Below are 57,671 nucleotides of genomic sequence, written 5' to 3'. Positions count from 1 at the left end.
ACTTTTCCGCGAACAGGGTTTTGAAGAAGGCCGCTGGCCGTCATGGCCTTATCTGGCGGCAACGGTCATGCTTCTGGCGGCGCTCGCAGCACTTGCCATCTTTTCGGCGGAAGACCGTTTCATCGCATCGGTTTTCCTTGGCGCCATCGCCTTTGCCTTCGTGGTGTTGCGGCTCGTCGCCTCGGGCGTGAAGGCCATTGCCAAACGCAGCCCGCGGGTCCATTCGGCAGCCCTTCGTCTGGCGATCGGCAATATTCACAGGCCGGGCGCCCTCACGCCCTCGGTGGTTCTCTCGCTCGGCCTTGGCCTGACGCTGCTGGTGACGCTGACGCTGATCGACGGCAATCTGCGCCGCGAACTGACGGACAGCCTGCCGGAAAAGGCGCCGAATTTCTTCTTCGTCGATATTCAGGGCTCCGAGGTTCAGGGCTTCCGCGACCTGCTGAAGCGCGAAGCGCCAGCCGGCACCCTGACGGAAGTGCCCATGCTCCGCGGCCGCATCCTTGCCCTCAATGGACAGGATGTGACCAAAATGGATGTCCCGTCATCAGGCCGCTGGGTTCTGCGTGGCGACCGCGGCATTACCTATTCCGAAATCATTCCCGAAAACGCGACGTTGACGGAGGGGACATGGTGGGCTCCCGATTACTCCGGCGAACCGCTGGTATCATTTGCAGCCAAGGAGGCCGGTGATCTGGGCCTCAAGATCGGCGACAGTGTCACCGTCAATGTCCTTGGCCGCAGCATCACGGCCAAAATCGCCAATCTGCGCAACGTGGAATGGGAATCGCTGTCGATCAATTTCGTCATGGTCTTTTCGCCGAACACGTTTCGCGGCGCGCCGCACGCGTGGCTGGCGACGCTCGCCGACCCTTCCGCATCCGCAGCCGACGAAGGCCGGATTCTGCGCGCCGTGACAAATACCTATCCGACGATCACAAGCGTCCGCGTGAAGGATGCGCTCGATGTCGTCAACCGGCTCGTCGGCCAGCTCGCGACCGCCATCCGCGCGGCAGCCGCTGTCGCGCTGATTGCGTCTGTTCTGGTTCTCGCCGGTGCACTTGCGGCCGGCAACCGCGCCCGCACGCATGATGCCGTCATCCTCAAAACGCTGGGCGGCACGCGGAACATGCTGATCCGCGCGTTCTCCTACGAATATATGATCCTCGGCCTCGCCACCGCCATCTTCGCGCTTTTTGCCGGCGGTGTGTCCGCCTGGTTCGTGATCGCCCGCATCATGAAGCTGCCCTCCAGCTTCCTGCCGGATGTGGCGATCGGAACGCTCGTCGCTGCGCTCGTCATGACCGTGGGCATCGGCCTCATCGGCACATGGCGCATTCTCGGGCAGAAAGCGGCGCCGGTTCTGCGCCAGGCAGGCGAGTGACCATCGGTTGTGCACCGTTTAACTTTAGCGATTAATTCCTGGTAATGATCGCCAAAACGTGAGCGGTTTTCGCGCATATGGTGTTTTTTCGACCGCAAAAGGCCTTGTATCGAACACGTTCTGCCATCATATTCTCAAGCAGGCTTGCTGAAGCTCCGCAGCGGCGCCCGGGAGGTATCCCGACACCGTAGCAATTACGGAGCTCAAAAGAGGAAACAATGGCTGACTTTAATAACTACCAGAACCGGATGGCGCAGACGCGTGCACAATCTGGTGCGATGATCGACGAAGGTCTTCGCGCCTACATGCTCAAGGTTTATAACCTGATGGCGCTGGCTCTGGTCATCACGGGCGTTGCGGCGTTTGGCACATACACGCTTGCCGCTTCAAATGAAGCTTTTGCCCAGCTGCTTTTTGCCTCCCCGCTTCGCTGGGTCGTGATGCTGGCACCGCTGGCGCTGGTTTTCTTCCTTAGCTTCCGCATCCAGAACATGAGTGTTTCCGCTGCCCAGACGACATTCTGGGTCTATGCGGCGCTGATGGGCGTTTCGCTCTCCTCGATCTTCATGGTCTACACCGGCCAGAGCATCGTTCAGACGTTCTTCGTGACCGCTGCTTCGTTCGGCGCGCTCTCGCTGTACGGCTACACGACCAAGAAGGACCTGTCCGGCATGGGTTCCTTCCTGATCATGGGTCTGTTCGGCCTGATCATTGCGTCCATCGTCAACATTTTCCTGGCATCATCTGCCCTGCAGTTCGCAATCTCCGCGATCGGCGTGCTGATCTTTGCTGGTCTCACTGCCTATGACACGCAGAAGATCAAGGAAATGTATTTCGATGCGGATGATGTCGCTGTCGCCGGTCGCAAGGCCATCATGGGCGCACTGACGCTCTACCTCGACTTCATCAACCTCTTTACCTTCCTTCTGCAGTTCCTCGGGAACCGCGACGACTAAGGACAAGAGTCCTCGTTACAGAGATACGAAAGGCGGCCGCTTGGCCGCCTTTTTTGTTTGACCTGGTTTTGGTCGATTTGATCCTGGCGCCGCCACGACACCGGTAGATGGGCCAGCGACCTTTCACTCGATCAGTTTCAGAACCTTGTCGAACACCTTGAGGACCTGCGGCAAATCGTGCCCGCGCTTCAGGATGCGCCCGTTCACATTCACCACACAATAAGCGCCCTGCTTGGCCGCCAGCTTGGGATTTTTCTCTATCCTGTAGAGCGGCATTTCACCCGAACGCTTGAAGACCGAGAACACGGCCTTTTCCTTCAGATGATCGATGGCGTAATCACGCCACTCGCCTTCGCCCACCATACGGCCGTAAATCCGCAGGATCGCGTCGAGTTCGCGGCGATGAAAGGTGACCGGCAGAGGGTCTTTATTTTTCTTGTATTCGCGGAGATCGATAACGGTGGAACTGTCGCGTGAAGCGGTCTGCACCTGCTGCACATCCGGTTGATCGGTCATCCAAAACCTCCGATTCCACCCAAATCATCAATGCAGTGTGAGCTTTGGGGGGCGAAATTGCAAGCCTTTGCGCACCTTTGCCTATCAGGAAGCGTTGGATCCACGCCACGAAGTCATCAGTACCCAGATTGCATTGAGAATGGGGAAAACGCCTGCTCTTCTCTGCCGAAGTCGAAAGCAGGGGTTAAGAATGGTAACCATTTAGGCAACCATTTTCATCGGGCCCGCCGTATTTCGGTCAAACCATGGCCTGAATTGAATGGAATAGTCCTATCGTCAATTGATGCCTAGGCACCAAGATGACCCGGTCCGGTGCATTGACCCTTTACCCCCAGCCCCCAATGCCCGGACCGGATCTTCCATCGCCAGAGCGGCGATTACGGATTTTCGTTCCCCAAGAGAATGCTTGCGCCGACAATTGCCGCGGGATCACCGCCGGCATTGGCGGTCTGCAACAGAACGGCGCAACCGCCCTTCTTGACTTTGGCCACAACGCTGGCCGGAAGTTTCACGGTCATGGCCGATCCGTCCCACATGCCGACCGTCTGCACGTCATAGACGCTGTGCCAATAGGAAATCTTCTTACCCTGATTATCGCCCTTTTGAACATCGACCGTCTGCTCGCGGGTGAAATAGGCCACGACGACATCGGCCTTGCCACGACCGGCGCCAATGTCGATTTCCACCTCATCACCGGCAAATTTTGACGAAACCGGCACGCTCAGGCCTTTGCCCTCGCGCTTGAAGGCGTCGAGGCGATCATAGATACCGCGCACATCCGCGCCCTTGACGTGGTCGCGCCCGTTCAGGATCGCCTGAGGCGTATAGACCCCGTTGCGACCCAGCGCGCGCATATAGCCATATTGGCGGTCGGTATTTTCCTTCGACGCCAGCGAATCCGTCCAGCCCAGATAGTTCCAGTAATCGACATGGTAGGAAAGACCGACAACGTCGCCCTTCTGGATCATCTTTCGCAAGGCCTCATCCGCCGGCGGGCACGAGGCGCATCCCTGCGATGTGAACAATTCGACAACGCCCTTCAGGGCCTCCTGCGCCTGCGCGGAGGTGGCGAGAAGCGTGCCGAGAAGACATATCGACAGGGGGAATTTCAGGGGCATTACAAAAACCTTTGTCCGGGCCATATCCACACGAATTGATGCAATCAATCCTGCCGGGATGTAAACCGGAAAATAACGTCGATTGCCCTTCAATAGAAAGTCACGAAGGGGTGAGCGAGCATCACAAAAAAGCGTCGCAAAATGGAAAGACGCCGGGATCGCTCCCGGCGTCTTCACCCATCAAACATCAGGCTGCGAGGTCGCGCAGAACAGTCTGCAGAATGCCGCCATTGTTCATATAGATCACCTCATCAAGCGTATCGATGCGGCAGAGAAGCGGAACCTCCTTCACCGTTCCGTCGCTGTAAGTGATCTTGGCGATCTTCTTTTCACGCGGCTTGATCTCGCCTTCGAGACCGTCGATCTCGACGATTTCATCGCCCTTGAGGTCGAGGCTTGCCCAGGACGTTCCCTCTTCGAAAACGAAGGGCACAACGCCCATGCCGACCAGGTTCGAACGGTGAATACGTTCAAAGGACTGCGCGATGACCGCCTTGACGCCGAGCAGGTTGGTGCCCTTGGCCGCCCAGTCGCGGGACGAGCCGTTGCCATATTCGACACCTGCAAAGATGACAAGCGGAACGCCCTCGGCCTTGTACTTCATGGCCGCGTCATAGATCGACATTTCTTCCTTGGAAGGATAGTGAATGGTGTAGCCACCTTCCTTGCCGTTCGGGCCGAGCATGTGGTTACGAATACGGATGTTGGCAAAAGTGCCGCGCATCATCACTTCGTGGTTGCCACGACGCGTGCCGTACTGGTTGAAGTCCGCAACACCAACGCCATGCTCGGTGAGATAGGCACCGGCAGGCGATGCCGCCTTGATCGAACCCGCCGGAGAAATATGGTCGGTCGTGATCTTGTCACCGAAGAGACCGAGGACGCGCGCGCCCTTGATATTCTTGAGACCCGAACCCGTCTTGCCCATGCCCACAAAGTAGGGTGGGTTCTGGACATAGGTCGAATTGTCGTCCCAGGCATAGGTCTGACCCGGCGGCACCTGAACGGCCTGCCAGTTCTCATCGCCCTTGAACACGTCGGCGTACTTCGTCTCGTAAAGTTCGCGGGTGACGTATTTCAGGATGAACTCCTGAATCTCCTTGGAGGTCGGCCAGATGTCCTTGAGATAGACCGGGTTGCCGTCCTTATCATTGCCAATCGGCTCCTTGGTCAGGTCCTTCTGGACCGTACCAGCAAGGGCGTAAGCAACAACGAGGGGCGGAGATGCCAGATAGTTCGCCTGCACGTCCGGCGAGATACGGCCTTCGAAGTTGCGGTTGCCGGAGAGAACGCCGGCAGCAATGAGGCCTTTGTCGTTGATCGTCTTGGAAATCGGCGCCGGCAGCGGGCCGGAGTTACCGATACAGGTCGTGCAGCCGAAGCCGACGAGGTTGAAGCCGATCGCATCGAGGTCCTTCTGCAGACCCGACTTGTCGAGATATTCGGCAACCACTTGGCTTCCGGGCGCGAGCGATGTCTTCACCCATGGCTTGGAGGTCAGTCCCTTGGCAACCGCATTGCGGGCAAGAAGGCCGGCCGCGATGAGGACGGAGGGATTGGACGTGTTGGTGCAGGAGGTGATGGCGGCAATCGCCACATCGCCGTGACCAAGATCAAAGTCCTCGCCTTCGACAGCGTAGCGGCTCGAAAGCTGGCCGGGCTTCTTGTAGTCGTTTTCGAGAGCCGTCGCGAAATTCGGCGCAATGGTTCCGAGCGGCAGGCGGCCTTCCGGACGCTTTGGGCCGGCCATGGACGGTACGACGTCGCCGAGGTCGAGTTCGAGGGTGTCGGTAAAGACGAGGTCGGAACCGTCGCCGGTGCGCCACATGTCCTGGGCCTTGGAGTAGGCTTCCACCAGGGCAATACGATCCTTTGCACGGCCGGACATCGTCAGGTAATTGATGGTTTCGCTGTCAACCGGGAAGAAGCCGCAGGTCGCGCCATATTCCGGGCCCATATTGCCAATGGTCGCACGGTCGGCCAGAGACATTGAATCAAGGCCGGGGCCGAAGAATTCAACGAACTTCGAAACGACGCCCTTCTTGCGCAGCATCTGCACGACGGTCAGGACGAGGTCGGTCGCGGTTACGCCTTCCTTCACCTTGCCGGTCAGCTTGAAGCCGATGACCTCGGGCAGAAGCATGGAAACCGGCTGGCCAAGCATGGCAGCCTCTGCCTCGATACCGCCGACGCCCCAACCGAGAACGCCGAGGCCATTGATCATGGTCGTGTGGCTGTCCGTGCCGACGCAAGTATCCGGATAAGCGATGGTCTCGCCGTCCTCTTCCTTGGTCCAGACGGTCTGGCCGAGATATTCCAGGTTGACCTGGTGACAGATGCCGGTGCCCGGGGGAACAACGCGGAAGTTCTTGAACGCCTGCTGGCCCCATTTCAGGAAGCGATAACGCTCGCCATTGCGCTCATATTCAAGCTCGACGTTGCGGGCAAAGGCGTTCGGCGTGCCGAATTCGTCAACGATAACGGAGTGGTCGATGACGAGATCGACCGGAACCAGCGGATTGATCTTTTCAGGATCGCCACCGAGAGCCTTGAGACCATCACGCATGGCGGCGAGGTCGACCACGGCCGGAACACCGGTGAAGTCCTGCATGAGAACGCGGGCGGGGCGGTAGGCGATTTCGTTTTCGGTGAGGCCCTTGTTGTTGAGCCATTCGGAAACCGCCAGAATATGGTCCTTGGTGACGGATTGGCCGTCTTCGAAACGCAACAGGTTTTCGAGCAGGACCTTCATGGAATAGGGCAGCTTGGAAACGCCCTTCAGGCCATTGGCTTCGGCCTTGGGCAGGCTGAAATAGACATAGTCCTTACCATCGACGGTAAGAACGGAACGACATTTGAAACTGTCGAGTGACTTGGGCATGGATAAAAACCCCGCTTACACTGATAGCCAACACGTTCGTGCGGACACCTATGCACTCATGCACATCAGGATGCGGGTACGACCATTTCCGCTGTCCGCACGTGAAAATTGCTCCTCGCAATCGTCAAGTCCGGCGCAAGATGATGTTCACGCCGGCCGCTGGCGTGTTGACACCCATATAGATAATTTCAGACAAACGTGCCAGACCATTCCACGACGCTAATCGATTTTTTTATGATCGAGCGGCAATTTTTAATCGGAACCGCAGCATGCAACTGACGGCGGAAAATCTTGGCGTGCGACGCGGCGAAGATTTCATATTCATGAATATTTCCTTCAAGTTAAGCGACGGCGAGGCACTGGTGCTGACCGGCCGCAACGGCTCGGGAAAATCGACGCTGCTGCGCACGGTGGCCGGTCTGTTGCGGCCCGAACAGGGCAGCGTAAAGATAGCCGGCGAAGGGATTGACGAGGAGATTCGGCCGTCAGAGGCTTGCCATTATCTTGGACATCGCAATGCGATGAAGACGGAACTGACAGTTTTCGAGAACCTGCGCTTCTGGAAGGATTTCCTTGGAGACTTTCGTGGTGCAGCTGGCATCAGCATCGATGAAGCAGCCGAGATCATTGGCCTTGCCGGCATTACCCACCTGCCCTACGGTTATCTGTCCGCCGGTCAACAGCGCCGTTTCGCGATGGCAAAACTTCTCGTTGCATGGCGCCCGGTGTGGATTCTCGACGAACCGACAGCCGCGCTCGACAGGGCGGCAGACGACATGTTTACCGATCTTGTGAAAGACCATCTATCGAAGGGCGGCATCGTGATTGCTGCGACACATCAGCCTTTGGGGCTAACTAATGCGCGGGAATTGCAGATGACGGGGTTTGCGGGTGTGGAGGCTTGGGCGTGATGGCGATGCGCACGCGGCTTGCCCCACCGAGGCCTCAACAATGACCGCTCTCTTCCTCCGCGATCTCAAGCTCTCGATCCGGGCCGGAGGCGGCGCGCTGATCGGCGTGCTGTTCTTCATGACCGTGGTTGCCGTCATCCCTTTCGGCGTCGGCCCCGATCTCAACCTGCTTGCCCGCATCGGCCCGGCCATCGTCTGGATCGGCGCACTTCTGTCCGCCCTTCTCGGCCTAGACCGGCTGTTCCAGGCCGAACGCGACGACGGCTCCCTCGATCTCATCCTGATGCAGGAAACCCCGTTGGTGCTGACGGTTCTGGTCAAATGCCTGGCGCACTGGGTATCAACGGGCCTCCCCCTGGTAGTGGCATCGCCCCTTCTCGGCCTTTTCATGAATATGGACGAGGTGGCGATCGGCGCGGTGATGCTCACCCTTCTCGTCGGCTCTCCCGCCATCACCTTCATCGGCGCGGTGGGGGCGGCGGTTGCCGTTGCCCTGCCACGCGGCGGCCTTCTGGTTTCCATCCTCGTCCTGCCGCTCGCCATTCCGGTGCTGATCTTCGGCGTCAGTGCATCCTATGCAGCCGTGCAGGACCCGGCACCCTTCCTGCCACCCTTTCTCATTCTCTGCGCGATCACGTTATTTTCAGCCGTGACCGGGCCTTTCTTTGCCGCTTTGGCGCTGCGCAATGGTATGGATTGATGAAAGCGTCAATGTCCACGTTGCCCGGCGATGATTGACCGACCATCGTTGACAAGGATCAATTGCGGGGCGGCGATTCTCGGGTTACACAAACGGCATGAACGAGCAGACTTTCTCCATCACCAGGTTCAGCGATCTCGCCAACCCGACGCGGTTTCTGGCGCTGGCGGCACGCATCCTGCCCTGGCTCGCCGGTTTGACCGCGCTGGTGCTGGCGGCCGGGCTCTACATGTCCTTCACCTCAGAGGGAGATTACCAGCAGGGTTACACCGTGCGCATCATGTATGTGCACGTGCCCTCCGCATGGCTGGCGATGATGTGTTATTCCGTCATGGCCGTCTCCGCCATCGGCACCCTCGTCTGGCGTCATCCGCTGGCCGATGTCAGCCACAAGGCAGCAGCTCCCATCGGTGCGGCCTTCACGCTGATTGCGCTCATCACCGGCTCGCTGTGGGGCAAGCCAATGTGGGGAACCTGGTGGGTGTGGGACGCGCGGCTCACCTCCGTCTTCGTGCTTTTCCTGATGTATCTCGGGCTCATCGCCCTCAACAGGGCAATGGACGATCCCTCCAGAGCCGCCCGCGTCAGCGCCGTGCTGATTCTCGTCGGCTTCGTGAATATCCCAATCATCAAGTTTTCGGTCGAATGGTGGAATACGCTGCATCAGCCGGCAAGCGTCATCCGCATGGGCGGTTCCGCCATCGACGCGGAGTTTCTCTGGCCGCTTCTGACCATGGCGGTCGGTTTCACGCTGCTGTTCTTCACCCTGCATATAGCCGCGATGCGCAATGAAATCTGGCGCCGACGCGTGGCCGCGCAGCGGCGGCTTGCCGCGCGCATCGCCAACCGGGAGGGCTGAGGGGATGACGCACGCCTTTTACATCGGCATGTCCTATGCGACGACCGGCCTTGTCGTTCTCTGTCTCATCGCCTGGGTCGTCATGGACGGCCAGGCACGCAAGCGGGAACTGAAGGAACTCGAAGCCTCTGGGGTGCGCCGCAAGGTAAAAGCTGCTTCAACGGGTGACGGGAAATGACGCAGGCCACCCAGAAACAGGAAGGCAAAGCAAGAACCACAGGCCGCGCAAGATATGCGCTGGCGTTGCTGCCGCTTCTGCTGTTCGGCGGCTTCGCCATCGTCGCCGGCAAGATGCTCTATGATCAGGACGTGAACGGCCTTGATATCAGCGCCATTCCCTCTGCCTTGATCGGCACGAAAGCGCCGACCCTGTCGCTGCCGCCGCTCGAAGGCTCGAACCTGCCGGCGCTCACCGATGCCGCCATCAAGGGCAAGCTGACGCTGGTCAATGTCTTCGCCTCCTGGTGCATCCCCTGCAGGCAGGAGCATCCGCTGCTGCAGGAGCTGGCGAAGGACAGCCGCATCAGGGTGGTTGGCATCAACTACAAGGACAAGCAAGATAATGCCCTGCGCTTCCTCGGCGAACTCGGCAACCCTTTTGCCGCGATAGGCGTCGATCCCACCGGAAAGGCGGCGATCGACTGGGGTGTGTATGGCATTCCTGAAAGCTATCTGGTCGGTATGGACGGGACGATCCTATTCAAGAAGGTCGGACCATTCGATGCGCGCAGCATCGAGCGTGACCTCATGCCGGCGATTGCGGCCGCAGCCGGACAATAGCGAGCCCGCAACGGATCACCTGCCGGAAATGATCCTGAGCGACGGTCCCTCAGCTGGCAACCGCGCGCCCTCCAGCACCACCTGATCACGACCGCCACGTTTTGCGGCGTAGAGACTGTCATCGGCCCGTTTGATGGCATCGTGGATGGAGTGATCACCTCTTGCGATGGCTGAAACGCCGAAGCTCGCCGTGATCTGATCCAAGATGCCGCGGTTTTTCCAGTCAAGCGACGAAAACGCTGCGCGTATGGCATTCGCCACCTGACCGGCCGCCGCCGCCGTCTGTCCCGGCAGGAAGACCACGAATTCTTCGCCGCCGAAACGTGCCACCCGCGCACCATTGGAAGTATGCCTCCTGAGGAGATCAGAAAGGCTAATCAGAACGATATCGCCTGCCGCGTGGCCGTAAATGTCGTTGATGCGCTTGAAGTGGTCGATGTCACAGGTGATGACGGCTCCATCGGGTGTTTCGTTGCGGAAGTCGGGGACATGGCGATCAAAGCCGCGCCGGTTCAGCACATCCGTCAGCGGATCGTGTTCAGCCGCATGCTGGTGCCTGTCGACGGTGACTGAAACCTGGCTCGCAAGGACGGACAAAGCCAGCAGGAAACCGAAAATGCTGGCCGTCAGCTGCATGTAGAACGCGTAGTCGGATTCGAAGAATTCGCTGAGCTCAATCATCGATCCGTTCGGCGTCATGACCAGAAGCGCGCCGATGCGCACCAGCGTTTCCGCTACCACAAGAGCGGCAATTGCCACCATCATCCTGTCTACGAGCGTTACCGGCCGCTTGCGCACGACCCAAACGGGGATGGCAAGCAACAGGGCGCAAATGAGATCGCCGATCACAAGTTCACGCTTCAGATCCGGCGTCACCACAACGTGAAAGGAGACCAACAGCGCCGCGACAATGACGATTGACAGCCGTACCTTGGTATAAAGCGGCTGCTCGAAATGCGTGAGCAATGCGTGGCCAAACAGAAAGAAGGCGGAAAAGAAGAGCAGGTTCGACAGGATCGCCTGCACTTCAAACGGCAGACCGCCCAAAACAAGCGGCGTCGCGAAACCGAAAGCCGCCGATAGATATCCGAAGCCCCAATAACGGGCCGAAGCATGGCCAATCCGCTGCAGGAACAGAAACACCACGCCGAATGTCAGCATGATGAAGGGAAGAAGATAGGCGAAATTATCTTGCAAGGGGGTTCTGCCGGATAAAGAGACGAGCTTTTGAACCCGAAGCTTAGCCGAACGCCATTAAGAAAACCTGCATATGATGAAATACTTTCGCGCAGTTCCCGCAGGAGGCTTGGGGCGGCGCCCGATCACATTTGCGGCAGCGCGTTCTGCCATTCCTTGATCGCGTCTACCGGCCAGACGAGCATGACCACATTGAGCGTCAGATTATCGCGGATCAGCCAGCCGGTGAAGATTTCAAAGAAGATGGCGATCAGGACCGTCAACCAGACCGGCACCCGAGCAGCGAACAGGAAACCAAGGGCCATGAAAATCGTATCCATCGCCGAATTCAGGATACTGTCGCCCGTGTACCCCAGCGCCATGGTCGCGGTTCGGTAGCGATCGATGATGATGGGCGAATTTTCCAGAATTTCCCAAGCGGCCTCCACCAGAACCGCAAGGGAAAGCCGCATGGAAAGCGGCTTGTTACGGAACAGCAGCCACGCGAACCAATAGAACAGGAAGCCGTGAATGATATGCGACGGCGTGTACCAGTCAGCGATGTGCTGCGAGTTGCCCGGCGTGTTCACGCCCGGTTCGAACAGCTTCACATAACCGCATTCGCAGATAGGAATGCGACCCATGGCGTAGAGAATGATGATCTGCAGGAGAAGCAGCCCGGCGGCCACGCCGAACCACTTGAGCGAACGCGAACGGGAAGCCGGCATCTCCGCAACTGTCATTTCTCGTCCTTGTTAAGCGGCTCCACCGAGTGGCGCATGACGAGAGGCATCTGCGCCATGGTGAAGATGATGGTGATCGGCATCGTGCCCCAGACCTTGAAGGCTACCCAGGTGTCTGTGGAGAACATGCGCCAGACAACCTCGTTCAGCACTGCCAGAAAGAGGAAAAAGATGCCCCAGCGCAGGGTCAGCTTGCGCCAGCCTTCATCCGTCAGCTTGAAGGCGGAATTGAAGACGTAACCGAGCAGGGACTGTCCGAAGAACAGGCCGCCCAGCAGAATGACGCCGAATAGCGTGTTGACGATGGTCGGCTTCATCTTGATGAACGTGTCGTTCTGCAACCACAAGGTCAGTGCGCCGAAAACGAAAACAACGATGCCTGAAATCAGCGGCATGATCGGCAGCTTGCGCGTCAGCACCCACGAAACGGAGAGCGCAATCGCCGTCGCGATCATGAACAGGCCGGTAGCGATGAAGATCGGGCCACCGAACTCTGTCAGAACCGGAAAAGTGGTGGCAAGCCATTCGCCACGCGAATTGGCGAAAAAGAAGACGACGAGCGGGCCAAGTTCGAGCACGAATTTCAGGAGCGGGCTGATTTCCGCAACCATCTTTTCGCTTTCCTTGGAATTGCTTTCAATATCCATACTCAAACTCCCGCAATGGCCTTGGCGAAATCTTCCGCCTCGAAGGGCTCCAGATCGTCAACACCTTCACCCACACCGATGAAATAAACCGGCAGCTTGTGTTTTGCAGCGATGGCGACGAGGATACCGCCCCGCGCCGTGCCATCCAATTTTGTCATAATCAGGCCAGAAACGCCCGCGACGTTGCGGAATATTTCCACCTGGTTCATGGCGTTCTGGCCCGTCGTTGCGTCCAGAGTCTGCAGCACGGTGTGCGGCGCATCCGGATCGAGCTTGCCGAGCACGCGCACGATCTTTTCCAGCTCTGCCATCAGTTCCGTCTTGTTCTGCAAACGACCGGCGGTATCGATGATGAGCACATCGCTCTTCTGCGCCCGCGCCTGCTCGTATGCGTCGTAGGCAAGACCGGCCGCATCCGCACCCAGCTTGGTGCCGATGAATTCCGACCCGGTCCGATCGGCCCAGATTTTCAGCTGCTCGATGGCCGCTGCGCGGAACGTATCCCCCGCCGCCAGCATCACCTTGAGGCCAGAACCGGAAAGCTTGGCGGCGAGCTTGCCGATGGTCGTCGTCTTGCCCGTGCCGTTGACACCGACCACGAGAATGACATGTGGCTTGTGCGACAGATCGAGTTCCAGCGGCTTGGCGACAGGCTTCAGGACCTTGGTGATCTCGCCCGCCATGATGCGCGCCACATCCTCACCGCTCACATCCTTGCCATAACGCTCCGAAGACAGGGCGCCGGTGATGCGCATGGCGGTCTCGACGCCAAGATCGGACTGGATAAGAAGGTCTTCGAGTTCGTCGAGCGTGTCTTCATCCAACTTGCGTTTGGTGAAGAGTGCAGAAATCTGCGTGGTCAGCTGCGTAGAGGTGCGGGCAAGACCGGCCCGCAGGCGCTGGAACCACGTCAGTTTTACCTGAGGCGCGATAGGTGCCGGCTCCTGCCGATCGCTGGCGGATGAAAAGCCTTTCGGCAGGGCTGGCGGAACCGTAGCCTGTTCAGGTGCGGTCGCGGCTTCCGCCTCGTCAAGCAGCGCTTCCATCGCATCAGCATCAAGCACCACGTCGTCAGACTCTGGAGTGAGCTCGGCCTGCTCCTCCGCCGCGGCTTCCGCCTGCAGCAGCGACAGCGGCACCAGGCCCATATCACCAGAAAGCTCGGCGCCGGGGAGAAGCGGCGCGTCCTCGTCTTCATTTTCGCCGGAGGAAGCTAGATCTTGCGCCTCGTCAGGGGCCGGGCCGCCGGCCGTTTCCATTTCCAGTTCGGAAACCGGGTCCCTGTCGACGGGGTCATGCGTTTCAGCATCACTCAGCGCAGCTTCGAAGGAGGCGTTTTCATTGCCGTGCTTAAGCGCAGCATCCTCCTGCGGCCGCTCTTCCGCTTCGGCCTTGTCCTTGCCGAACGAAAAGACTTTTTTGATGAAGCCGAGGGCCATGGTTGTTCCCGTGTCTTTTCTCTTTGGTCGCCTCAGGCCGCATCCGCCGCCAGAAGCCTCATATTCAGATGTTTGCCGTTGTGGCCGGTAATCGCAACCTGCGCAAGAGTGCGCGGGGCAAGATCAGGTGCCGCCACCAGCGTGAAATTGTCGGTATGGGCAAAACCATTGTTTTCGACGAGGACGGTCTGCACCGAATCGACCATTCCTTGCAGATGCGCCCGTCGCAGCGCCTCGCCGCGATCACGCAGCCTCGCTGCCCGCTCCTTCACAAGCGCGCGGTCCAGTTGCGGCATGCGTGCGGCAGGCGTGCCGGCACGCGAGCTGTAGGGAAAGACATGCAGGCTGGAAATGCCGCATTCTTCCGCAAGCGTCGCGGCGTTCTCGAACATCTCTTCTGTCTCGGTCGGGAAACCGGCGATCATATCCGCGCCGAAAGCGATCTCCGGCCGCAGCGACCGCACATCCTGACAGAAGCGTATGGCATCGGCACGGGAATGGCGGCGTTTCATGCGTTTCAGAATCATGTCGTCGCCATGCTGGAGGGACAGGTGCAGATGCGGCATGAAACGCGGCTCATCGGCAATCAGATCCATCAGATGGTTGTCGGCCTCGATACTGTCGATGGAGGAAAGGCGCAGGCGCAGAATGTCTGGCACCTGTTTCAGCAATGTCTTGGCGAGATAACCGAGGGATGGCTCACCCGGCAGATCGGCGCCGTAACTGGTCGCATCCACGCCGGTCAGCACGATTTCACAATAGCCGCTTTCAGTCAGTCTACGGGCCTGATCGACCACCGCACCCATCGGCACGGAGCGCGAATTGCCGCGCCCATAGGGAATGATGCAGAAGGTGCAGCGATGATCACATCCGTTCTGCACCTGAATGAAGGCGCGCACATGCCCGTCGATGTGCTTGACCATCTGCGGTGCGGTCGCCTTGATGCTCATGATATCGTTGACGCGCAGCTTTTCTTCCGCCGAAACACCGAAATCCGGCAGTGCCCGATAGGAGGCGCTTTTCAGCTTTTCCTCGTTGCCCAGCACAGCATCGACCTCGGGCATGTCGGCAAAGGTCTGCTTTTCGGTCTGCGCGGCGCAGCCGGTGACGATAATGCGCGCATGCGGATTGTCACGCCGGGCGCGGCGTATCGCCTGGCGGGCCTGACGCACCGCCTCGCCGGTCACCGCACAGGTATTGACCAGCACGGCATTGTTAAGCCCGGCCTTTTCGGCCTCCGCCCGCATCACTTCCGATTCATAGGTGTTGAGACGACAGCCGAAGGTTATGACCTCGACGCCGCTCATATAGCCCCCCGCTCGACGGCATCTTGCGCCCAGGAACCGGTGACCGGGTCGACCGAACCTGACCATTCCCATTCAGCCGGGCCGGTCATGATGACGTGGTTATCCTCGCGCCAGTCGATGGTCAGCGGCACGCGGATGGGGCTTGAGGCGACATCGATGCTGACCTTGCGGCCGGTGCGGCCGGTGCGGGCAGCGGAAACAGCTGAGGCGCAGGCGGCCGAACCGCAGGCAAGCGTCAGCCCGGCGCCGCGCTCCCAGGTGCGGGTGCGAAGCGCGCTGTCTGAAATCACCTGCGCCAGCGTGATATTGGCCTTTTCCGGAAACATCGGATGGTTTTCGAGAAGCGGCCCGAAGCGTTCGAGATCAAACGTCATGGGGTCACGATCAACCCAGAAGATGGCATGGGGATTGCCCATGGACATGACCGCCGGCGAATGCAGGATCGGCGCGTCGATCGGCCCGATCTGCAATTCGATGCGGCTGGTGTCGTGGAACTCTTCCGAAAGCGGAATGTCGCTCCAGCGGAAACGCGGCACGCCCATATCGACCGATATCATGCCGTCGTCATGCTCGATGGCGTTCAGGATACCCGCCACCGTCTGGAAGGTGAAGCTGGCCTTTCCGGTTTCTGAAGACAGTGCCTGCACCACGCAACGCGTGCCGTTGCCGCAGGCCTGCGCCTTGGTGCCATCGCAATTGAGGATGTCGATATAGGCATCCGTTCCCGCGATACGCGGATCGTGGATGGCCATGATCTGGTCGAACTGAGTGGCAGGATCGGCATTGAGAGCAATTGCAGCTGCTGGCGTGACCATATCCTTGCGGCCGCGCATATCGACAACGAGGATCTTGTTGCCAAGCCCGTTCATCTTCGCAAATTCGACCCTATCCGCCATCGCTTTAAACCTGACACCGCTTTTCATACGGGATTTTCCCGTGCTTTCGCCCTATATGGCGGAAACACCGGCAAATTACCAGACTGTTGCGGCGCAAACGGGGCGGCTGTCAGGCGGAAGGCACGTCGAAAACCTCGCCGGGGTGCATCGGCCGGAAACGGCTCTCCTCCACCCCGTGTTCGGTCAGCGCTGCCTTGAGGGCCACAAGCGGCGCATCCACCGCCTCATCGGTCAGCTGCACCGTACCCCAATGATGGCCGCAGACATGGGCCGCACCGCAAAGCTTCATACCTTCCACGGCTTCCGCCGGGTTCTGGTGCTGGCCCTTCATGAACCAGCGCGGTTCGTAGGCGCCGAAGGGCAGGTTGGCGAGGCGGAACTCGCCATGTTTCTTGCGCGCGGCATGGTAATTGAGGCCCTCGTGAAAGCCGGTATCGCCGATATGGTAAATCTTGCCACCCGGCGTTTCGATGACGAAGGCCGCCCAGAGCGCCATGCGCCGGTCATTCAGGCCGCGCGCGGACCAATGGTGGCAGGGCTCAAAGTGAATTTTCACCGCACCGGCATCAATCACATCACCCCAGTCCCCCACCTCTATACGGGCCGCCTCGACACCGGTACGGATGATGGCATCATTGCCGAGCGGCGTGATGAATAGCGGCTTGTGCGCCACGTGCAGGCGCTTCAGCGTTTCCATGTCCAGATGGTCGTAGTGATTATGCGTTACCAGCACCAGATCGATGGGCGGCAGATCCTCGAAACGGATACCGGGCGGATTAACGCGTTTGGGCCCGGCGAAGCTGAACGGGCTGGTGCGGTCAGACCACACGGGATCGATGAGAATATTCAGGCCCGCTGTCTGGATAAGAAAGGACGCGTGGCCGATGAAGGTGACACGAATATCCTTGTCCTCGACGCGACTGTCCGGTTGCGCAAAGGGAAAAGGGCTTGGATAACTTTCCGGCCACTTGGCGCGTTCACCATTGAAGCGCCATTTCAGCAGACCCATGAAGTTGCTGGGTGGCGTGCCGCCGGGATTGAAAAAACGTATCCCGTCGAAATGATCGGAGATAGGGCCGCTGTAATAGGCGCCGGCGCTCGAACGGCGAGCATAGAGGCCGCCGCCCGCCAGAGCGAGCAGACCGACAGCGGAAAAACGGAAAAATTTTCGACGGTTCATGAAAGATGTATAGGTGGCGCAGAGGCGCCCTTCAAGGAGGGCGCATTGCGGTCTGCTAACGATCACGCAAAGATGAAATCGGCGCTTTCGCAGCTGAAATCCTGCATCGCCTTGACTTTTCCCGCACTTTCCTGTTTATCCCGCCCATCAGCTGGCAGTTTCACGACTCCAAGCCGCCGACCGGGACCCGAAAAGGTATAAAGAGATCCCGGAGGTCAACACCCGACAGCGCGATGCGCCCTCGGGTGCTTTTTGGCTTTGCGTCTTGTTTTTGCCAGCGAAAGCACCGACGTTTCGGAAATCCCGGAACGAAGAAGGAAGAACCGATGTTTGAAAACCTCCAGGACCGCCTTGGTTCCATTCTGAATGGACTGACCGGCCGTGGCGCGCTGACGGAAGCCGATGTTGCCGCCGCCCTGCGCGAGGTTCGCCGTGCGCTTCTGGAAGCGGACGTAGCACTGGAAGTCGTTCGTTCCTTCACCGACAGGGTGCGTGAAAAGGCCGTTGGCGCGGCCGTCCTGAAATCCATCAAGCCCGGCCAGATGGTCGTCAAGATCGTCCATGACGAGCTTGTCGAAATGCTCGGCACCGAAGGCGTCTCGATCGACCTTCATGCAGCCGCCCCCGTCGTCATCATGATGGTGGGTCTGCAGGGCTCGGGTAAAACCACGACAACCGGCAAGATCGCCAAGCGCCTGACCGACCGCGACAAGAAGAAGGTGCTGATGGCATCTCTCGACACACGTCGTCCGGCAGCACAGGAACAGCTTCGCCAGCTCGGCGTTCAGACCGGCGTCGACACGTTGCCGATCATTGCCGGCCAGTCGCCGACGGATATTGCCGCGCGCGCCGTACAGGCTGCGAAACTCGGCGGCCACGACGTCGTCATTCTCGATACCGCCGGCCGCACCCATATCGACGAACCCTTGATGCTGGAAATGGCCGACATCAAGAAGAAGTCCAACCCGCATGAAATCCTGCTGGTCGCGGATTCGCTGACCGGTCAGGACGCCGTCAATCTGGCGCGCAACTTCGATGAGCGTGTCGGCATCACCGGCCTCGTTCTCACCCGTATGGACGGCGACGGTCGCGGCGGTGCGGCCCTCTCCATGCGCGCCGTCACCGGCAAGCCGATCAAGCTCATCGGTATCGGCGAGCGCATGAACGAACTCGACGAGTTCCATCCGCGCCGTATCGCCGACCGCATTCTCGGCATGGGCGACATCGTCTCGCTGGTCGAAAAAGCCGCCGAAAACATCGATGCGGAAAAAGCCCGCGCCATGGCCGAGAAGATGGCCAAGGGCAAGTTCGACCTCAACGATCTGGCCGACCAGCTTGGCCAGATGAAGAAGATGGGCGGCATGGGCGGCATCATGGGGCTGATGCCCGGCATGGCGGGCATGAAGGACAAGATGGCTTCGGCTGGCATGAACGACAAGATGTTCGACCGCCAGATTGCCATCATCTCCTCCATGACCAAGGCGGAGCGCGCCAATCCGGACATTCTGAAACACAGCCGCAAGAAGCGCATCGCCGCCGGTTCCGGCACGGATGCCGCTGAAATCAACAAGCTCTTGAAGATGCATCGCGGCATGGCTGACATGATGAAGGCCATGGGCGGCAAGGGCAAAGGCGGCATCATGAAGCAGATGATGGGCGGCCTTGCCGGCAAGATGGGTCTCGGTGGCATGATGGGCGGCGGCATGCCTGACCTTTCGAACATCGATCCGAAGCAGCTTGAAGCGCTCCAGAAACAGGCGGAAGCCGCCGGTCTGGGCAAGCCGGGTGGAATGCCCGGCCTTGGCGGCCTGCCGGGCGGATTGCCAGGTCTCGGTGGCGCAAAGCTGCCGGGTCTTGGTGGCATGCCGCGGCTTCCCGGTTTTCCGAAGAAGAAGTGAGGCACACCGGTGAACGACGTAGAGGTTAAGGCTCAGCTTTCCGAATACCGCCAGTCGATCGACAATATCGATGCCGCACTGGTTCACATTCTTGCCGAACGGTTTCGCTGCACCAAGGCGGTGGGCGTGCTGAAGGCAAAATACAGTTTGCCGCCGGCTGATCCGGCGCGCGAGGAATACCAGATCGAACGCCTTCGCCATCTGGCAAAGGACGCCAATCTGGATCCGGATTTCGCCGAGAAGTTCCTGAACTTCATCATCAAGGAAGTCATCCGGCATCATGAAGCAATCGCCGCCGAACATGGCGGCCTCGACAAGACCGCCTGACCGGCGGACAAGCCATCTTAAGGAGTATATCACATGGCACTGAAAATTCGTCTCGCACGCGGTGGTTCCAAGAAGCGCCCGTACTACCAGATCGTCGTTGCTGACGCCCGTTCGCCCCGCGACGGCCGTTTCCTCGAGAAGGTCGGATCCTGGAACCCGATGCTTGCCAAGGACCACCCGCAGCGCGTTGAGCTGAAGGCTGACCTCATCCAGGAATGGATCGCCAAGGGCGCACAGCCGACCGACCGCGTTCTGCGCTTCCTCGCCGAAGCAGGCCTTGCCAAGCGCGCCGCTCGCAGCAACCCGGAAAAGGCAAAGCCGGGCAAGCGCGCTCTCGAGCGCGTTGCTGAAAAGAAGCAGAAGGCTGAAGATGCAGCCGCTGCTGCTGCCGAAGCCTCTGCTGCAGAATAATCTGCACGGAAACTTTTGAAGAACGGGTGGCGTGGTTTTCCATGCCGCCCGTTTTTTGTTTATTTTGGCGTCAACAGACCTTAAAGCTGACGCAACCAACACCAGAAGACGGACGGCCTGATGGCAAAGCTGGAAAACCCGATACTCATGGCAAAAATCGGTGGCGCGCAGGGTTTGCGCGGTGAGGTCCGTGTCAGCACCTACACCGATGACCCGCTGGCGCTCGGCGATTACGGCAATCTGGTCAGCGCCGATGGCCGCGTTTTTGAAATTCTGGAAATTCGCGAGGGCAAGAACGTCGTTGTGGTGCGCTTCAGGGGCGTCAACGACCGCAACGCGGCGGAAAGCCTGAACGGGCTCGAGCTCTTCATCGAACGCGACAATCTGCCGGACGACGAGCTTGACGACGACGAGTTCTATTATACCGATCTTGAAGGGCTGGAGGCCGTTGACGCCGAGGGGAAAAGTTACGGCGCCGTCAGCGCGGTCTATGATTTCGGTGCCGGCGATCTGCTGGAGCTCAAAGGTGCTGGCCGTCGCCCCGCCCTCATTCCATTTTCTGAAGCGGCCGTGCTGGAGATAGACCTCGAGGCCGGACGTATCCTTATCGACCCGATGGCCGCCGGCCTGATCGACAATCCCGACGACAAGGACGAAAACGGCATACCGCCTTTCGGCAAGAAATAAATCATGACCTTCAAGGCTACTGTCCTGACGCTTTACCCGGAAATGTTTCCGGGCCACCTCGGATATTCTCTCGCCGGCAAGGCTCTGGAGCGGGGGCAATGGTCGCTGGAGGCCGTGCAGATCCGCGAATTTGCGACCGACAGGCACAGAAGCGTCGATGATACGCCAGCCGGCGGCGGCGCTGGCATGGTGCTGAAGCCAGACATTCTGGCCGCGGCCATCGATCATGTTTCGAATGGCGACACCCGGCCACGGCTGCTGATGAGCCCACGCGGCAAACCGCTGTCGCAGACCCGTGTCCGCGAACTGGCGACGGGAGACGGCGCGATCATCGTCTGTGGCCGTTTCGAAGGTGTCGACCAGCGCGTCATCGACGCGCGTGGACTGGAGGAAGTGTCTGTTGGCGACTACATCCTCTCCGGTGGCGAACCCGCCGCCCTGACATTGCTGGACGCTGTTGTGCGTATCCTGCCCGGCGTCATGGGCAATGATCTCTCGGGCGTGCATGAAAGCTTCGAGGGCGGGCTGCTTGAGCATCCGCACTATACCCGTCCGCAGGTCTGGGAAGGCCGCGATATCCCTGCCGTCCTCACCTCCGGCAATCACGCCGTCATCGACAAATGGCGTCATGAACAGGCGCTGAAGCTGACGAAGGAAAGGCGGCCCGACCTTCTTGAAAAGCCTCAGGTCGAGACGAAATAATAGGCTGTCAGCACCAGACCGACGGCAATGACCAGCCAGCGAATGATCCATTGCGGCACGCGCCGCGCTGCGTGCACGCCCGCATATCCGCCGAGCCCGGCGGCGGGAAACATGATCAGCGCCGCCCACCAGGATACGACCCCGCCGCTGACGAAGATCGTGATCGCAATAATGGCAATAACCACCGATAGTAGGTTCTTGAGCGCGTTCAAATGATGATAGCTGCCGCCGGAGGTTACACCGAGGATGGCGAGCATCATGATGCCCATGCCGGCGCCGAAAAAGCCGCCATAGATGGATGCCAGCCCCTGGAAGATCAGGCTCGGTAAATTGCCGGGCGAGCGTTCAGCGCTCGCCTTTGGCCTCAACCATGGCCCGGCGGCAAAGACCGCCGTAGCGGCAAGAAGCAGCCACGGCACAAGCTGGCGAAAGGACGGATTGTCGAGCGACAGCAAAAGTAACGAACCGGCCAGCCCGCCGACGACGGAAACGCCCGACAGCAGGATCGCCTCGCGCCAGTGCGCACGAATCTCCGGCCCATAGGCGATGACAGATGTGATATAACCCGGAAATTGCACGATGGCCGAGGTGGCATTGGCGACGATGGGCGGCAGGCCCGCCAGCGTCATTGCGCCGAAGGTCAGAAACGTACCGCCGCCGGCAATCGCATTAACCACACCCGACAGAAAGCCGGTCGCAAACAGCATGACAACGATGAATATGGACATGGCCCCTCCCAAGGTCCCCATGCCATATCCGCCAGCAGCGTGGTTCGCAACTGCCATAAGCAGGTCGTCAATTTATAAAATATTGTCATGAAAGGGATGACAAATGGCGCCCGCTAGTATATGTGCGCGCTTGGAATTGGGGTTACACCCTTTAACCGCAAGCAAAGAATGGCGAACCCGCTCCTGCCGCAAGGCTAGGTCTGAAGGCATGGACCAACAGACGAACCGTTGAGCGCTCTGGCTGTTTCAGAAGAAATCAGAGGTTAACATGACCAATATCATTCAGCAGCTGGAAGCCGAACAGGCTGCCAAGATCGAAGCAAAGCGTACCCTGCCTGAGTTTTCTCCAGGCGACACGCTGCGCGTCAACGTGCGCGTTACCGAAGGCAACCGTACCCGCGTTCAGGCTTACGAAGGCGTTTGCATTGCCCGTTCCGGCGGCGGCCTTTCCGAGAGCTTCACCGTTCGCAAGATTTCCTACGGCGAAGGCGTTGAGCGCGTATTCCCGATCTACTCCCCGCTGGTCGAAGGCGTTGAAATCGTTCGCCGCGGTAAGGTCCGCCGCGCCAAGCTCTACTACCTGCGCGACCGTCGCGGCAAGGCTGCCCGTATCGTTGAAAACACCGGTACGCGCGCACGCAAGCTGAACGAATCCGAGCGTCAGGCCGCTGCCGATGAGAAGGCACGTCTGGAAGCTGAAAAGGTTGCAGCAGCACAGGCTCTCGCCGCCGAAAAGGCAGCTGCCGAAGCAGCAGAAGCCAAGGCAGCGGAAGAAGCCGCAAAGGCTGCTGAAACTGCAGCCGAATAAGATTCCCCATTTTTTGGGATTTTGAAAAAGGCGGTCTTCGGGCCGCCTTTTTTGTTGCGTCTCCATGGCTTGCAGAGCGTCAGCCAAGCATGCATTTTCAGACAAGTCATTTCCGGAGACCCCAGATGTTTCTTAAACGCCTATTCCTTACCGCGCTTGCTGCCATGGTGATGACCCCCCTGCTGGCTACCGAGCTGCCAGATCTAAAGCAGCGAACCGTCGTCGTCGTCACTGAGAATGCCTACCCTCCGCTGCAGTTCGTAGACCCCAAAAGCGGAAAAGCGATCGGCTGGGAATATGACGCAATGGAAGAGATCGCCAAACGTCTGAACTTCAAGGTCGAGTATCAGAACATTTCGTGGGATGCGATGATACAGTCGGTATCGGCAGGACAATACGAGATCGGCATGACGGGGATCAGCATCAAGGACGATCGCAAGGAAAAGGTCGATTTCTCCGCACCCTATATGCGCTCGGAAATGTTCATGTTGGTGAGGGCCGACGAAAATCGATTTACGGATGCCAAAAGCTTCGCGGCCTTCGATAAGGGCCTTGTGGGTGCGCAGGCCGGCACAACGCCCTTTTACACCGCTGTCTATGATGTTCTGGACGGCAACGAACAAAATCCGCGTATCAGGCTGATGGAAACATTTGGCGCAAGCGTACAGGCCTTGAAGACCGGTGACGTGGATCTGGTGCTGACCGATGGCGTTGCGGGCAAAGGATATGTCGATGCCTCGGATGGTGGCCTCAAACTCATCGGTGGTCCGCTCGGCGGCGACGACTTCGGGTTCATCTTCAAAAAGGGTTCTGATCTCGTAACCCCGATCAATGCGGCGATAGCGGCACTGAAGGCCGACGGCACCTTCGCCAAGCTCGATAAGAAATGGTTTCTCGACTATAAGCTCGGCGAATGACGCTTCATCAGGCCACAACGGACAGGACTTCGCCCGAAAGAGAAACTGAGGATTTTCCGTGGTGGCTCGTTGCCATCGTTTTTTTCGGCATCGCGCTTGCCGTATTGATCGCGGTCAATGGCGTTTACACGCAGGTTTTTACGACGGTGGCCAAGGGTATCGGCATCACAATCACCGTGACGCTGACTGCGTTTGGTCTCGCCGTCGTGCTGGGGCTCGGTATCGCGCTGATGGGAATGTCTGATCACATCGGTCTGCGACAAGCAGCGCGATGTTACATCGAAGTCGTGCGTGGCATCCCGATCATCGTTTTGCTGTTCTACATCGCGTTCGTGGGAACGCCGGGCCTGGTGTCGCTGTATAACTGGCTGATTACGCCGCTGGTGTCGAAAGAGTGGGCGGAGCCGCTGCTCGTGCGGGACGTCTCGTTGATCTGGCGGGCGATAATTGCCCTGACGATCGGTTACGCGGCCTTCATAGCGGAGATTTTTCGCGCCGGCATACAGGCCGTTCCCGAAGGCCAGATCGAGGCCGCCAAGGCTTTGGGGCTCAGCCGCTATCGGCGCTTCCGGCTGATCATCCTGCCGCAGGCAATCCGGACGATCTTTCCGCCGCTTTCCAACGACTTCGTATCAATGGTCAAGGACAGCTCCCTTGTCTCCGTCCTCGGCGTGACCGACATCACCCAAATGGGAAAAGTGTATGCCGCGGGGTCTTTCCGCTTTTTCGAGACTTACTCGATTGTCGCTTATGTCTATCTGGTTTTGACGATCGGTCTATCACTCATCCTGCGTCGGGTGGAAAAGGCGATGCGCTCGCGACGCGGGTGAGGAAAAGTGACAGCCGGCCCCCGGCTGTCACCGTATTGGATATCAGGCCGCCTTGACCTGATTGCTCATTTTGCGTGTGGCGATAATCACCAGCACGCCTGCGAGCGCCAGGCAGAAGGCAAGGAAGAACATCGGCGCGATGGTGCTGCCTGTCTGGTCCTTGATCCAGGGCACCACGTTCTGCGCCACAAAGCCACCGAGGTTGCCGACGGAGTTGATGGCGGCAATGCCAGCCGCTGCACCCGCGCCCTTCAGGAAGCGGCCGGGCAGGCTCCAGAACACCGGCTGGCCGGCAAAAATGCCAGCCGCTGCGATGCAGAGGAACGCGAACTGCAGGACCGGATCGCTGAGCAAGGCCGACATCAACAGGCAGAACGCACCGATGAAGGCAGGGCCGACGATATAGGGTGTCTTGTTCCTTGCCTTGTCGGCTGCCAGGGGCACGACGAAAAGCGCGACGGCCACGATCACCCAGGGGATGATGTTGATGAAGCCGTTAGCGGTGTTGGATACGCCGAAGCTCTTGACGATGGTCGGAAGCCAATAGCTGAGGCCGTAGGCCGCCAACGGAAAGCCGACATAGCAGAGCGACATGAACAGAACGCGCGGGTTGATCAGGGCCTTGAAGCCATCTTCCGCATGCTCTTCCATACCCTTGTTCTCTTCGGCCAGCCGGTTTTTCAACCAGTCCTTCTCGTCCTGCGACAGGAATTTCGCCTTTTCGGGCGTATCATCCAGATAGAAGAAGGTAACGATACCGGCGATCACAGCCGGAATACCCGTCGCCAGGAACACCCACTCCCAGCCTGCGTAACCGAGGAATCCATCCAGATCGAGCAGCATGCCGCCGAGCGGCGCACCGATGGCATTGGCAAGCGCGCTGAAGATCATGAACAGGCCGATCATGCGGCCGCGATAATCGCGCGGGAACCACAGCGTCATCAGAAACAGCACGCCCGGGAAGAAGCCGGCTTCGCAGAGGCCGAGCAGGAAGCGCAGGATGTAGAACATCGTGGCGTTCTGCGTATAGGCAAGCGCGATGGTGACGGCGCCCCAGGAAACCAGAATACGGGCGAACCATTTGCTGGCGCCGAAACGGTTGAGGAAGAGGTTGCTCGGCACTTCGAAGATGAAGTAACCGATGAAGAACAGCGAAGCGCCTAGACCATAGGCATATTCGCTGAGGCTCAGCGCATCGACCATCTGCAGCTTGGCAAAGCTGACATTCTGGCGATCGATGTAGGCGATGAGATAGAGAAGGCCAAGAAACGGCATCAGCCGCCAGGTGATCTTCGAGATAAGGGCCTTTTCGGATACCATATGCTTTCCTCCCTTCGATTTCTCGTCGAATGCAAATGATAAGGGAACCCATCTATATGTGCGCCGCAAAATAGGCAAGTTGCGTTGCACCATAAGAGACGCAGAGAGCGGTAGCCCAGCCTGTCTGGCCCTGATGAATTACACTTCGGAACATGACCCTGCCCGGTCACGCGCCAGATGCGCATTCATGTTGCTGTAAAACCATCCATCTGCTATGAAAGTTTCCATGGGATCTAAATTCGGATGTCTCGCGCAGAATGTTTATGTGCTGCAGGACCACAAGCGTCTGCCGGCACGCTTCTTCGCGCGCGTCTCCGGGGCGCTCACCAGCCGACTTAGGCTCGCCTGACAGCACCCTGCTGTCCATCGCCTTCCTGAACCCCCATCATCTTTTACATGACAAGGCATAGAGCCATGAGCGCACCCCGCACTTTGTATGACAAAATCTGGGACGACCACGTCGTCAACCGTGACCCTGACGGAACCTGTCTTCTCTATATCGACCGTCACCTCGTTCATGAGGTGACGAGCCCGCAGGCCTTCGAAGGCCTGCGGATGGCCGGTCGTCCGGTGCATTCGCCGACGCGCACGCTGGCCGTCGTCGACCATAACGTGCCGACCACCGCTGACCGTCTGGAAGGCATCAAGAACGAGGAAAGCCGCATCCAGGTGGAAGCGCTGGCGCAGAACGCCAGGGATTTCGGCGTCGAATATTATTCGGAGCGGGACAAGCGCCAGGGTATCGTCCACATCGTCGGCCCGGAACAGGGCTTCACCCTGCCGGGCATGACCATCGTGTGCGGCGACAGCCACACCTCGACCCACGGTGCTTTCGGTGCACTGGCACATGGCATTGGCACTTCCGAAGTGGAGCATGTGCTGGCGACCCAGACGCTTATCCAGAAAAAGGCCAAGAACATGCTGGTGCGTGTCGATGGCAAGATTCCTGACGGCGTCACCGCCAAGGACATCATCCTTGCCATCATCGGCGAGATCGGCACCGCTGGTGGCACCGGCCACGTGATCGAATTTGCCGGCGAGGCGATCCGTTCGCTCTCCATGGAAGGCCGTATGACGGTCTGCAATATGACCATCGAAGGCGGCGCGCGCGCCGGTCTGATCGCGCCTGATGAGACCACCTTCGAATACATCAAGGACAAGCCGCGGGCGCCGAAGGGCGAAACGCTGGAACAGGCCATCGCCTATTGGAAAACCCTGAAGTCCGACGAAGGCGCCCATTACGACAAGGTCGTCATTCTCGATGCCGCCAATCTGCCGCCCATCGTCTCTTGGGGCTCATCGCCGGAAGATGTGACCTCGGTTCAGGGCATCGTCCCCAATCCAGATGATATCGATGATGAAAACAAGCGCTCTTCCAAGTGGCGCGCGCTCGACTATATGGGCCTGAAGCCCGGAACGCGGATCACCGACATCGCGATAGACCGCGTCTTCATCGGTTCCTGCACCAATGGACGCATCGAAGACCTGCGGGCAGCCGCCAAGATCGTCGATGGTCGTAAGGTAGCACCAACCGTCTCGGCCATGATCGTGCCCGGCTCCGGTCTCGTGAAGGAACAGGCGGAACAGGAAGGTCTCGACAAGATCTTCCTCGATGCCGGTTTTGAATGGCGTGAGCCGGGATGCTCCATGTGCCTGGCCATGAACGATGACCGCCTGAAGCCCGGCGAACGCTGCGCCTCGACCTCGAACCGCAATTTCGAGGGCCGTCAGGGCTACAAGAGCCGCACCCACCTCGTTTCGCCGGCCATGGCCGCTGCGGCGGCGATCGCCGGTCATTTCGTCGATGTGCGCGAATGGCAATAATCATCCCAGCTCGCTGATGGCAAAAACCCCGGAGCGATCCGGGGTTTCGTTTATTCGGAGATGATCTTGACACGCTGTCCGGGCTGGAGCGTGGCGGTTGCGCTCATCGCATTGATCATCCGGAACATGTCGAGCTTGCGCTCTGTGCCCATCATCCGGGCTGCCATCGTTGCCACGGTTTCGCCGGGCGTCACCGTCACCACCCGCACCCTCAGCGGCTTGAGCGACGCGATCTCCTGAGGAGTCATCTTGCGAAAACTGGTGCGCAAGGTGTTGGCGATGGAGTCGAGCTGCGTATTACCTTTCGGTACCGCCGTCAGGAACCGGAATATCTGGTCGCCGACGCGAATGACGGTCACGTCAAAATCCCATTTATCGGCACTTGCACGGGCCGTTGCCGCCTCGAGGCCATTGATCTGCGTTTCCCTGACGGTCTCGGGCAGCAGGCCGGCAACCCAGCCGCTGGTCAGGTAGTTGCCAAGGCTCGTCTGCTTCGGGTCCGCCACGCCGTCAAAGCGGATTGCCACGTCACCCGGACCCGTCGCCAGCACGGCCTCGACTTTGTTATCGATGACGAAACCTTCCGGCACATCGAAACGAATGCCGAGCGTGCCGTGCAGGAATGTCTGGCCGCGGACATAACCTTCCTGCGGACTGTCGCCGTAGAGCAGGCCGTCTATGCCATCCAGAAACCAGTCGCGGCCACGATCCCCGACCTGGCCTTCCTGGCCGAAGGCGCGCGCATGGCGGCGTGCAAGCTCGATGCGCTGCGGCGTGTTGGGGTGGCTGGAAAGGAAGTCGAGACTCTGATCGTTTTCAGGGTCGGCCGAGGAAAATCGCGCATAGGCCGCCATGGAATCCAGGAACCGCGGCGAAGCAAAGGGGTCGTAACCCGCCTCGCCAAGCATCCGCACGCCGATGACGTCCGCCTGCAATTCCTGCTGACGGGAAAACGCCGCGAGCCGCAGCTTACCGCGCGCCAGAGCCTGCTTGCCGGCGAGATCGCTCGAAAGCACCTCGGCGACGACGCGGCTGGCAATGACCTCCGCCTCTTCGCGGCGTTGACGTTCGATGCCATGATTGGCGGTGACGTGGCCCATTTCATGCGACAGCACGGCTGCCACTTCCGATGCATCGTTGGCAAGCGCAAGAAGCCCGCGCGTCACATAGAGATACCCACCCGGCAGCGCAAAAGCGTTGATGGCTGGCGAGTTCAAGATGGTAATGCGGTAAGACTGCTGCGGATTTTCCGAGACGGCCGTCAGCGCCCCCGCAATGCGGGCGACAAGCCGCTCCGTCTTCGCATCGCGATATTCGCCACCGTAGCTCGCCACGATGCGCGGATGCTCACGCGCGCCCATCTGGGCACGGGGATCGTTCTTCTGAACCTGTTCCACGGTCTGCGGATTGTCCGAAGGACGCAAGGTGGATTGGTAGGCAGGACTGAACAGGGACTGGCAGGATGATAGCAACACCGCGGACGCCGCCAACGCGGAACAGGCAGCAACCATTCTCCCGGAACGGCGACGTCCTGACCGGGAAATGAGCCCCCCCTGTGCAGTCATGCTATTTCTCATTCTCTCTGCCTGCCCCTAACGTTCCTGATCATCCGTTAATTGCAGACCAGAATAACAGATTCGCCCCAAAGGGCGATGAATGCCAAAACGGTAAAAACGATCCACCCAGTGCGGAATATTCCTGAAGAACCCAATAATTCCCATCTTTTCTCGGGCAACAACTAGAAACTGGCAATTGCAAATTCGCGTCATTGAAGTCACCCGAAGCGATTGCCAGCGGCACGCGTCGAAAATAAGGCGGTCACCCGTTCAGGAAACTGTCCACCGCCTTCACATTTTGTGTGACAAAGAAATCTTGGGTCGACCCCGTATAGACAACGCGGCCTTGATCAAGAAAAACCACCTTCTGCGCCAGCTTTTTGATGTCTTCGGGATGGTGCGTGACAATAATCACCGTGTTTTTTGTTTCATGATGCAAGTCGAGCAGGAGCGACGTCATGCCGGCCCGCAGGCCCGGATCGAGGGCCGCAAAAGGCTCATCAAGCAGCATGACCGGCTTTTTCCTCACCAGTGCGCGCGCCAGCGCCGCTCTCTGCCTCTCTCCGCCGGAAAGCGTGCCCGGCAGGCGTTTGTCGAACCCGGCAAGACCGACCCTTGCCAGCGCCACCTCGATCCGTTGCCGGTCTTCCGGTCGCAGCCGCAATCCAGGGCTCACACCCAAAGCGACATTGGTGAAGATATCGAGATGGGCGAAGAGATTGTTGTCCTGAAAGATCGATGAGACCGGCCGTTCGGAAGGATCGAGGCCCGTTACATCACGCCCATCGATCATCACGCGACCGGAATCGGGTTCCTCGAAACCGGCGACGAGATTGAGAAGCGTCGATTTGCCTGAACCCGATGCGCCGACGACCGCAATGATCTGCCCTTGCGGGAAGGTGCAGTCCAGCCGGAAATCCTGCGTTCCGAGTCGCAGCCTGACCTCCTCCAGCTTCACGGCGAAATCTTTCTCCGTCATATGTTGGCCCTTGCGGATTGGGATTGTCGTGAGACGCCGCCCGCGGCCAGCAGCAGGCAGACGACCCCGAGAAGGAAGGCATAACCGGCCGCGTCGTTTGTCCGGTAGCTGCCCATGCTGCTATAGACCAGCCAGGGCAAGGTTACAAAATCCTCCGAACCGAACAGCGCGACCGCGCCGAGATCACCCAGCGACAGAGCCATGGCGAAGGAGAACGCCATGGCGAGCGGTCGCCACAGGACCGGCAGATCGGCAATCCTTAATCGCCTCACGCCCTCAAGGCCAAGACTGGCAGAAAGCCGACCAGTGCGCAGGAAATGACTGGCAAAGGCTGGCTCCAGCACCCGCATGGCAAGCGGCAAAGCCATCAGCATGTTGATGAGCGCCACGAGAAAGGGCGCCTGAAAGGTGGCATCGCCAAAACCGCGCAACAGCAAAAACCACCCGCTGCCCAACACGACCGGTGGTACCAGCAGCACCAGCGAAGACCCGGCACCAAGCATGGCCGACAGGGCGCGAAGGGGCCGCCACACCCGCCGCCTCGAGCCTATCGCCTGACGCGCGCCGATGATCGCCACGCAGCAGACGATGACGAACGTCGCCGAAAGCATAGCGATTGCAAGGCTGGTCATCGCCGCCCGCCGGAAAATTGGCGCGGACAGAAGGCGCGGCAGGTCGGAACTCAGTCCCGAGACGGCGATGGCGATAAGCGGCAGGCTAATGAAGAGAACGGCAAGAGTGATAGCCCCACCATCCCATAGATGGACACCAATGCCCCGGCCGTCGAACCGGCGAAGGGGCCGGCCAAGCGACGGAATCTCGGCCTCAGCGGAAGGAAGGAGCGCAAGAAGGCCAAGCAGAATGGCGGTGAGCGCAATCTGCAAAACAGACAGCGCGATCGCCCGCTGCGGATCGAAATCGAACCGCAGGGCCTGATAGATCGCCACCTCAAGTGTGGTGGCTGCCGGTCCGCCGCCTAACAGCAGCACGAGCGTGAAGCTGGTCGCGCACAACATGAAAACGAGGCCGGCGATGCCGGGCATGACCCGAGCGACCGCTGGCCATTCGATAAAACGGAAAGTCGAAACCGGCCCCATGCCGAGACTTGCCGCCATGCGCCAATATTCGCCCGGAATCCGCTCCAGCGTCGCCAGCATCAGCCGGATCGAAAGCGGCAGATTAAAAAACACATGGGCGATGAGGATGCCGGAAAGACCGTAAATGCTGAACGGCTCGTCCACGCCGGCGGACGTCAGGACTGTGTTCAACACCCCCTGCCTGCCCCAGATGGTGATAATACCGAAGGCGCCGACGATGACAGGCAGCCCCATCGGCACCGCCATCAGCCTGATCACCCAGGTCCGCCCGGGAAAGGCCCGGCGTCGGCCAAGCGCCAACGCTACCGGCAGCCCCAAGACAATGGAAAAAACCGTAGAGAGCGTTGCCTGATATAGTGTGAAACGCAGGATACGCAGCGTATAGGGATCCATCACCCCGGCGGCCGATCCTCCCGCATCGAAGGTAAAAAGGGCTGCGACAGCGAGCGCCATGAACAGGAAAACGGCGGCAAAAGCCGCCGTTCCGAGGATGATCGACCGTCGATAATCCCGACGCAACATCATGCGGAAGCGTGCCTCTTGCTCAGTTCATGCTCATGGCGGCAAGCCATTCGTCGATCCAGACTTTGCGGTTCTTCGCCACCTCTTCCGGATCCATCAGAAATGTCCTCTGCGGCACCACAAGCTTTGAAAACGCTTCCGGCAGCGGCTTGGAGGTGGCCGCAGCCGGCATCATCCAGTTGTTTTCGGGAATGGCATCCTGAAAGCCCGGCGTGAGCGTGAACGCAAGGAACTGCTTTGCCAGCTCCTTGTGCGGCGCATTTTTGAGAAGGCCGGAAACCTCTATCTGGATGTAGTGACCTTCAGAGAACGGCGCGGCTTGGTACCGATCAGTTTTTTCAGCAACCATGTGATAGGCAGGAGAGGTCGTGTACGACAGCACCATCGGCACCTCACCCTTGGTGAAAAGGCCATAGGATTCTGACCAGCCCGGCGTGACGGTCAAAATGCGCTTTTTAAGCTTCGCCCAGGCTTCAGGGGCCTTGTCGCCATAGACGGACTTTACCCACAGCAGCAGCCCAAGCCCCGGCGTGGAGGTGCGCGGGTCCTGAATGACGATTTTTTGCGAAGGATCGCCTTCCACCAGCTCTTTCAGGCTTGCCGGCGGTATCTTGACGGTCTGCGTGTCGTAGATGACGGCGAAGTGACCATAGTCATAAGGCACAAAGACATCGTCCTTGTAACCGCCCGGCACCTTGGCAGCCGAGGCGTCGATGCCGCTGACATCAAAAAGCCCGGTCTGTTTGGCTTCCGCGATGAGATTTGTGTCGAGACCAACCACGACATCGGCTTTGGACCCCGTGCCTTCGAGCTTTAACCGGTTGAGCAGCGCGACACCATCCGCCACACCGACGAAATTGACAGTGCAGTTGCAGACCGTCTCAAAAGCTTCCTTCACTTTAGGGCCTGGACCCCACTCCGAAACAAAGCTTTCATAGGTATAAACAGTGAGCTCTTGCTTGTCTTGCGCCTCAGCAAAACCGGGCAGCAGCAAAGCGGCGATGACAGAATTCAGGAAAAAACGACGGCGCACGGGTATCTCCTCAAACAAAAAGGGAAATAGCCGCCTGTCCAAAAGCCGTCTAATCCCTCCGCCGGTATGAACCGGATCAGGTTCTTCGGGTTGGCAAGCCTCTCAGCCTTCTGCACAAAAGCGCACAAGACACCCCGTTAGATCAAGATGATGGTGTAGTCCCCTCGCCTTATCTTGGCAAGATGGCTCGTCTCAGCCCTGCTGCGTCATATGCACGAGTTCCCAGACATGCCCGTCGGGATCCTGGAAGCTGCCGGCATACATGAAGCCGTGGTCCTGAACCGGCTTCCAGCCGTTGCCACCAGATGCGAGAGCGGTTGCGATCATCCGGTCGATTTCCTCGCGGCTGCCGGCGGAAAGACAGGTTAACACCTCGGTGCTGCTTTTGGCGTCGGCAATCTCACCGTTGATGAAATCGCGAAAACGCTCTTCCTGAAGAAGCATCACGAAGATGTTCTCTTCTACGATCATGCAGAGCGTGCGGTCGTCGGAATATTCCGGATTGAAGCTGAAACCGAGTGCCGTGAAGAAGTTTCTCGATACTTCGATGCTCTTGACCGGCAGGTTGACGAAAATCATGCGCATTTCAGACCTCCTCCATGACGAGCGGGCATAGAACGTCAATTCCGCCTGTGTGTCAAAGCGCGGATGCACCCGTTACGCTGCATCAACCCTCCAGCTCCTCGCGCAACATCTCAAGCTCCAGCCATTCCTCTTCCATGGCCTCCAGCTTGTCACGCAGCTTTTCCATTTCCTGCGCGAGTTTGTTGAAGGTCGTCTGGTCCTTGGCAAAGAGTTCCGGGTCAGCCATACGCTGTTCCCGTTTTGCGATCTCTTCCTGGGTCTTCTCCATCTCCTTCGGCAGATTTTCGAGCGCGAATTTCTGCTTGAAGGAGAGTTTACCCTTCGTCTTTGCAGGCTCCTGCGACGCCGAGGCGGAAGATGACGCTTTCGCCTTTTCCTGCTTCTCCGCCTTGCGCTTTTCGTCCGCAGCACCCTTGCGCTGCGCCATCATGTCAGAATAGCCGCCGGCATATTCGATCCAGCGCCCGTCAGGCTGGTCGGGATTAACAGGCGCGATCGTGGAGGTCACGGTGCGGTCGAGAAAATCGCGGTCGTGGCTGACGAGGATGACCGTGCCGGAGAAGCCGGCAACGATTTCCTGCAGGAGGTCGAGCGTTTCGATATCGAGATCGTTGGTGGGCTCGTCGAGGATCAGAAGGTTGGTCGGCCGCGCCAGAATACGCGCGAGAATGAGGCGCGCGCGTTCGCCACCGGACAGGTTGCGAATGGGCGTGCGGGCCTGTTCCGGCTGGAACAGGAAATCTTTCATGTACCCCGTCACATGCTTCAACTCGCCGTTAACGAGCAGGTTTTCCCCGCGGCCATCGGTCAGATAATGCGCGAGCGTATCGTTCGGGTTGAGATCCTCGCGCTTCTGGTCGAGCGTCGCGATCTCCAGATTGGTGCCGAGCTTCACCGTGCCGCTATCCGGCTCGAGCTGGCCCGTGAGCATCTTCAGAAGCGTCGTCTTGCCAGCACCGTTGGGGCCCACGAAACCGATACAGTCACCGCGATGGACACGCAGCGAAAACGGCGCGACGATGACGCGCTCGCCATAGGCCTTGGTGATGCTGTCGGCCTCGATGACGAGCTTGCCGGACTCTCGACCCTCCGTCACGGTTGCCTGGACGGAGCCCTGCGGCCCCTTATGGCCGCGATATTCCGCGCGCATTGCCTGAAGCTCGCCGACGCGACGCATGTTGCGCTTTCGCCTTGCGGTCACACCATAGCGCATCCAGTGTTCTTCGCGCTCGATGGCCTTGCCGAGCTTGTGCTGCTCCAGCTCTTCTTCTTCCAACACCTTGTCGCGCCATTCCTCGAAATGGGCAAAGCCACGGTTGAGACGGCGCGACTGGCCACGATCCAGCCAGACGGTAGAGGTCGAAACCTTTTCGAGAAAGCGACGGTCGTGCGAAATCAGCACCAGCGCACTGCGTGTCTGTTGCAACTCGCTTTCCAACCATTCGATGGTCGGCAGGTCCAGATGGTTGGTCGGCTCGTCCAGCATCAGAATATCGGGTTCCGGCGCCATAACGCGGGCCAGAGCCGCCCGGCGGGCCTCGCCGCCGGAAAGGCTCTCCGGATTTTCCTGTCCGGTGAGGCCAAGATGTTCGAGAAGATAGGTGACACGATAGGGATCGTCGCCGGGCCCGAGCCCCGCTTCGGCGTAGGCCTGAACCGTATCGTAACCGGCAAAGTCCGGGGCCTGTTCGAGATAACGGATCGTCGCGGCCGGATGCCGGAACACCTCGCCCGACTGCGCCTCGACGAGACCCGCGGCAATCTTCATCAGCGTGGACTTGCCCGAGCCATTGCGTCCGACAAGGCAGATGCGGTCGCCCGGCTCTACCTGGAGATTGGCGCCGTCGAGCAGCGGGGTCACGCCGAAGGTCAGCTTGATGTCATCGAGTTTCAGAATTGGGGGTGCCAAGGCATCAGGCTCCGGTCAGATCATAGGGGCGGGCAAGCACGATGGCTTTTCCGCTTTTCAGCGAGAAATGCACGAGCCCGCCATTCGCGACATTGGAAATAGTGCGGGAAGAGCCGAAAGCAAGCGCAAAATCGTCCAGCGGATAGCGCACATTGCCGATATCGAGCCCCTCAAGGGCCGTAAAGCCGGCAACAGAGAACAGCGAAGCGGGCGGCAGATCGATATCCATCGAACCGGGGAGCAAGGGGCGTGCCTCTTCTTCGCCGGATGTCAGTGTCACTTCAAGACCACGCTCGGCGAGCGCCACCGCATAAAGAAGATGCTGAAGTGCATGGTCGCTGCGTGGGCCGCCCAATGCGCCAACGAGCACCAGCGACCGAGCGCCGCGGGAAAGCGCCTCCGAAACGGCAATCTCCCCATCCGTCACGGCTTTTGCGGCCGGATACGGCTGCCGTTTGACATCGGGCCAGGTGTCGAGCAGCGCCTGATTGGCGGAATCGAAATCGCCCACCCACAGTTCGGGTGTTAAACCAAGCGGCGCGGCATGGCGCATACCGCCGTCGGCAGCGATCACGCGGCTATTCGCGACGGCCTGTTTCAGGCGATCGGTAACCGTCACATCGCCGCCAAGCAGAATGGTGAAACGCGCATTGTCCATGCCCTGCCTTACCGCACCTCGGCCGAAAATGGAAAGGCGAAAGCCTTATAAAACCGCCTATATTGATTTTCGCCAGCTTCGGGATTATGAAACGCCTCAGTGGTGATTTGCCGACCGGCTTGCAGCCACTTTAAAGAAGTCGCTAAAGGGTCGAGGAAAAGGGCAATTTCCTGGGACCGGTCGCGATTTCCGCTGCCGGTTTTTTTGTTTTCGCAACGTTCTTTACGTCATCCGGAAAAGAGAGTTCGACATGCCAATCAAGATTCCCGATACGCTTCCCGCCTTTGAGACCCTGGTTCATGAGGGTGTGCGGGTCATGACCGAAACGGCTGCCATCCGGCAGGATATCCGTCCGCTCCAGATCGGGCTTCTCAACCTCATGCCGAACAAGATCAAGACGGAAATCCAGATGGCGCGCCTCGTCGGCGCCTCGCCGCTTCAGGTGGAACTCTCGCTCGTCCGGATCGGCGGTCATCGCGCCAAGAACACGCCGGAAGAACATCTCCTCTCCTTCTACGAGACGTGGGAAGAGGTGCGTCACCGCAAGTTCGACGGTTTCATCATCACCGGCGCTCCCATCGAGCTCCTCGACTATGAGGACGTTACCTACTGGAATGAAATGCAGAAGATCTTCGAGTGGACCCGCACCAATGTCCATTCGACGCTCAACGTCTGCTGGGGCGCGATGGCCGCCATCTATCACTTCCACGGGGTTCCGAAATACGAGCTGAAGGAAAAAGCTTTCGGGGTCTATCGCCACCGCAATCTCTGCCCCTCCTCGATCTATCTCAACGGCTTTTCAGATGACTTCCAGGTTCCGGTCTCGCGCTGGACCGAGGTTCGCCGCGCCGATATCGAAAAGCATCCCGATCTCGAAATTCTGATGGAATCGGAGGAAATGGGTGTTTGCCTGGTGCATGAGAAGGCGGGCAATCGTCTCTACATGTTCAATCATGTCGAATATGATTCGACATCGCTTTCGGACGAGTATTTCCGCGACGTGCATGCCGGCGTGCCAATCAAGCTGCCGCATGATTATTTCCCGCACAACGACCCGGAACTTGCACCGCTCAACCGTTGGCGCAGCCATGCCCACCTGTTTTTCGGGAACTGGATCAACGAAATTTACCAGACGACGCCCTACGATCTCGACGCTATCGGACAGATGGCCGCCTGAACTGCGGGATTGCGAATTGCCGGAAAATGACGCAACGTCCGCCCGGCAATTCGCGACACCAGGGAGAATGACGAGATGAGCGACGGCGCGGCACGGGAAGATTTCGGTTTCACGGCAACCGGTGAGAAGATCGAACGGGTAACCATCTCCAAGGGTGGCCTTACGGCGAAGGTCATTACCTGGGGCGCCGTCATTCAGGATCTGCGCCTTGAGGGTCATCAGCCGCCACTCGTTCTCGGCTTCGACAAATTCGAGGATTACAAATATTCCTCCTATTTCGGCGCCACCCCCGGCCGAAATGCCAATCGCATCGGCAACGGGAAGTTCTCCATCGATGGCCACGACTATCAACTGGAACTGAACGAAAAAGGCGTAAGCCACCTGCATGGCGGCAGCGACGGCATGGGCAAGCGCAACTGGATGCTGATGGAACATGGCGAAAGCCACGTGGTCCTGCAGATCATCGACCCCGATGGCCGCGCTGGTTACCCCGGCAACTGCACGGTTACGGCCACCTATACGATCCTTGATGGTGGGGTGCTGTCGGTCGTTTACGAAACGGTGACCGACAAACCCACCATCGCCAATGTCTGCCAGCATTCCTATTTCAATCTGGATGGGGCGGATACGGCCCTCGGCCACGAGATCAGCATCGCCGCCGACTTATACCTTCCGACAAACGAGCGGCAGATCCCAACCGGGGAAATACGCCCCGTGGACGGGACGGTGTTCGACCTGCGCCAGCCGACGCCAATGCGACGCGAGGAAAACGGCGAACAGGTGCTCTACGATCACAATTTCTGTCTTTCCCCGGAGCGTCGCGCCAAGTCCAAGGTCGCCCGCGCCTATTCTCCAGCCTCCGACATCGCCCTTGAGGTTCACACCACTGAGCCCGGCGTGCAGTTCTATTCCGCCTTCAAGCTGGACGTTCCGGTTCCTGGCCTTGATGGCCGCCGTTATGGCCCGTTCGCCGGCTTCTGCCTGGAAACGCAGATCTGGCCTGACGCCGTCAATCATCCGGATTTTCCGAACGCCATCCTGCGCCCGGGCGAAACCCTGCGTCAGGAAACGGATTATATTTTCAAGAAAGGCTGACGCGGCGCGAGCGAATCAATCCAGCACGCAGCCGACATAGCTGCCGGAGGCGCGGGCACGACGCTCGATAAGACCGGCGAGCCTTTGCAGTCCGCGCCCGGGCTTGCTTGCAACACGATCGATCGGATTGGGCAGCGAGACCGCGAGTAGTGCTGCCTGCCTGGAACTGAGCTTTGCGGCCGGCACTTTGAAATGGTGCTGGGCTGCGGCCTCGATGCCGTAAATGCCCGGCCCCCACTCCGCGACGTTCAGATAAATTTCCATCATCCGCTTTTTCGACCAGACGAAGTCAGCCGCGATCGCCAACGGCAGCTCCAGCCCCTTGCGCAGGAAAGAGCGTCCATTCCATAAAAACAGGTTCTTGGCCGTCTGCATTGGAATGGTGCTGGCACCACGCGTGGAGGCCCCGTCCAGCGCATCGGTCACAACGGACTGCATCTGGTTCCAGTCGACGCCGCCATGGAAACAGAATTGCCCGTCTTCAGACATCATCACCGACTGAACAAGGCGCGGCGAAATATCCTCGAGGGGCACCCAGCGCCTGTCATAACCTTGAAAAGTCGCGAGATCGGCAAGCATCAGCGTGGACACCGGCCGGATGAATGGCAGCGCATAAACCGGGATCAGCAGATACGGCAGGATAAGCAATGCCAGCAAGGTCAGGATGATGCGCTTGGCCAACGTGCGAAAATCCACCTTCGGACTGCTCCGGTCTTGCGCCGAGACGGCGTAATCTGCGTCGCTTTCAGGCGTACTGCTCAATATTCGTCAAAGCCCCGCACCAATTGAAGCCTTTCATAGTCCATTGCTGCCTTCAAGGCGAGTCCGCCGGCAGCTTGCTCCCATGGAATCACGAAAAGGTTGCTTGCCCTCGCCCGGCATGCCAAAGAGCGCGGCATGGACGCTCAGATGATCAAATTCGAAATGCGGCTGCGTGAAAACGCGGCGAGGACCGAGGGCCTGCTCGGGCAACTGCTTTCGGGCGAAGCCCGCGCGGACGAGATAACGCGCCCGGAGAAGCTGCTTGCCGCCATACGCCATGGCGTGCTGAACGGCGGTAAGCGCCTGCGGCCATTCCTGGTCATCGAAAGCGCCGCGCTTCTGGGCGGAGATGCCGATGCCGCACTTCACGTCGGCGTCGCGTTGGAATGCCTTCATTGCTACTCGCTTGTTCATGATGACCTGCCAGCCATGGACGATGATGACCTGCGCCGCGGCCAGCCGACCGTGCATCGCAAATTTGATGAGGCGACTGCCATCCTCGCGGGTGACAGCCTGTTGACACTTGCCTTCGACATCATCGCCTCGGACGAAAATCCGCTTTCACCCGATCGCAAAGTCGCGCTTGTGCTTTCGCTTGCCCGGGCGGCCGGGATCGGCGGCATGGCAGGTGGGCAGGCGCTTGATCTCGCGGCCGAAAAGAACCCGCCCGACGAGCCCGGAGTCGTTACATTGCAGGCTATGAAAACGGGCGCCCTGCTGCGCTTTGCCTGCGAGGCTGGCGCGCTGATTGCTGGCAGTGACCTATCCGAACGGCAAAGACTGCGCCTCTTCGGTGAAAAGCTCGGCTTGGCGTTCCAGCTGGCCGATGACCTGCTGGACCTGACTGCCGACGCCGCCACCATGGGCAAGGCAACTGGCAAGGACGCTGCCCGTGGCAAGGGCACGCTTGTGGCCCTGCGCGGCGAAGAATGGGCGCGCCGCAAGTTGCAGGAGCAGGTGGGCGAAGCGAGCGAACTCCTGGCCCCCTATGGCGAAAAGGCCGCGATTCTCACCGCGGCCGCAAAGTTCATCGCTGAACGGAAAAGCTGACAAGGTTTTCGCGACGTTGCTCGGTCATGACGGACGAGATCCGGCATCCAGCGAATACGCGTTTGCGCCAGAGAAGGAGTTTTCAGCGATCAATGACTTGATTGCACGTCACCCCGGAACAGTCCGGGGTGACGGCTTTAAGCTATTGCTTTAGCGGCGAAATCAGTACTTCAACGCGGCGGTTCTGCGCGCGGCCGTCGGGCGTTGCATTCGAGGCAATCGGTTGTGACGGACCGAAGCCTAGGGTCGAGATACGTCGCTGGTCGACTCCGCGTGCGCCGAGATAATTTGCGACTGACGCCGCGCGACGCTCCGAAAGCGCCTGGTTGTGCGGCAGGCTACCGGTGGAATCGGTGTGGCCGTTGATGTCGATCAGCGTGCGGTTGAACTTGTTCAGCACGATGGCGACGGAATCGAGCGTTGGGTAGAAGGGCGGAATGACCTGATCCTGATCCGTCGCGAAGGTGATGTTCGATGGCATGTTGAGAACGATGCTGTCGCCACGGCGCGTCACCGAAACGCCGGTTCCCTGCAGCTGGGCGCGAAGCTCGGCTTCCTGGCCGTCCATGTAGTTGCCGATCGCACCACCTGCGAGCGCACCGATACCAGCGCCGATAAGCGCAGCATTGCGGCGACCGACCGGCGAACCGCCGACAGCAAGACCCCCGAGAGCACCGACAACGGCGCCGATGCCGGCGCCACCTGCCGTGTTCGACATCTTCTGCTCGCCCGTATAGGGATCGGTCGTGGTGCAGGCGGAAAGATAAGTGCCGCAAAGGGCGACGATCGCGATTTTTTTGATCATGTTTCTGGATGCTCCGAGAGGTTCAGGAGGTATGACAGTGGATTTCGGGCCATTGCAGCTTACGCATTATTCCGCCGCGTCTTTCCGGCCAAAACGCTTTTCGATGTAATCGATCACCAGCGCCTCAAAATCAGCGGCGATGTTGGGGCCGCGCAGGGTGAGCGCCTTTTCGCCATCGATGAAAACAGGTGCCGCTGGGCTCTCACCGGTGCCGGGCAGCGAAATGCCGATATCGGCGTGTTTGCTTTCGCCGGGGCCATTGACGATGCAGCCCATGACGGCGACGTTGAGCGCCTCGACACCGGGATATTTCTCACGCCAGGTCGGCATGTTCTTACGAATGTCGTTCTGGATGTTCTGGGCGAGCTCCTGGAAGACAGTGGACGTGGTCCGTCCACAGCCGGGACATGCCGCAACGACTGGAATGAACTGACGGAAACCCATCACCTGCAGCAATTCCTGAGCCACCTGCACCTCACGGGTACGGTCGCCATTCGGCTCGGGCGTGAGCGATACGCGGATCGTGTCGCCAATGCCATGCTGCAGCACATAACCCATGGCGGCGGAGGAGGCGACGATGCCCTTCGAACCCATGCCCGCCTCGGTCAAGCCCAGATGCAGGGCGTGGTTGGATCGTTCCGACAGCATCGAATAGACGGCGATCAGGTCCTGAACCTGACTGACTTTAGCCGACAGGATGATGCGATTGCGCGGCAGGCCGATCTCTTCGGCAAGCTCGGCGGAAATCAGCGCTGACTGAACGATGGCTTCCCGCGTGACCTGACGGGCGGAGAGCGGAAAACCCTGCTCCTTGTTCCTGTCCATCAGCGTCGTCAGCAGCTCCTGATCGAGCGACCCCCAGTTCACGCCGATGCGAACGGGCTTGTCATAACGGATCGCCATTTCGACGATTTCGCCGAACTGCTTATCCTTCTTGTCCTTGAAACCGACATTGCCGGGATTGATGCGGTATTTGGCCAGTGCCTCTGCACAGGCCGGATGATCGGCCAGAAGCTTGTGGCCTATATAATGGAAATCCCCGACAAGCGGCACATCCATCCCAAGGCGCAGCAGCCGTTCGCGGATTTTCGGCACAGCGGCAGCGCTCTCGTCACGATCAACCGTAATGCGCACGATTTCCGAGCCGGCCCGGAAGAGCGCCGCCACCTGTTGCACGGTGGCGTCGATGTCCGCCGTGTCGGTGTTCGTCATCGACTGCACGACGACGGGGGCCCCGCCACCAACGATGACACCGCCGACGTCGACGGCGACGGATGCACGGCGGGGCTTTGGATCGTAATCGGCAGGTGACGTCATGGCGGTCTCTGGAGCTTGCGGCAAGGTATGGCATTTGAGGTGAAACAGGCAAGCCTGCTTGTCAACACCCAACGCACGGGAGCTTCTACTTTACCGCAATCATGGCAAAATTCGAGACGCCTATTCCTTGCCCGCACCATCTGCATGGCGGGCAAGCCGCGAAAGCAGGAGAACCACGACATGCAGAAGCGGCAGGAACAGGAAAACACTGGCGAGGCCGGTATGCTCGGCAATGAAGCCGATTGCCGACGGCGCCACCAGAATGCCCGAATAACCCATTGTCGTGACGACCGAAAGACCAATCCCCGGTGCCAACCCCGGCATGTTGCCGGCCGCCGAAAAGGCAATGGGCACCATGTTGGAGATGCCGATGCCTGCAATCGCAAAGCCGATAATGGCGATGGTGGAATTTTCCGCAACACCGGCAATCAGGAGTCCGAGGATCGACATTGCCGAACAGAAGCGCAGCGTCGTGACGGCGCCAAAGCGATCGCGCACGAGGTCGCCAGCAAAGCGCATCGCCGCCATCGTCATGGAAAAGGCCGCAAAAGCAAAACCGGATTGCGAGACGGACGCACCGAGTTCATTGCGCAGATAAAGTGCACCCCAGTCAAGAATCGCCCCTTCCGGGATCATCGAGAACAAGGCCATCAAGCCGATGATCCAGGGCAACGGCGTCAGCGGCAGTCCGCCTTTCGGACGCTCCTCCTCCGGATGCGGCCGGTCCGCGAGGACCCGCGGCCAGGCGATGACCAGAAGCACAAGCGCGATGAGTGTAAGCGCAATGGCATGTCCCTGCACACCGATGGCCGTGATGAGGTAACCACCAAGACCCGCGCCGATCAGGCCTCCCAGGCTCCAGAAGGCGTGACAGGACGACATGATCGCCCGCCGCATATCCCGCTCCACCGCGACGGCGTTGGCATTCATCGCGACATCCATAGCCCCGGTCAGTCCACCGAACAGGAACACCGCGATCACGCCGGCCCAGACCGTGCCTGCCCAGGAGATGAAGAGCAACGTCGGCAGGAAGATCGCAGCCGTGACGAGGCTTACGGTCCTTGAGCCAAAACGGGCGATCTGGGAGCCGGCAATCGGCATGAAGACAAGCGAGCCGATGCCGAAGACGAGAATGATGAGGCCGAGCGCGCTTTCGCTCAACGAAAGCCGCGCCGCGAATTCCGGAATTTTGGGCGCCCATGATCCCATCATGAAGCCGTTCATCAGGAACAGCAGGGAAACGCCCAGCCTTTGCCTTGTCAGATAAGACGAGCGCTTGGCCGTCGGCGAAAATGTCGTAGGGCCATTCATCGGCACTATCCTTTAGACTTGACCAGTGGAAATCGCACAGCGTCACTCGCGCCGCAATCAACCTCGACGCCTTTTGCACGCAGCGCCTCGACCATGGCGCGGTCGGCATCCTGTTCGAGCACGAGGCTAAGAGGCGGGGAAAAATCATGCACGTGAAAAGCAGCCTTATGGCCGAGCTTTTCCGTGGTAATCGCGGCGACGATCCGCTGGCTGGCGCTGCAGGCAAGCCGCTTGAACACCGCGTCCTCGAAAACATCCGCCGAAAGCCCGGTCTCGGCAGCAGCGCCGCAGACACCGAGAACACACAGATCCGGCCGCATCAACTCCAGCTGCCGCAATGCCATGGCGTCGATTGCAGCACCAACGGCCGCATCGACCTTGCCGCCAATCAGCACGAGATCAATATCGGCACGCCCCGTCAGTTCGGCAGCGATGGCCGGGGTATTCGTCACCACGGTCAGGTTGAGACCGGCCGGGATCGCGCGGGCAATGGCAAGATTGGTGGAACCCGCATCGATGAAGACGACCTTCCCCGGCTCAAGCAGCGGCAGCACGGACCGCGCCAACAGCGCCTTCCGGTCCTCATCCTCGGCAATCCGTGTCTTCAACGGAACCGTCTTGTTATCCGAGAGCAAGGCTCCACCGTAAACCCGAAGGCATTCCCCGCGCGCTGCCATTTCGCGCAGATCGCGGCGCACGGTATCTTCGGAAACGCCGAAGTTTTGCGCCAGATCCTGCGCGAGAACGCGGCCGCTTTGCCGCAACTGCTCGAGGATAAGCGCCTGCCGCTCACTGACAAAATGGTCGCTCATGAAAACTCATGCATAAACGGGAACAAACGTGTAAGAACATGCATAAACAAGTTTCTGCCGTAGCGCAATAAAAAAACGCCCGCCGAGAAGGCGGGCGTCTACGAGTCTGTTGCCGGGAGGAGTTACGCCGTTATTCGGCGTAAGCGATCAACAAGTCCTTCGCGTCGATCTGGTCGCCTGGTCGTACCAAGACTTCGGCGATCTTGCCGTCGCGTTCGGCATGCAGCGCGGTTTCCATCTTCATGGCCTCGATAGAAAGCAGCACGTCGCCGGCCTTGACCTCCTGACCCTGGTTGACGAAGACCCTGCTGATGACACCCGGCATTGGCGCGCCAACATGCGACGCGCTTCCCGGTTCGGCCTTGCGGCGCGCGGCAGAGCCGGAAGCGCCATGGGCGCGATCCGGCACCTTGATGCGGCGCGGCTGGCCGTTGATCTCGAAAAACACCGTGACCATGCCCTTGTCATCCGTGCCGGACGAGGCTTGATTGACGATAACAAGCGTCTTGCCGCGTTCAATATCGGCAAACAGCTCTTCACCATCCTCCATGCCGTAGAAATAGGCATGGGTAGGCAGAACGGAGACAGGGCCGTAGGTTTCTGCTGCCAGAGCGAAGTCGGTGAAGACCTTCGGATACATCAGGTAGGATGCAAACTCGAAGTCGTCGACCTTGCGCTCCAGTTTTGTCTCGATTGCCTTCCGCTCCGCATCCAGGTCGGCGTCGGGCAAAAGCGAGCCAGGACGAACCGTATAGGGCTCGTCACCCTTCAACGCCTTTTTCTGCAGGGCCGCCGGCCATCCGCCGGGCGACTGTCCGAGATCGCCCTTCAGCATCGACACGACAGAGTCCGGGAAGGACACTTCACGGTCGGGATTTTCGACATCCGCGACCGTCAGGTCCTGGCTCACCATCATCAGCGCCATGTCACCGACGACCTTGGAGGACGGCGTCACCTTGACGATATCACCAAACATCCTGTTCGCATCCGCATAGGCCTGTGCCACCTCGTGCCAGCGGCTTTCGAGGCCCAGCGAACGCGCCTGTTCCTTGAGGTTGGTGAACTGGCCGCCCGGCATTTCATGCAGATAGACTTCCGAGGCCGGTCCCTTGAGATCGCTCTCGAAGGCGGCATATTGATTGCGCACGGCCTCCCAATAGAAGGAAATGCGGCGGATCCACTCGGGATCAAGGCCGGTATCGCGTTCCGATCCTGCGAGCGCCTCCACGATCGAGCCAAGGCATGGCTGCGACGTATTGCCGGAGAAGGCGTCCATGGCCGCATCGACGGCGTCGACACCGGCATCCACGGCGGCAAGAACCGTCGCCGCCGAAATACCCGACGTATCGTGGGTGTGGAAATGGATGGGCAGGCCCGTTTCTTCGCGCAGCGCCTTGAACAGGACTTTCGCCGCGGCCGGCTTCAACAGGCCAGCCATATCCTTGACGGCGATGATATGCGCGCCGGCCTGCTCCAGCTCCTTAGCAAGACTGGTATAATATTTCAGGTCATATTTCGGGCGGGCCGAGTTCAGTATATCGCCCGTGTAGCAGATAGTCGCCTCGCAGAGCTTGTTCTCTTCGGCAATGGCATCCATTGAAACCCGCATATTCTCCACCCAGTTCAGGCAGTCGAACACGCGGAAGAGATCGACCCCGCCCTTGGCGGCCTGCCGGACGAAGTATTTTACGACATTGTCGGGGTAATTTTTGTAACCGACGCCATTCGCGCCCCGCAGCAACATTTGCAGCAGCAGGTTCGGCGCGCCTTCGCGAATGAGTGCGAGACGCTCCCAGGGATCTTCCGTCAGGAAGCGCATGGAAACGTCGAAGGTCGCACCTCCCCAGCACTCCAGCGACAAAAGCTGCGGCAGGGCCTTGGCGTAAACGCTGGCGACGCGGGCAATGTCATGGGTGCGAACGCGGGTAGCGAGAAGCGACTGATGGCCATCACGCATGGTCGTATCGGTGATCAGAACGCGCTTTTCATTGCGCATCCACTCCGCAAAGCCCTTCGGGCCGAGCTTGTCCAGCAGCTGCTTGGTGCCATCTGGCGTCGGCGCATCAATGTAAGGCACGATAGGCTTTGCGGCCTTTTCGGGCGGTCTGGCGCGACCCTTGGTTTCCGGGTGACCATTGACGGTCACATCGGCCAGATAGGTGAGAAGCTTGGTGGCGCGGTCCTGACGCTTCACCTGCGCGAATAGCTCCGGCGTCGAGTCGATGAAACGCGTCGTATAGGTGTTGTTGCGGAAGCTGTCGTGACCGATGATGGCTTCCAGGAAGGTAAGGTTGGTCGCCACGCCGCGGATGCGGAACTCGCGCAGCGCGCGGTCCATGCGGCTGATCGCTTCATCCGGCTGCGGCGCCCAGGCCGTCACTTTCACCAGCAGCGGATCATAATAGCGGGTGATGACGGCGCCCGTGTAGGAAGTGCCGCCGTCCAGACGGATGCCGAAGCCCGAGGCGGAACGATAGGCGGTGATACGGCCGTAATCGGGAATGAAGTTGTGTTCGGGGTCTTCCGTCGTGATACGGCACTGCAGCGCATGGCCGTTGAGGCGGATGTCTTCCTGGCGCGGAACGCCCGATTCCGCCGTGCCGATGGCGGCACCTTCAAGAATGTGAATCTGCGCCTTGACGATATCGATGCCGGTGACGACTTCGGTGACCGTGTGCTCCACCTGGATGCGTGGGTTCACCTCGATGAAGTAGAACTTGCCGGTATCGGCATCCATCAGATATTCGACTGTGCCAGCGCCGATATAGTTGGTGGCACCCGCAATCTTCAGGGAGTAGGACGCAAGTTCCTGCCGCTGCGCTTCGGTAAGATAAGGCGCGGGCGCACGTTCGACGACCTTCTGGTTACGGCGCTGAATGGAACAGTCGCGTTCAAAAAGATGCACCACATTGCCATGTGTATCGCCAAGAATCTGGCTTTCCACGTGGCGCGCGCGCTCGACCAGCTTTTCCAGATAGACCTCGTCCTTGCCGAAGGCGGCCTTTGCTTCGCGCTTGGCTTCCGTCACCTCGCGGGCAAGGTCTTCTCGTCTGCGGATGGCGCGCATGCCGCGACCGCCACCGCCCCATGAGGCTTTGAGCATCACGGGATAGCCGATTTCCTCGGCCATGCGCTCCACTTCCGCCATATCATCAGGCAGCGGATCGGTTGCGGGAACGACGGGAACATCGACCGAAATCGCCAGGTTGCGGGCAGCCACCTTGTTGCCGAGCTGGCGCATGGTGTCCGCCGTCGGTCCGATGAAGGTGATGCCGGCCTTGTTGCAGGCCTCCACGAATTCCGGGCTTTCCGACAGAAGGCCGTAGCCGGGATGGATCGCATCGGCTCCCGAGAGCTTGGCGACACGGATAACCTCCTCGATCGAAAGATAGCTCTCGATCGGCCCCATATCCTTGGCAAGATGCGGGCCGCGGCCAACCTGATAGGATTCATCCGCCTTGAAGCGGTGCAAGGAAAGCTTGTCCTCTTCCGCCCAGATCGCAACGGTTTTAATTCCAAGCTCATTGGCAGCCCGGAAAACGCGGATGGCAATTTCGGAACGGTTGGCAACAAGTATTTTCGATATCTTCAAGACGGTCTCCCCACACGCCAAAACAATATTCTGCTGCACTGCGGAATTAAGCAGCAAAACCCCGTCTTGGAAAGGGCAATTCCGGCGAGAATTGTTCTGTTTGCGTTAACTCAGCAGACCATGGCGAAAAGCAAGTGCCACCGTGTGCTGCCTGTTCTTGGCGCAGAAGCGTCGCTGGATTCCGTTTATATACCAGTCGACCGTATGATTGGAGATCGACAACTGACGGCCGATCTCCGTCGAGGTCATGCCATCAGCCATCAGTGCCAGCACTTCCATTTCGCGTCGCGTCAGTTCCAGCGCCGAAACCTCCGGTGCGTTGCTGAAACCCTCGCCTTGCCCGGAAAGATCGAGCAGCCGCCAGAAGACGGCACGCGTGGCGGAATCGAGTAGCTCCACCTGCAGGGAAGACAATTGCCGATCTTCTCCGCCAATGAACACCGCACCGATGAATCCCGCACGCCCATGCACCGGGAAAGCATAACCTCCCTGCAGGCCGTAACGGCTGGCATCGTGCAGGAAAACGCTTGCCCTTTTGCGATGCATTGCCCGCGGCAGCCCATCCAGCGCGTCCTTCCACTGGAACGGCTTGTGGACCATGCCGATTACCTTGCGGACGGGATCGACGAGATTGTACTTCTTGGCCCTGTAAACCTCCAGCCAGCCCTCCGGCAAATGCTGCGCAAGAACCTGACCGGTCGAGGCGAGCTCGCCCGTCATCCGTTTGCTGACCAGAAAATAGTCGAAGCCATAGTCTCGAATGAGCGACGAAAATTCGGAGCGGACGCGGTCGGCGCTTCCTGCCTGGTAACACGCAGAGATGAAGTGAAGAATATCTTGCATAAAGACACAGAGTCCGGACTAGGCTTGATGGGATGACACGGAGGACGTAGTCCCGCGATGACGTCATGTTACTCGGGCGCCGGTCGGCAAAAATTGAACATACCGTTGTTAGCAATCCCTAAAACGATAATGCGAAATCTTGTGACGGCACCGTGTTGAAAACTTCGGCTGCAGGCGGCGAACAACAGCGAGCGTGATCTGTTAAGCCGCCATTCAGACTGAAAGAGCGATAATTACACAAAATTCGCCGGACCATGCAACATTGCTAAAGTAGCTTTGTTCTGATCCGAACACCAAACCGCTTGTAAAGACGCTCAGACTGGATTGAAAATTTGACCCTGTTTCAGGTTTACACGCGCGCCCTGCGCTATCTGACCGTTCATAAATGGCGTGTGGCTGTTGTCGTCATCGCCAACGTCATTCTTGCAGCGATCACCATCGCCGAACCCGTTCTGTTCGGCCGTATCATCGACGCCATCTCTTCCGGCTCCAACGTCACGTCCATCCTTATCCTCTGGGCGGGTTTTGGCGTCTTCAACACCGTGGCCTATGTCGCGGTTGCCCGCGAGGCGGACAGGCTTGCCCATGGCAGGCGGGCGTCGCTCCTGACGGAAGCCTTCGGCCGCATTATTTCGATGCCGCTTTCCTGGCATCATCAGCGTGGCACGTCCAATGCGCTGCATACCCTGCTGCGCGCAAGCGAAACGCTCTTCGGCCTCTGGCTCGAATTCATGCGCACGCACCTTGCGACCTTCGTTGCGCTGGTTCTACTCGTGCCGACCGCCATGTCCATGGACCTGCGCCTCAGCTTCGTGCTGATCGGCCTCGGCATCGTCTACTGGTTCATCGGCAAGTGGGTGATGAGCCGCACCAAGGACGGCCAGGCCTCCGTGGAAGAACACTATCACAGCGTTTTTGCCCATGTCAGCGATTCCATCAGCAACGTTTCGGTCCTGCACAGCTACAACCGTATCGAGGCGGAAACGAAGGCTCTGAAATCCTTCACGGAAAAGCTGCTGAGCGCTCAATATCCGGTACTCGACTGGTGGGCATTCGCCAGTGCGCTGAACCGCACGGCCTCCACTGTTTCGATGATGATCATCCTCGTCATCGGCACGGTGCTGGTAAAGAATGGCGAAATCCGCGTCGGTGACGTGATCGCCTTCATCGGTTTCGCCAATCTGCTGATCGGCCGTCTCGACCAGATGCGCCAGTTCGTGACGCAGATCTTCGAGGCACGTGCCAAGCTTGAGGACTTCTTCGTTCTGGAAGATTCCGTGAAAGAACGCGAAGAACCCGGCGATGCCCGCGAATTGTCGAATGTCTCCGGTACGGTCGAGTTCCGCAACGTCAATTTCGGTTTCGCCAATACCAAACAGGGCGTTCACGACGTGTCGTTTACGGCGAAGGCCGGCGAAACGATTGCGATCGTTGGGCCGACCGGTGCGGGTAAGACCACGCTCATCAACCTGTTGCAGCGCGTTTATGATCCGGATTCCGGCCAGATCCTGATCGACGGTACCGATATTTCAACGGTGACGAAAAACTCACTGCGCAATTCCATCGCGACCGTCTTCCAGGATGCCGGCCTGCTGAACCGCTCGATCCGTGAAAACATTCGCCTCGGCCGGGAGACCGCCACCGATGCGGAAGTGGTGGAGGCGGCAGCAGCGGCAGCAGCGACGGACTTCATCGACAGCCGCATCAACGGCTACCTGACGCAGGTCGGCGAGCGCGGCAACCGTCTGTCAGGCGGCGAGCGCCAGCGTATCGCCATCGCCCGCGCCATCCTCAAGAACGCGCCTATCCTTGTTCTGGACGAAGCAACCAGTGCGCTGGACGTTGAAACCGAAGCCCGCGTGAAAGCCGCTGTCGACGCGCTGAGAAAGAACCGCACGACATTCATCATCGCTCACCGGCTTTCCACGGTGCGTGATGCCGACCTCGTGCTGTTCCTCGATCAGGGCCGGGTCATCGAAAAGGGTACCTTCGATGAACTCAGCCAGCGCGGTGGACGTTTCACATCGCTGCTGCGCACCAGCGGCCTGCTGACGGAAGACGAAGCCCAGCAAAACCGACCGAAGGCGATAGCCTCCTGAGGATGGACCAGGGCGAAAGCGGGGGCGGACAGCAATGTCCGCCCTTTTTTATTCCCGCTTTATCTACCAGACGCATCGCTGCCTGCGGTCAAGGAGCACCAGTCAGCAAATTCGATAGCCAAAAGTCGGTCTGGCCAATGGGAAGCAGATTTCCCGAAAGCCGACGAAACGGCAGCGAGATAAAGTGTGCAATTCGAACAAGGATGCCCAGCGCGCGCCTGCCAACACGACAAGGCCAGCAAAGAATGGGCGAAAATGTAAGCAGCTCGGCTTCTGCGAATGACGTGTTTGAAGGACAACGATCGCTTTCTTTCGATCTTTCGAAGATGTCACCACCCCGCGGACGCGGACGCGGACGTCAAGACGGCTTTGCAAAATGGCTCACGCAGGTCCGCTTCGCCCACAAAACGGGTGAGGCCAGGACGCACTCGCGAGGACCCTGCTTGTGAAAGGGGAGCGTGAATATCGTGACCTCGCCATGCAGCTCACTGATCTTGGCTCACGTCCTGCTTAGCGGGGCCTTCCAGCTCTAAAGTTAAGGAGGCCGCGCTGGACCTGTTATCCGGCCACGCCCTGAAGCTGACCGGGAGGGCACCACAAAAAAGGGCCCCTGCATCCCGCAGAGGCCCAGCATTAAGCGCGGACATGCCCTTGTCGCATCAGTCGAACGGGATCACCCTGTCACCGGCCGCCAAATCTTTTCCATCGACGGACACGGTAATGTCCTCCGAGCCAGTCTTGCGTGTAACGGCAATATTTCTTGTCTTACCGTCAAGCGTGACCTTTATCGAGAAACCATCCCAGTCGGCTGGCAGAGACGGCGTGACATGCAGGTTGCCGTCGGTGCGGGTAACGCCGAGAATACCCTCGACCGCTGCGCGATAGAGCCAACCGGCCGAACCCGTATACCAACTCCAACCGCCACGGCCCGCATAAGCGCCCTCGCCATAAACATCTGCGGTCACCACATAGGGCTCGACCCGATAGGTTTCCGATGAGGCCGCATCGAGCGCGTGATTGACCGGGTTCAGAAGCTTGAAGCAGTTCCAGGCCTCCTGCGCCCTGCCCTGTTTGGCGAGCGCAAGCACCACCCAGGTGGCTGCATGGGTATATTGCCCGCCGTTTTCGCGCACGCCCGGCGGATATCCCTTGATATAACCGGGATCATGCGGTGCACGTGAGAAGGCTGGCGTGAAGAGGCGGATAATGCCGGTCTCTTCATCGACAAGATGCTCCATGACGGCGTCCATCGCCTGGCGGGATCGCCCCTCTTCGCCTTCGCCGGACAAAACGCTCCAACTCTGGCCGAGGGAATCGATCCGGCATTCTTCGCTACTGGCTGAGCCAAGCGGCGTGCCGTCATCAAAATAGCCGCGGCGATAATAGCTGCCATCCCAACCCGCTGTTTCCAGCGCATTGCGCAGCTTTTCCCGATGCGATGCCCACTTGCCGACACGGTCGCTATCCCCGCGCTTTTCCGCAATCTCGATGAAATCGCGCAATGCCCCGGCCAGGAACCAGCCAAGCCAGACACTGGTGCCCTTGCCACCGACGCCCACCCGGTTCATCCCGTCGTTCCAGTCACCGCCAAGGATCAGCGGCAGACCGTTTTCCCCCGTCCGGTGAATGGCGAGATCAAGCGCAAGCGCAGCATGTTCGTACAGCGTCGCGGATTTGGCGCTGGTTTCCGGCTGGAAGAAGGCATCGTGCTGGCCAGGCATCAGCGCAGGCCCTTTCAGGAAGGGAATGCTTTCATCGAGGATGGCAACATCGCCGGTCGCGGAAACATACTGGTTGATCGCATAGGCGAGCCAGACAACGTCGTCCGAAATCGTCGTACGAACGCCCGCGCCCGTCAGCGGCAGCCACCAATGCTGGACGTCACCCTCCGGGAACTGCCGGCCAGCCGCACGCAGGATCTGCTTGCGGGCGAGATCCGGCTGGTACAGCAGGAACGCCAGCGTGTCCTGCAACTGGTCGCGGAAGCCAAAGGCACCGCTCGACTGATAGAAGGCCGTGCGGGCCAGGATACGGCAGGCGAGCGCCTGATATGGCAGCCAGCTATTGACCATGTGGTTGAAGCCTGCGTCCGGTGTGGACACGTGCAACTGCCCGGTAAAGCCCGTCCAGAACGCCTTGTTCTCTTCGAGCACCGCCTGGAAGTCCGCCTGGCGAACGTCCTTCACCAGCGCTTCGGCTTCCCCTGCAGTATCGGCATCGCCGAGAATGAAGGTCATATGCCGTTCTTCGCCGGGCTTCAGGTGGATCTCCTGCATCAACACTGCACAGGGGTCACCGTCGACTTCGGTGCTACCGCTCAGCGCCGCTCCCGACACGATACCCTGCGGAGCCTGTGCGGAGCCGAAGCGGCCGATGAATTCCCGGCGGCTGGTCGTGAAACCGCTCGCCTCGCTGTCCAGCGTGAGGAACGCCGTGCGATCGCTATAATCGATGCTGTAGGGGTTCGATGCAAAGATCGCATTGCTGCCGGCGTCGTGCCTGCTGAGGATGAACGGCGCAGATTTCTGACCGTTGGTTCCCAGCACCCATTCCACGTAAGCATACACTTTCAGGCGGCGGCTTTTCGAGCCCTTGTTGCGAACGATGACCTGCGAGAACTTGACCGGCTTCTCCCGGTCAACCGTTTGAGTCAGTTCCACCTCCAGCGTATCGGCCGTTCCAGTTAACACCGAGTAGCCGAGGCCATGACGGGTTTCGAACAGAGCTTCCGGATCGCGCGAGAGCGCGGCGCAGGGCGTATAGAGCTTTCCCGTCTCCACGTCAGCGACGTAGAAAGCCTCACCGGGCCGGTTGATGACCGGATCGTTGCTCCATGGCGTCAGCTGATAATCGCGGGAATTGCGGCTCCAGCTGAAACCGGCGCCTTCTGCCGAAATATGGAAACCGAAGTTCTCGTTCGAGATGACATTGATCCATGGGTGTGGCGTGGACTGGCCACCATGCAGGCGCACGACATATTCCCGGCCGTCTCTGGAAAAGCCGCCGAAACCGTTCCAGAAATCGAGATCATCAGCATCTTCGACCGGCTCCGCAACCGGGAAGGCCGGCATAGGGAGACGCGCCTGCGCAACATCGCCGGTGCCGTCAGGACCGCGATGCGCCGCAAACAGCGACACGGCACGGTTGATCTGGTCAACGATCTTGCCATTGCGAACGTGCAGCACGACGCGGGACGCGGCAAGAAGCGCGTTCCACGTCTCTTCGTCCATCAGGTCGCGGCGGACCGAGAAGACGTGCGGGCGACCGCCATCGGCAGGATTGATGCGGCGCTGCGCCTCGGAAATATGATCCAGAGCGTGCTGCATGTCCTGTGCGTAGGATGCAGCCCGCTCATTGACGATAACGAGATCGAAGATCACGCCACGCGACCGCAGATACTCGTGAGCACTCAGCGCCTCACGGGCAATATCCATATCCATGTCGTCATTGATGCGCAGGCTGAAGATCGGGAAATCGCCGGAGATGGCAAGCGGCCACAGCGCGCGCTGCGAGGCCAAGCCCGTCTTCAGCGTTTCCGAATCCGCCCGCAGGTGCATGTCGGGATAGGTCAGATAACGGCCGAGATGCTGGAAGGCGGCCGCCTGCTGCGAGGTGACGCCCACATGGCGCATCTGCACCTGTGTGCGCGTCCAGGCATGAACGAGTTCATGGGCGAAGGCATCCGGATGACGGTAACGGTCAATCGCCTTATCGACTTCCTCACGGCTCGGGGCGGCGATCGTCCAGAAGATCACGCTAACCTTCTTGCCAGCCGGCACGCGTACGGTGCGGCGGAGCGAGAGAATGGGATCGAGCGTGAACCCGTCCGTGCTGGAGAGCGTCGCGCCGGCATCGAATGCCGCCGCTTCACGCAACGAGCGTCCGCGGCCAATGAATTTGGCACGGTCGGTCTCGAATTCAGTCGGCCGCGACGGGCCGGCATTATCGGCGGCCAGATGCGCGATCACGGTACCCGGTTCGTTCGGGCTGCGACGGTTACGCCAGGCGCGGATGACATCGCCGCGACGTCCAATTTCCGTCTGGACGAACATCCGAGAGAAGAGCGGATGGGCATTGTCATCGTCTTCAGACGCGATGACCGGCTCCATGTAGGAGGTCACTTCAATGTAGCGATCCTCAGAGCCCACGTTCAGAAGGGTGATCCGGCGCCCCTCGGCATCGTGTTCGGTTGCGACGATGCATTCGACGACGCTCTGCAGGTCGCCGATGGTCTTGTGAAACTCGGCCTTGTCGTCGGTGAAGACGGTCTTGGTCTTTTCACCTTCGGCCACGCGTGGTTCAGCCGTCGCACTCCACCATTGTCCGTTCGTTGTGTCGCGCAGGAAGATAAACGTTCCCCAGCGATCTTCTGTCGGATCGGCCTTCCAGCGGGAAATCGCCTGTCCGTTCCATTTCGAGTAACCTGCACCTGTCGCGGTGAGCATGGTGGAATAATGGCCGTTCGAAAGGAACACCACCTCGCGGTCACGCACGGCGGGGTCGGCAATGGTGCGTACTTCGGCGCGCAGCAGATCCGCCTGTTCCTTGCCGGGGGTTTCCGGCTCGTATTTGGCGCTCATAACGGGCACTTCGCGTGGCGCCTTTTCCTGCAGCAGCAACTCGGCCGCCTCGATCACCGGATCGGAGTGGAAGAGTTCACGCAGCATTCCATCGAAGGCAACGTTGGCGACAGCCGCAATCGACATGCCGTGGTGGTGGGCATAATAATTGTAAACCACCGCGCAGACCTTACCGTCCGGAACGCGTGTCGGCGTGAAATCCACCGCATCGTGGAAACCGTACTGACCAAGTGCGCCAAGTTTGCGCAGCTTTTCGAGGTTTTCCAGCGCGCCATCAGGATCGTACTGGCTGGCCAGAATCGAGGCATAGGGGGCGATGACCGCGTTTTGGCCAAGCCCACGCTTCAGGCCAAGGGTCGGCACACCGAAGTTGGTGTACTGGTAGTTCATGTTGTGATCGCGGGCGTTGAACGCTGCTTCGGAAATGCCCCATGGCGTGCCGAGACGGCGGCCATGGTTCATCTGTTCCTTGACGATCAAATTGTTGGTCTGGTTGAGAATGCCGCCCTGACGCTCCTGCATGACGAGCGGCGGCATCAGATATTCGAACATCGAGCCAGACCAGGACACCAGCGCGCCTTGCGCACCGATCGGCACGACCTGACGGCCGAGACGATACCAGTGCTCTGTCGGCAGGTCGCCCTTGGCAATGGCGAACAAGCTGGTCAGGCGGCATTCCGACGCCAGAAGATCGTAGCAGGCCTCATCCAGCTCCTTGCTCTCGACGCGGTAGCCAATTGACAGAAGTCGGCGATCCTTCCGGTAAAGGAAGGTGAAATCCATCGAGAAGGCGAGATCGCGGCTGCGGTCGCGTAGCGACGCAAGACGCTGGCGCAGCGGCTCCATGTTGGTGAGGTCGATGGCGCTGTCGGAAATATGCGCCTCACAGCATTCCACCAGCAATTGCGCCCAGCGCGTCACTTCCGCACTTTGCGTCGAATTTACCTCGTGGTCCACATTGGTGGCGAGCTTCTGGATGTCGCGCGCCAGCACGGCGAGATTGATGACGCGGATCGAGGCGAATTCATGCTCCCGCTTGACGGAAGCCAGCGCATTGGAAAAGCCGATGATACGTTCTTCGAGACGCCGGTGCAGCGGACGCAGGGTCTTGCGGTTGTCGGGCAGGGCGTTCAGCGTTTCGCGCAGGATGCCGGCAACATCGCCAATGCCATCCAGATTGCCCTGCAGATGCGCGGAAGGCGCTTCCGCCCAGTCACGGCAGGCGGACGACACCGCAATCAGGTGGCCGGCAAGGTTGCCGCTATCCACCGCCGAAACATAGCGCGGTCCAAGCGTCTGCAACGTGTCTGTGTGATACCAGTTGTAGAGATGGCCACGATATTTTTCCATCTTCTCGACGGTCTGGATCGTGTTTTCGATCCGCTCCAGCGTATCGGCAAAGCTGATCCAGCCGAACTGGCGCGCCGAAATGACGGACAGAAGATACACGCCGATATTGGTGGGCGAGGTGCGCGAAGCGACGATCGGCTCCGGCGTTTCCTGGAAATTGTCAGGCGGCAGATGGTTTTCCTGCGGCGTTACGAAAGTCTCGTAATAGCGCCATGTGCGGCGGGCAATCTTGCGCAACTCAAAGGAGACGTGCTCGGAAACGAACAGCCGGTCCTCGGTCTCCGCCGACTGGCTGACATACCAGGCAACGGCCGGTGACAGGACCCACAGGACTGTGAAGGGAATACCGATCAGGAAGGCATTGTCGCCCGGCAGCGCTGCAAACAGCAGGCCGAGCATCGCGACCACAGGGGCATGCCACATCTGGCGATAGTAGTCGATGATGCTTCCCTGCGCGCTGGACTGCATGCTGGCGGCCGTGCGCCACTCCAGCATCAGCTTATGGCTGACAAGCAGACGGTAAAGCGAACGGGCAATAGCGTCCGTCATCATGCAGGCGGCATCGGCAATGAAGACGATACGCAGCGCAACCTG

48 protein-coding genes and 2 riboswitches (2 of these 50 running past the window's edge) are annotated in these 57,671 nt (G+C 59.5%); of the genes, 21 read left to right on the top strand and 27 right to left on the bottom strand.

Annotation, left to right across the window (positions count from 1 at the left end):
* Positions 1–1,384, top strand: the 3' portion of a protein-coding gene (locus tag AT6N2_RS11200) for an ABC transporter permease (RefSeq protein ID WP_209086844.1). It extends 1,178 nt beyond the left edge of the window; only the last 1,384 of its 2,562 coding nucleotides appear in the window; its start codon lies off the left edge, out of view; it ends in the stop codon at positions 1,382–1,384.
* 218 nt (positions 1,385–1,602) lie between these two features.
* Positions 1,603–2,340 (top strand): Bax inhibitor-1/YccA family protein, encoded by a 738-nt coding sequence (locus tag AT6N2_RS11195; protein ID WP_209086843.1) that lies wholly within the window; start codon positions 1,603–1,605, stop codon positions 2,338–2,340.
* 123 nt (positions 2,341–2,463) lie between these two features.
* Here the strand turns inward: AT6N2_RS11195 and AT6N2_RS11190 are convergent, their stop codons facing one another.
* The 3 genes from AT6N2_RS11190 to acnA all read right to left on the bottom strand — a co-directional run bounded on the left by AT6N2_RS11190 (position 2,464) and on the right by acnA (position 6,855).
* Positions 2,464–2,856, bottom strand: a complete 393-nt coding sequence (locus AT6N2_RS11190; RefSeq protein ID WP_209086841.1) for a DUF2794 domain-containing protein — start codon at positions 2,854–2,856, stop codon at positions 2,464–2,466.
* 377 nt (positions 2,857–3,233) lie between these two features.
* Positions 3,234–3,974, bottom strand: coding sequence for a DUF1223 domain-containing protein (locus AT6N2_RS11185; RefSeq protein ID WP_063951605.1), 741 nt, complete (start codon positions 3,972–3,974; stop codon positions 3,234–3,236).
* A gap of 187 nt (positions 3,975–4,161) precedes the next feature.
* Entirely contained in the window at positions 4,162–6,855 is a 2,694-nt protein-coding gene (gene acnA / locus AT6N2_RS11180; protein WP_209086833.1) for an aconitate hydratase AcnA, read from the bottom strand.
* Between the two features lie 269 nt (positions 6,856–7,124).
* On the opposite strand from acnA, the gene ccmA reads away from it, so the two are divergent.
* From ccmA to AT6N2_RS11155, 5 genes are all read left to right on the top strand, one after another.
* Positions 7,125–7,766, top strand: a complete 642-nt coding sequence (gene ccmA / locus AT6N2_RS11175) for a heme ABC exporter ATP-binding protein CcmA (RefSeq protein ID WP_209086831.1) — start codon at positions 7,125–7,127, stop codon at positions 7,764–7,766.
* Positions 7,767–7,806: 40 nt separating this feature from the next.
* Positions 7,807–8,466: a heme exporter protein CcmB gene (gene ccmB, locus AT6N2_RS11170; protein WP_209086829.1), complete on the top strand. Its 660-nt coding sequence runs from the start codon at positions 7,807–7,809 to the stop codon at positions 8,464–8,466.
* 97 nt (positions 8,467–8,563) lie between these two features.
* The gene (locus AT6N2_RS11165; protein ID WP_209086827.1) at positions 8,564–9,325 is read left to right on the top strand and encodes a heme ABC transporter permease; all 762 of its coding nucleotides are present in this window, start codon (positions 8,564–8,566) and stop codon (positions 9,323–9,325) included.
* A 4-nt stretch (positions 9,326–9,329) separates the two neighbouring features.
* Complete coding sequence (gene ccmD / locus AT6N2_RS11160) at positions 9,330–9,503, top strand: heme exporter protein CcmD (RefSeq protein WP_209086819.1); 174 nt, start codon at positions 9,330–9,332, stop codon at positions 9,501–9,503.
* Positions 9,500–10,105: a DsbE family thiol:disulfide interchange protein gene (locus tag AT6N2_RS11155; protein WP_209086816.1), complete on the top strand. Its 606-nt coding sequence runs from the start codon at positions 9,500–9,502 to the stop codon at positions 10,103–10,105. Before ccmD ends, AT6N2_RS11155 begins: the two co-directional genes overlap by 4 nt.
* A 15-nt stretch (positions 10,106–10,120) precedes the next feature.
* Here AT6N2_RS11155 and AT6N2_RS11150 read toward each other — a convergent pair whose 3' ends face one another.
* The 7 genes from AT6N2_RS11150 to AT6N2_RS11120 form a co-directional block, all read right to left on the bottom strand.
* The gene (locus AT6N2_RS11150) at positions 10,121–11,302 is read right to left on the bottom strand and encodes a GGDEF domain-containing protein (protein ID WP_209086814.1); all 1,182 of its coding nucleotides are present in this window, start codon (positions 11,300–11,302) and stop codon (positions 10,121–10,123) included.
* Between the two features lie 125 nt (positions 11,303–11,427).
* Positions 11,428–12,024: a DUF2585 domain-containing protein gene (locus AT6N2_RS11145; protein ID WP_144578233.1), complete on the bottom strand. Its 597-nt coding sequence runs from the start codon at positions 12,022–12,024 to the stop codon at positions 11,428–11,430.
* Entirely contained in the window at positions 12,021–12,671 is a 651-nt protein-coding gene (locus AT6N2_RS11140; RefSeq protein ID WP_063951440.1) for a septation protein A, read from the bottom strand. The genes AT6N2_RS11145 and AT6N2_RS11140 overlap by 4 nt, the downstream gene beginning before the upstream one ends.
* Positions 12,672–12,673: 2 nt before the next feature.
* Positions 12,674–14,110 carry a signal recognition particle-docking protein FtsY gene (ftsY, locus tag AT6N2_RS11135; protein WP_209086806.1) on the bottom strand — a complete coding sequence of 479 codons (1,437 nt, stop codon included), beginning with the start codon at positions 14,108–14,110 and terminating at the stop codon, positions 12,674–12,676.
* 32 nt (positions 14,111–14,142) lie between these two features.
* The gene (gene mtaB, locus AT6N2_RS11130; RefSeq protein ID WP_209086804.1) at positions 14,143–15,417 is read right to left on the bottom strand and encodes a tRNA (N(6)-L-threonylcarbamoyladenosine(37)-C(2))-methylthiotransferase MtaB; all 1,275 of its coding nucleotides are present in this window, start codon (positions 15,415–15,417) and stop codon (positions 14,143–14,145) included.
* Positions 15,414–16,313 (bottom strand): diaminopimelate epimerase, encoded by a 900-nt coding sequence (gene dapF / locus AT6N2_RS11125; protein ID WP_209086788.1) that lies wholly within the window; start codon positions 16,311–16,313, stop codon positions 15,414–15,416. Before dapF ends, mtaB begins: the two co-directional genes overlap by 4 nt.
* Before the next feature lie 109 nt (positions 16,314–16,422).
* Positions 16,423–17,493, bottom strand: coding sequence for an MBL fold metallo-hydrolase (locus AT6N2_RS11120; protein ID WP_209086786.1), 1,071 nt, complete (start codon positions 17,491–17,493; stop codon positions 16,423–16,425).
* Between the two features lie 326 nt (positions 17,494–17,819).
* Here AT6N2_RS11120 and ffh point away from each other — a divergent pair, with 326 nt between their 5' ends.
* From ffh to trmD, 5 genes are all read left to right on the top strand, one after another.
* The gene (gene ffh / locus AT6N2_RS11115) at positions 17,820–19,391 is read left to right on the top strand and encodes a signal recognition particle protein (protein WP_209086784.1); all 1,572 of its coding nucleotides are present in this window, start codon (positions 17,820–17,822) and stop codon (positions 19,389–19,391) included.
* A gap of 9 nt (positions 19,392–19,400) precedes the next feature.
* The gene (locus AT6N2_RS11110; protein WP_063951446.1) at positions 19,401–19,718 is read left to right on the top strand and encodes a chorismate mutase; all 318 of its coding nucleotides are present in this window, start codon (positions 19,401–19,403) and stop codon (positions 19,716–19,718) included.
* A gap of 33 nt (positions 19,719–19,751) precedes the next feature.
* On the top strand, positions 19,752–20,129 hold the full coding sequence (gene rpsP / locus AT6N2_RS11105; RefSeq protein WP_209086782.1) for a 30S ribosomal protein S16: 378 nt from the start codon (positions 19,752–19,754) through the stop codon (positions 20,127–20,129).
* Between the two features lie 120 nt (positions 20,130–20,249).
* Positions 20,250–20,816: a ribosome maturation factor RimM gene (gene rimM, locus AT6N2_RS11100; RefSeq protein WP_209086766.1), complete on the top strand. Its 567-nt coding sequence runs from the start codon at positions 20,250–20,252 to the stop codon at positions 20,814–20,816.
* Between the two features lie 3 nt (positions 20,817–20,819).
* Positions 20,820–21,518 (top strand): tRNA (guanosine(37)-N1)-methyltransferase TrmD, encoded by a 699-nt coding sequence (trmD, locus tag AT6N2_RS11095; protein WP_144578242.1) that lies wholly within the window; start codon positions 20,820–20,822, stop codon positions 21,516–21,518.
* On the opposite strand, the gene AT6N2_RS11090 is transcribed toward trmD, so the two are convergent.
* A complete protein-coding gene (locus tag AT6N2_RS11090; protein WP_209086757.1) occupies positions 21,500–22,246 on the bottom strand; it encodes a sulfite exporter TauE/SafE family protein in 747 nt (248 codons plus the stop codon). The two genes, trmD and AT6N2_RS11090, sit on opposite strands and share 19 nt — an antisense overlap.
* Positions 22,247–22,514: 268 nt before the next feature.
* On the opposite strand from AT6N2_RS11090, the gene rplS reads away from it, so the two are divergent.
* The 3 genes from rplS (at position 22,515) to AT6N2_RS11075 (ending at position 24,801) form a co-directional block, all read left to right on the top strand.
* The gene (gene rplS, locus AT6N2_RS11085; protein WP_063951451.1) at positions 22,515–23,054 is read left to right on the top strand and encodes a 50S ribosomal protein L19; all 540 of its coding nucleotides are present in this window, start codon (positions 22,515–22,517) and stop codon (positions 23,052–23,054) included.
* A 125-nt stretch (positions 23,055–23,179) separates the two neighbouring features.
* On the top strand, positions 23,180–23,971 hold the full coding sequence (locus AT6N2_RS11080) for a transporter substrate-binding domain-containing protein (protein WP_209086755.1): 792 nt from the start codon (positions 23,180–23,182) through the stop codon (positions 23,969–23,971).
* Complete coding sequence (locus tag AT6N2_RS11075) at positions 23,968–24,801, top strand: amino acid ABC transporter permease (RefSeq protein ID WP_209086753.1); 834 nt, start codon at positions 23,968–23,970, stop codon at positions 24,799–24,801. The genes AT6N2_RS11080 and AT6N2_RS11075 overlap by 4 nt, the downstream gene beginning before the upstream one ends.
* A 42-nt stretch (positions 24,802–24,843) precedes the next feature.
* Here AT6N2_RS11075 and AT6N2_RS11070 read toward each other — a convergent pair whose 3' ends face one another.
* The gene (locus tag AT6N2_RS11070) at positions 24,844–26,121 is read right to left on the bottom strand and encodes an MFS transporter (RefSeq protein WP_144578249.1); all 1,278 of its coding nucleotides are present in this window, start codon (positions 26,119–26,121) and stop codon (positions 24,844–24,846) included.
* Between the two features lie 226 nt (positions 26,122–26,347).
* On the opposite strand from AT6N2_RS11070, the gene AT6N2_RS24335 reads away from it, so the two are divergent.
* Together AT6N2_RS24335 and leuC are read left to right on the top strand one after the other, a co-directional pair.
* Positions 26,348–26,470: a hypothetical protein gene (locus AT6N2_RS24335; protein WP_004443954.1), complete on the top strand. Its 123-nt coding sequence runs from the start codon at positions 26,348–26,350 to the stop codon at positions 26,468–26,470.
* Positions 26,471–26,535: 65 nt separating this feature from the next.
* On the top strand, positions 26,536–27,945 hold the full coding sequence (leuC, locus tag AT6N2_RS11065) for a 3-isopropylmalate dehydratase large subunit (RefSeq protein WP_063951455.1): 1,410 nt from the start codon (positions 26,536–26,538) through the stop codon (positions 27,943–27,945).
* 50 nt (positions 27,946–27,995) lie between these two features.
* Here the strand turns inward: leuC and AT6N2_RS11060 are convergent, their stop codons facing one another.
* The 7 genes from AT6N2_RS11060 to AT6N2_RS11030 all read right to left on the bottom strand — a co-directional run bounded on the left by AT6N2_RS11060 (position 27,996) and on the right by AT6N2_RS11030 (position 36,284).
* Complete coding sequence (locus AT6N2_RS11060; protein WP_233282503.1) at positions 27,996–29,456, bottom strand: M48 family metalloprotease; 1,461 nt, start codon at positions 29,454–29,456, stop codon at positions 27,996–27,998.
* A gap of 307 nt (positions 29,457–29,763) precedes the next feature.
* Positions 29,764–30,480: a thiamine ABC transporter ATP-binding protein gene (thiQ, locus tag AT6N2_RS11055; protein ID WP_209086749.1), complete on the bottom strand. Its 717-nt coding sequence runs from the start codon at positions 30,478–30,480 to the stop codon at positions 29,764–29,766.
* Positions 30,477–32,102, bottom strand: a complete 1,626-nt coding sequence (gene thiP, locus AT6N2_RS11050; RefSeq protein WP_209086747.1) for a thiamine/thiamine pyrophosphate ABC transporter permease ThiP — start codon at positions 32,100–32,102, stop codon at positions 30,477–30,479. Before thiP ends, thiQ begins: the two co-directional genes overlap by 4 nt.
* 19 nt (positions 32,103–32,121) lie before the next feature.
* Positions 32,122–33,132 (bottom strand): thiamine ABC transporter substrate binding subunit, encoded by a 1,011-nt coding sequence (gene thiB / locus AT6N2_RS11045; protein ID WP_209086745.1) that lies wholly within the window; start codon positions 33,130–33,132, stop codon positions 32,122–32,124.
* A 36-nt stretch (positions 33,133–33,168) separates the two neighbouring features.
* Positions 33,169–33,279: riboswitch (TPP riboswitch) on the bottom strand.
* A 45-nt stretch (positions 33,280–33,324) separates the two neighbouring features.
* Entirely contained in the window at positions 33,325–33,717 is a 393-nt protein-coding gene (locus AT6N2_RS11040) for a VOC family protein (protein ID WP_063951460.1), read from the bottom strand.
* A gap of 82 nt (positions 33,718–33,799) precedes the next feature.
* Positions 33,800–35,626, bottom strand: a complete 1,827-nt coding sequence (locus AT6N2_RS11035; RefSeq protein ID WP_063951461.1) for an ABC-F family ATP-binding cassette domain-containing protein — start codon at positions 35,624–35,626, stop codon at positions 33,800–33,802.
* Between the two features lie 4 nt (positions 35,627–35,630).
* Positions 35,631–36,284: a thiamine diphosphokinase gene (locus AT6N2_RS11030; protein ID WP_209086743.1), complete on the bottom strand. Its 654-nt coding sequence runs from the start codon at positions 36,282–36,284 to the stop codon at positions 35,631–35,633.
* 89 nt (positions 36,285–36,373) lie between these two features.
* A riboswitch (SAM riboswitch) is annotated at positions 36,374–36,450 on the top strand.
* Positions 36,451–36,534: 84 nt separating this feature from the next.
* On the opposite strand from AT6N2_RS11030, the gene metA reads away from it, so the two are divergent.
* Both metA and AT6N2_RS11020 read left to right on the top strand, forming a co-directional pair.
* Positions 36,535–37,461, top strand: coding sequence for a homoserine O-acetyltransferase MetA (gene metA, locus AT6N2_RS11025; protein ID WP_063951463.1), 927 nt, complete (start codon positions 36,535–36,537; stop codon positions 37,459–37,461).
* Between the two features lie 75 nt (positions 37,462–37,536).
* A complete protein-coding gene (locus tag AT6N2_RS11020) occupies positions 37,537–38,556 on the top strand; it encodes an aldose epimerase family protein (protein ID WP_209086741.1) in 1,020 nt (339 codons plus the stop codon).
* 15 nt (positions 38,557–38,571) lie between these two features.
* Here AT6N2_RS11020 and mtgA read toward each other — a convergent pair whose 3' ends face one another.
* Positions 38,572–39,318 (bottom strand): monofunctional biosynthetic peptidoglycan transglycosylase, encoded by a 747-nt coding sequence (gene mtgA, locus AT6N2_RS11015; protein ID WP_077225177.1) that lies wholly within the window; start codon positions 39,316–39,318, stop codon positions 38,572–38,574.
* 135 nt (positions 39,319–39,453) lie between these two features.
* Here mtgA and AT6N2_RS11010 point away from each other — a divergent pair, with 135 nt between their 5' ends.
* Positions 39,454–40,368, top strand: a complete 915-nt coding sequence (locus tag AT6N2_RS11010; RefSeq protein ID WP_209086739.1) for a polyprenyl synthetase family protein — start codon at positions 39,454–39,456, stop codon at positions 40,366–40,368.
* Positions 40,369–40,510: 142 nt separating this feature from the next.
* Here AT6N2_RS11010 and AT6N2_RS11005 read toward each other — a convergent pair whose 3' ends face one another.
* The 6 genes from AT6N2_RS11005 to AT6N2_RS10980 all read right to left on the bottom strand — a co-directional run bounded on the left by AT6N2_RS11005 (position 40,511) and on the right by AT6N2_RS10980 (position 49,048).
* On the bottom strand, positions 40,511–41,173 hold the full coding sequence (locus tag AT6N2_RS11005) for an OmpA family protein (protein WP_063951465.1): 663 nt from the start codon (positions 41,171–41,173) through the stop codon (positions 40,511–40,513).
* Positions 41,174–41,239: 66 nt separating this feature from the next.
* Positions 41,240–42,490: a flavodoxin-dependent (E)-4-hydroxy-3-methylbut-2-enyl-diphosphate synthase gene (ispG, locus tag AT6N2_RS11000; protein ID WP_209086730.1), complete on the bottom strand. Its 1,251-nt coding sequence runs from the start codon at positions 42,488–42,490 to the stop codon at positions 41,240–41,242.
* A gap of 120 nt (positions 42,491–42,610) precedes the next feature.
* Positions 42,611–43,801: an MFS transporter gene (locus AT6N2_RS10995; RefSeq protein ID WP_209086728.1), complete on the bottom strand. Its 1,191-nt coding sequence runs from the start codon at positions 43,799–43,801 to the stop codon at positions 42,611–42,613.
* A gap of 5 nt (positions 43,802–43,806) precedes the next feature.
* Positions 43,807–44,613, bottom strand: coding sequence for a DeoR/GlpR family DNA-binding transcription regulator (locus AT6N2_RS10990; RefSeq protein ID WP_209086726.1), 807 nt, complete (start codon positions 44,611–44,613; stop codon positions 43,807–43,809).
* A gap of 130 nt (positions 44,614–44,743) precedes the next feature.
* The gene (pyc, locus tag AT6N2_RS10985; RefSeq protein ID WP_209086719.1) at positions 44,744–48,205 is read right to left on the bottom strand and encodes a pyruvate carboxylase; all 3,462 of its coding nucleotides are present in this window, start codon (positions 48,203–48,205) and stop codon (positions 44,744–44,746) included.
* 105 nt (positions 48,206–48,310) lie between these two features.
* Complete coding sequence (locus AT6N2_RS10980; RefSeq protein ID WP_209086717.1) at positions 48,311–49,048, bottom strand: helix-turn-helix transcriptional regulator; 738 nt, start codon at positions 49,046–49,048, stop codon at positions 48,311–48,313.
* A 332-nt stretch (positions 49,049–49,380) separates the two neighbouring features.
* Between AT6N2_RS10980 and AT6N2_RS10975 the strand changes: the two genes are divergently transcribed.
* Positions 49,381–51,147 carry a glucan ABC transporter ATP-binding protein/ permease gene (locus AT6N2_RS10975; protein WP_209086715.1) on the top strand — a complete coding sequence of 589 codons (1,767 nt, stop codon included), beginning with the start codon at positions 49,381–49,383 and terminating at the stop codon, positions 51,145–51,147.
* A gap of 659 nt (positions 51,148–51,806) precedes the next feature.
* Here AT6N2_RS10975 and AT6N2_RS10970 read toward each other — a convergent pair.
* On the bottom strand, positions 51,807–57,671 hold the 3' portion of the coding sequence (locus tag AT6N2_RS10970) for a GH36-type glycosyl hydrolase domain-containing protein (protein ID WP_209086706.1). The gene runs 2,631 nt beyond the window's last position; only the last 5,865 of its 8,496 coding nucleotides appear in the window; its start codon lies beyond the right edge, outside the window — the gene reads right to left on this strand; its stop codon occupies positions 51,807–51,809.

The sequence above is a fragment of the Agrobacterium tumefaciens genome (assembly GCF_017726655.1).
GTDB classification, from domain to species: Bacteria; Pseudomonadota; Alphaproteobacteria; order Rhizobiales; family Rhizobiaceae; genus Agrobacterium; species Agrobacterium tumefaciens_B.
The sequence above is the reverse complement of the archived record's forward strand: the minus strand, read 5'-3'. Positions and strand labels throughout refer to the sequence as shown.

Coding starts and splice junctions, on each gene's coding strand:
- dapF (WP_209086788.1), bottom strand. CDS start 16,313: ATGGCGGATAGGGTCGAATTTGCGAAGATGAACGGGCTTGGCAACAAG.
- AT6N2_RS11080 (WP_209086755.1), top strand. CDS start 23,180: ATGTTTCTTAAACGCCTATTCCTTACCGCGCTTGCTGCCATGGTGATG.
- AT6N2_RS11165 (WP_209086827.1), top strand. CDS start 8,564: ATGAACGAGCAGACTTTCTCCATCACCAGGTTCAGCGATCTCGCCAAC.
- AT6N2_RS11155 (WP_209086816.1), top strand. CDS start 9,500: ATGACGCAGGCCACCCAGAAACAGGAAGGCAAAGCAAGAACCACAGGC.
- AT6N2_RS11060 (WP_233282503.1), bottom strand. CDS start 29,456: ATGGTTGCTGCCTGTTCCGCGTTGGCGGCGTCCGCGGTGTTGCTATCA.
- AT6N2_RS10980 (WP_209086717.1), bottom strand. CDS start 49,048: ATGCAAGATATTCTTCACTTCATCTCTGCGTGTTACCAGGCAGGAAGC.
- ispG (WP_209086730.1), bottom strand. CDS start 42,490: ATGACGTCACCTGCCGATTACGATCCAAAGCCCCGCCGTGCATCCGTC.
- AT6N2_RS11075 (WP_209086753.1), top strand. CDS start 23,968: ATGACGCTTCATCAGGCCACAACGGACAGGACTTCGCCCGAAAGAGAA.
- AT6N2_RS11005 (WP_063951465.1), bottom strand. CDS start 41,173: ATGATCAAAAAAATCGCGATCGTCGCCCTTTGCGGCACTTATCTTTCC.
- mtaB (WP_209086804.1), bottom strand. CDS start 15,417: ATGAGCGGCGTCGAGGTCATAACCTTCGGCTGTCGTCTCAACACCTAT.
- AT6N2_RS11020 (WP_209086741.1), top strand. CDS start 37,537: ATGAGCGACGGCGCGGCACGGGAAGATTTCGGTTTCACGGCAACCGGT.
- thiQ (WP_209086749.1), bottom strand. CDS start 30,480: ATGACGGAGAAAGATTTCGCCGTGAAGCTGGAGGAGGTCAGGCTGCGA.
- AT6N2_RS11090 (WP_209086757.1), bottom strand. CDS start 22,246: ATGTCCATATTCATCGTTGTCATGCTGTTTGCGACCGGCTTTCTGTCG.
- ccmD (WP_209086819.1), top strand. CDS start 9,330: ATGACGCACGCCTTTTACATCGGCATGTCCTATGCGACGACCGGCCTT.
- metA (WP_063951463.1), top strand. CDS start 36,535: ATGCCAATCAAGATTCCCGATACGCTTCCCGCCTTTGAGACCCTGGTT.
- ccmB (WP_209086829.1), top strand. CDS start 7,807: ATGACCGCTCTCTTCCTCCGCGATCTCAAGCTCTCGATCCGGGCCGGA.
- AT6N2_RS11140 (WP_063951440.1), bottom strand. CDS start 12,671: ATGGATATTGAAAGCAATTCCAAGGAAAGCGAAAAGATGGTTGCGGAA.
- leuC (WP_063951455.1), top strand. CDS start 26,536: ATGAGCGCACCCCGCACTTTGTATGACAAAATCTGGGACGACCACGTC.
- AT6N2_RS11070 (WP_144578249.1), bottom strand. CDS start 26,121: ATGGTATCCGAAAAGGCCCTTATCTCGAAGATCACCTGGCGGCTGATG.
- AT6N2_RS11185 (WP_063951605.1), bottom strand. CDS start 3,974: ATGCCCCTGAAATTCCCCCTGTCGATATGTCTTCTCGGCACGCTTCTC.
- ccmA (WP_209086831.1), top strand. CDS start 7,125: ATGCAACTGACGGCGGAAAATCTTGGCGTGCGACGCGGCGAAGATTTC.
- AT6N2_RS10995 (WP_209086728.1), bottom strand. CDS start 43,801: ATGAATGGCCCTACGACATTTTCGCCGACGGCCAAGCGCTCGTCTTAT.
- ffh (WP_209086784.1), top strand. CDS start 17,820: ATGTTTGAAAACCTCCAGGACCGCCTTGGTTCCATTCTGAATGGACTG.
- AT6N2_RS11120 (WP_209086786.1), bottom strand. CDS start 17,493: ATGAACCGTCGAAAATTTTTCCGTTTTTCCGCTGTCGGTCTGCTCGCT.
- acnA (WP_209086833.1), bottom strand. CDS start 6,855: ATGCCCAAGTCACTCGACAGTTTCAAATGTCGTTCCGTTCTTACCGTC.
- AT6N2_RS10990 (WP_209086726.1), bottom strand. CDS start 44,613: ATGAGCGACCATTTTGTCAGTGAGCGGCAGGCGCTTATCCTCGAGCAG.
- rpsP (WP_209086782.1), top strand. CDS start 19,752: ATGGCACTGAAAATTCGTCTCGCACGCGGTGGTTCCAAGAAGCGCCCG.
- trmD (WP_144578242.1), top strand. CDS start 20,820: ATGACCTTCAAGGCTACTGTCCTGACGCTTTACCCGGAAATGTTTCCG.
- AT6N2_RS11190 (WP_209086841.1), bottom strand. CDS start 2,856: ATGACCGATCAACCGGATGTGCAGCAGGTGCAGACCGCTTCACGCGAC.
- rimM (WP_209086766.1), top strand. CDS start 20,250: ATGGCAAAGCTGGAAAACCCGATACTCATGGCAAAAATCGGTGGCGCG.
- AT6N2_RS11010 (WP_209086739.1), top strand. CDS start 39,454: ATGGACGCTCAGATGATCAAATTCGAAATGCGGCTGCGTGAAAACGCG.
- rplS (WP_063951451.1), top strand. CDS start 22,515: ATGACCAATATCATTCAGCAGCTGGAAGCCGAACAGGCTGCCAAGATC.
- AT6N2_RS24335 (WP_004443954.1), top strand. CDS start 26,348: ATGGGATCTAAATTCGGATGTCTCGCGCAGAATGTTTATGTGCTGCAG.
- AT6N2_RS11145 (WP_144578233.1), bottom strand. CDS start 12,024: ATGACAGTTGCGGAGATGCCGGCTTCCCGTTCGCGTTCGCTCAAGTGG.
- AT6N2_RS11030 (WP_209086743.1), bottom strand. CDS start 36,284: ATGGACAATGCGCGTTTCACCATTCTGCTTGGCGGCGATGTGACGGTT.
- ftsY (WP_209086806.1), bottom strand. CDS start 14,110: ATGGCCCTCGGCTTCATCAAAAAAGTCTTTTCGTTCGGCAAGGACAAG.
- thiP (WP_209086747.1), bottom strand. CDS start 32,102: ATGATGTTGCGTCGGGATTATCGACGGTCGATCATCCTCGGAACGGCG.
- AT6N2_RS11040 (WP_063951460.1), bottom strand. CDS start 33,717: ATGCGCATGATTTTCGTCAACCTGCCGGTCAAGAGCATCGAAGTATCG.
- AT6N2_RS11195 (WP_209086843.1), top strand. CDS start 1,603: ATGGCTGACTTTAATAACTACCAGAACCGGATGGCGCAGACGCGTGCA.